At 30.2% G+C, this 42923-nt stretch carries 41 protein-coding genes and 1 other RNA gene; 16 read left to right on the top strand and 26 right to left on the bottom strand.

Translation table 11 applies throughout. The features are described 5' to 3' along the window. Nucleotides 1–129: a transfer-messenger RNA gene (gene ssrA, locus KA468_RS05160) on the top strand; the annotation flags it as partial. Nucleotides 130–167: 38 nt separating this feature from the next. Here ssrA and KA468_RS05155 read toward each other — a convergent pair. The 6 genes from KA468_RS05155 to KA468_RS05130 form a co-directional block, all read right to left on the bottom strand. Beyond that, complete coding sequence (locus KA468_RS05155; RefSeq protein WP_291241868.1) at nucleotides 168–842, bottom strand: uracil-DNA glycosylase family protein; 675 nt, start codon at nucleotides 840–842, stop codon at nucleotides 168–170. An 11-nt stretch (nucleotides 843–853) separates the two neighbouring features. Continuing rightward, entirely contained in the window at nucleotides 854–2062 is a 1209-nt protein-coding gene (locus KA468_RS05150; RefSeq protein ID WP_291241867.1) for a hypothetical protein, read from the bottom strand. Between the two features lie 3 nt (nucleotides 2063–2065). Next, complete coding sequence (locus KA468_RS05145; RefSeq protein ID WP_291241866.1) at nucleotides 2066–2257, bottom strand: hypothetical protein; 192 nt, start codon at nucleotides 2255–2257, stop codon at nucleotides 2066–2068. 307 nt (nucleotides 2258–2564) lie between these two features. Continuing rightward, complete coding sequence (locus KA468_RS05140) at nucleotides 2565–3416, bottom strand: EamA family transporter (RefSeq protein ID WP_291241865.1); 852 nt, start codon at nucleotides 3414–3416, stop codon at nucleotides 2565–2567. After that, entirely contained in the window at nucleotides 3416–4447 is a 1032-nt protein-coding gene (locus KA468_RS05135; RefSeq protein WP_291241864.1) for a hypothetical protein, read from the bottom strand. The genes KA468_RS05140 and KA468_RS05135 overlap by 1 nt, the downstream gene beginning before the upstream one ends. Nucleotides 4448–4518: 71 nt before the next feature. After that, on the bottom strand, nucleotides 4519–5799 hold the full coding sequence (locus KA468_RS05130; protein WP_291241863.1) for a hypothetical protein: 1281 nt from the start codon (nucleotides 5797–5799) through the stop codon (nucleotides 4519–4521). Nucleotides 5800–5880: 81 nt separating this feature from the next. Between KA468_RS05130 and KA468_RS05125 the strand changes: the two genes are divergently transcribed. The 7 genes from KA468_RS05125 to hemN all read left to right on the top strand — a co-directional run bounded on the left by KA468_RS05125 (nucleotide 5881) and on the right by hemN (nucleotide 14219). Then, a complete protein-coding gene (locus KA468_RS05125; RefSeq protein ID WP_291241862.1) occupies nucleotides 5881–7005 on the top strand; it encodes a hypothetical protein in 1125 nt (374 codons plus the stop codon). Between the two features lie 61 nt (nucleotides 7006–7066). Then, nucleotides 7067–8857, top strand: a complete 1791-nt coding sequence (locus KA468_RS05120; protein WP_291241861.1) for a P-loop NTPase fold protein — start codon at nucleotides 7067–7069, stop codon at nucleotides 8855–8857. Between the two features lie 44 nt (nucleotides 8858–8901). Continuing rightward, nucleotides 8902–9633, top strand: a complete 732-nt coding sequence (locus KA468_RS05115) for a hypothetical protein (RefSeq protein WP_291241860.1) — start codon at nucleotides 8902–8904, stop codon at nucleotides 9631–9633. Nucleotides 9634–9650: 17 nt separating this feature from the next. Beyond that, nucleotides 9651–10862 (top strand): ion transporter, encoded by a 1212-nt coding sequence (locus KA468_RS05110; protein ID WP_291241859.1) that lies wholly within the window; start codon nucleotides 9651–9653, stop codon nucleotides 10860–10862. Nucleotides 10863–10871: 9 nt separating this feature from the next. Next, nucleotides 10872–11633 (top strand): DUF481 domain-containing protein, encoded by a 762-nt coding sequence (locus KA468_RS05105; RefSeq protein ID WP_291241858.1) that lies wholly within the window; start codon nucleotides 10872–10874, stop codon nucleotides 11631–11633. A 297-nt stretch (nucleotides 11634–11930) separates the two neighbouring features. Next, the gene (locus tag KA468_RS05100) at nucleotides 11931–12746 is read left to right on the top strand and encodes a purine-nucleoside phosphorylase (RefSeq protein WP_291241857.1); all 816 of its coding nucleotides are present in this window, start codon (nucleotides 11931–11933) and stop codon (nucleotides 12744–12746) included. Nucleotides 12747–12857: 111 nt separating this feature from the next. Further along, the gene (gene hemN, locus KA468_RS05095) at nucleotides 12858–14219 is read left to right on the top strand and encodes an oxygen-independent coproporphyrinogen III oxidase (protein WP_291241856.1); all 1362 of its coding nucleotides are present in this window, start codon (nucleotides 12858–12860) and stop codon (nucleotides 14217–14219) included. A 128-nt stretch (nucleotides 14220–14347) separates the two neighbouring features. On the opposite strand, the gene KA468_RS05090 is transcribed toward hemN, so the two are convergent. The 8 genes from KA468_RS05090 to KA468_RS05055 form a co-directional block, all read right to left on the bottom strand. Continuing rightward, nucleotides 14348–15049, bottom strand: a complete 702-nt coding sequence (locus KA468_RS05090; protein ID WP_291241855.1) for a sulfite exporter TauE/SafE family protein — start codon at nucleotides 15047–15049, stop codon at nucleotides 14348–14350. 24 nt (nucleotides 15050–15073) lie between these two features. Continuing rightward, entirely contained in the window at nucleotides 15074–15520 is a 447-nt protein-coding gene (locus tag KA468_RS05085) for a FixH family protein (RefSeq protein ID WP_291241854.1), read from the bottom strand. 24 nt (nucleotides 15521–15544) lie between these two features. Further along, nucleotides 15545–16966 carry a cytochrome c oxidase accessory protein CcoG gene (gene ccoG / locus KA468_RS05080; RefSeq protein WP_291241853.1) on the bottom strand — a complete coding sequence of 474 codons (1422 nt, stop codon included), beginning with the start codon at nucleotides 16964–16966 and terminating at the stop codon, nucleotides 15545–15547. Between the two features lie 71 nt (nucleotides 16967–17037). Then, nucleotides 17038–17967: a cbb3-type cytochrome c oxidase N-terminal domain-containing protein gene (locus KA468_RS05075; protein ID WP_291241852.1), complete on the bottom strand. Its 930-nt coding sequence runs from the start codon at nucleotides 17965–17967 to the stop codon at nucleotides 17038–17040. A 12-nt stretch (nucleotides 17968–17979) separates the two neighbouring features. Then, nucleotides 17980–18150, bottom strand: coding sequence for a CcoQ/FixQ family Cbb3-type cytochrome c oxidase assembly chaperone (locus tag KA468_RS05070; protein WP_291241851.1), 171 nt, complete (start codon nucleotides 18148–18150; stop codon nucleotides 17980–17982). 4 nt (nucleotides 18151–18154) lie between these two features. Next, nucleotides 18155–20332, bottom strand: a complete 2178-nt coding sequence (gene ccoN, locus KA468_RS05065; protein ID WP_291241850.1) for a cytochrome-c oxidase, cbb3-type subunit I — start codon at nucleotides 20330–20332, stop codon at nucleotides 18155–18157. Nucleotides 20333–20341: 9 nt separating this feature from the next. Further along, entirely contained in the window at nucleotides 20342–20503 is a 162-nt protein-coding gene (ccoS, locus tag KA468_RS05060) for a cbb3-type cytochrome oxidase assembly protein CcoS (RefSeq protein WP_291241849.1), read from the bottom strand. A gap of 88 nt (nucleotides 20504–20591) precedes the next feature. Beyond that, nucleotides 20592–22979, bottom strand: coding sequence for a heavy metal translocating P-type ATPase metal-binding domain-containing protein (locus KA468_RS05055; protein ID WP_291241848.1), 2388 nt, complete (start codon nucleotides 22977–22979; stop codon nucleotides 20592–20594). A 109-nt stretch (nucleotides 22980–23088) separates the two neighbouring features. Here KA468_RS05055 and KA468_RS05050 point away from each other — a divergent pair, with 109 nt between their 5' ends. Together KA468_RS05050 and KA468_RS05045 are read left to right on the top strand one after the other, a co-directional pair. Then, the gene (locus KA468_RS05050; RefSeq protein ID WP_291241847.1) at nucleotides 23089–23766 is read left to right on the top strand and encodes a Crp/Fnr family transcriptional regulator; all 678 of its coding nucleotides are present in this window, start codon (nucleotides 23089–23091) and stop codon (nucleotides 23764–23766) included. A gap of 53 nt (nucleotides 23767–23819) precedes the next feature. Beyond that, nucleotides 23820–24278 carry an RNA methyltransferase gene (locus KA468_RS05045; protein WP_291241846.1) on the top strand — a complete coding sequence of 153 codons (459 nt, stop codon included), beginning with the start codon at nucleotides 23820–23822 and terminating at the stop codon, nucleotides 24276–24278. A gap of 3 nt (nucleotides 24279–24281) precedes the next feature. Here KA468_RS05045 and KA468_RS05040 read toward each other — a convergent pair whose 3' ends face one another. The 9 genes from KA468_RS05040 to clpB all read right to left on the bottom strand — a co-directional run bounded on the left by KA468_RS05040 (nucleotide 24282) and on the right by clpB (nucleotide 33110). Next, entirely contained in the window at nucleotides 24282–25133 is an 852-nt protein-coding gene (locus KA468_RS05040) for an aldose 1-epimerase family protein (RefSeq protein ID WP_291241845.1), read from the bottom strand. Then, nucleotides 25130–25690, bottom strand: coding sequence for a GNAT family N-acetyltransferase (locus KA468_RS05035; protein ID WP_291241844.1), 561 nt, complete (start codon nucleotides 25688–25690; stop codon nucleotides 25130–25132). The genes KA468_RS05040 and KA468_RS05035 overlap by 4 nt, the downstream gene beginning before the upstream one ends. Nucleotides 25691–25808: 118 nt before the next feature. After that, entirely contained in the window at nucleotides 25809–26420 is a 612-nt protein-coding gene (locus KA468_RS05030) for a DUF2238 domain-containing protein (protein WP_291241843.1), read from the bottom strand. A gap of 175 nt (nucleotides 26421–26595) precedes the next feature. Then, the gene (locus tag KA468_RS05025) at nucleotides 26596–28170 is read right to left on the bottom strand and encodes a S41 family peptidase (protein WP_291241842.1); all 1575 of its coding nucleotides are present in this window, start codon (nucleotides 28168–28170) and stop codon (nucleotides 26596–26598) included. Nucleotides 28171–28200: 30 nt separating this feature from the next. After that, nucleotides 28201–28995 (bottom strand): TSUP family transporter, encoded by a 795-nt coding sequence (locus tag KA468_RS05020; protein ID WP_291241841.1) that lies wholly within the window; start codon nucleotides 28993–28995, stop codon nucleotides 28201–28203. Between the two features lie 58 nt (nucleotides 28996–29053). After that, nucleotides 29054–29548, bottom strand: coding sequence for a DUF4199 domain-containing protein (locus tag KA468_RS05015; protein WP_291241840.1), 495 nt, complete (start codon nucleotides 29546–29548; stop codon nucleotides 29054–29056). A 38-nt stretch (nucleotides 29549–29586) separates the two neighbouring features. Next, nucleotides 29587–29979, bottom strand: a complete 393-nt coding sequence (locus KA468_RS05010) for a DUF1801 domain-containing protein (protein WP_291241839.1) — start codon at nucleotides 29977–29979, stop codon at nucleotides 29587–29589. A gap of 20 nt (nucleotides 29980–29999) precedes the next feature. Beyond that, entirely contained in the window at nucleotides 30000–30404 is a 405-nt protein-coding gene (locus tag KA468_RS05005) for a lipocalin family protein (RefSeq protein ID WP_291241838.1), read from the bottom strand. 117 nt (nucleotides 30405–30521) lie between these two features. Further along, nucleotides 30522–33110, bottom strand: a complete 2589-nt coding sequence (gene clpB, locus KA468_RS05000; protein ID WP_291241837.1) for an ATP-dependent chaperone ClpB — start codon at nucleotides 33108–33110, stop codon at nucleotides 30522–30524. A gap of 161 nt (nucleotides 33111–33271) precedes the next feature. On the opposite strand from clpB, the gene ytxJ reads away from it, so the two are divergent. Beyond that, on the top strand, nucleotides 33272–33670 hold the full coding sequence (ytxJ, locus tag KA468_RS04995) for a bacillithiol system redox-active protein YtxJ (protein WP_291241836.1): 399 nt from the start codon (nucleotides 33272–33274) through the stop codon (nucleotides 33668–33670). Nucleotides 33671–33726: 56 nt separating this feature from the next. Here the strand turns inward: ytxJ and KA468_RS04990 are convergent, their stop codons facing one another. Further along, entirely contained in the window at nucleotides 33727–34908 is a 1182-nt protein-coding gene (locus KA468_RS04990) for a hypothetical protein (protein ID WP_291241835.1), read from the bottom strand. 40 nt (nucleotides 34909–34948) lie between these two features. Continuing rightward, complete coding sequence (fahA, locus tag KA468_RS04985; RefSeq protein ID WP_291241834.1) at nucleotides 34949–36235, bottom strand: fumarylacetoacetase; 1287 nt, start codon at nucleotides 36233–36235, stop codon at nucleotides 34949–34951. Between the two features lie 110 nt (nucleotides 36236–36345). On the opposite strand from fahA, the gene glyA reads away from it, so the two are divergent. The 5 genes from glyA to KA468_RS04960 all read left to right on the top strand — a co-directional run bounded on the left by glyA (nucleotide 36346) and on the right by KA468_RS04960 (nucleotide 41843). Further along, a complete protein-coding gene (gene glyA, locus KA468_RS04980; protein ID WP_291241833.1) occupies nucleotides 36346–37620 on the top strand; it encodes a serine hydroxymethyltransferase in 1275 nt (424 codons plus the stop codon). Nucleotides 37621–37709: 89 nt separating this feature from the next. Further along, nucleotides 37710–38297: a tRNA-(ms[2]io[6]A)-hydroxylase gene (locus KA468_RS04975; protein ID WP_291241869.1), complete on the top strand. Its 588-nt coding sequence runs from the start codon at nucleotides 37710–37712 to the stop codon at nucleotides 38295–38297. 55 nt (nucleotides 38298–38352) lie between these two features. Continuing rightward, the gene (locus tag KA468_RS04970) at nucleotides 38353–40575 is read left to right on the top strand and encodes a M20/M25/M40 family metallo-hydrolase (protein WP_291241832.1); all 2223 of its coding nucleotides are present in this window, start codon (nucleotides 38353–38355) and stop codon (nucleotides 40573–40575) included. A 13-nt stretch (nucleotides 40576–40588) separates the two neighbouring features. Beyond that, entirely contained in the window at nucleotides 40589–41458 is an 870-nt protein-coding gene (locus KA468_RS04965; protein ID WP_291241831.1) for a cation diffusion facilitator family transporter, read from the top strand. A gap of 7 nt (nucleotides 41459–41465) precedes the next feature. Further along, nucleotides 41466–41843, top strand: coding sequence for a hypothetical protein (locus tag KA468_RS04960; protein ID WP_291241830.1), 378 nt, complete (start codon nucleotides 41466–41468; stop codon nucleotides 41841–41843). Between the two features lie 73 nt (nucleotides 41844–41916). On the opposite strand, the gene KA468_RS04955 is transcribed toward KA468_RS04960, so the two are convergent. Further along, a partial coding sequence (locus KA468_RS04955; protein WP_291241829.1) for a methylmalonyl-CoA mutase family protein occupies nucleotides 41917–42923 on the bottom strand: 1007 nt, incomplete at its 5' end.

Raw genomic sequence — 42923 nt, 5'->3', positions numbered from 1 at the left:
ATAAAGTTAAGCGAATAGTGGCTGTTTTTGGCCAAGCTATTTTGTCGAAAATCTAAACAAAAACTAAACATGTAGAACGCTTTTTGATGGCTTGTTTGGACGAGAGTTCGATTCTCTCCGACTCCACAAAAAACCCTGTAAAATACTTATTTTACAGGGTTTTTATTTTAAAAAATATCATTCAATTGCTTTTTAGCAATTTCCCAAGCGTTTAATTTTGATTCTTGATTTTGTCTTGCGTTTGGATGAATAACTTGTACTAGTTTATCTCCAAAATGCAGCTTTAAAAAAGCGTGAGTATCAATACCCAGTGCTAAAATATGAGTTGGTTTAATAATATCAAATTCCGATTTTAAGAAGGCAATATTATCCTCTAGCGCTGCTTTTGTCCAAAATGTTTTTCTGGCATTAATATCCGCAGCACCTTTGGAATCTTTTACTTCATATTCTTTTACAACATCTGTAAAATATAGATAACAATCTTGTCTTTGAAATAATGATTCGAAACATCTATAATATTTATTTTTCTCTGTCCAATATTCTATTCCAAATGGAGTGCCAAAAACAAACTTACCAGAACGGTTTATATTGTATTTTGAATTGGAATCTCTTGGTTCTAATCCTAAAATAGCCAATCGATACGTTGCCTTTTCCGAACCAAAACTTATCGGTAAATCAACTCGAACATCACCATTTTGACATTCAATTTTTTCCTTTTGAACGCTTTGATTACTTCCATTACTAAACAATTTATTTTGATTGATTAAAGTAGTAGCTATTTCGTAAAAGTCTTGAAAATTATATCTTTTTTTATATAATTCTTCAATTTGTAAATTACTCATTAATTTTGTTTTTATCCGTTAATTAAAAAATCCAGACTTGTCCCTCTAGGTTCATATTCTAGTTCAATTCCTTTGTCGCGATGCCATGTTTCATCTGGTGTGACAATTTCGTTATCGTAAAAAATATAATTTGCAAAGGTTGTTGAAGAATTATTTCGAAAATCAGCATAGTTCGCATATGTCAGAAACAATAACTTTTTGAAATCAAAATTCACAGTTTCAAAATAAAAAGTATAATCAATAATGTCGTCATGTTGAATGGTTACATTATATTTTCTATCGCAAACATCTTCTAATACAGGAGGTACAAACCATTCTAATGCAAACATTACGCCTAATTTATTGCAGTTTACTCCCATATCTTCTGATAACCCAAAATCATGTATATTAGTAGCAATAAAATCTTTTAATAGTTTATCAATACTTTTTTCTGTTTCATTTTCAGGTCCATTTTCAGTATGATACCCTGAACTTATTTTCGAGAATTCACCTAAAGAAATTTCTTTCAAAGCAATCTCTCCATTAACAGAAATCGAAATCTTACAATCGTCTTCAAAGAAACTAACAAATCCTGTTCCACCAGGCCAATAGTCAGCCGTATCGAAAAGAGCTTCATACAAGCCGAAATGATCTAAGTTATATTCTTCAATCTCTTGATAGAGTGCAACTAGGTTTGGACACTGCTCTACAATTTCATCACGTTTCAATAACTCCTCCAAATACGCTCGATCATCTTCATAATCCTCTAAAGTTGTTTTTAAAATTGCAGTCAATAATGTTTGTTCATTTGATAGTCCAGGAATAGACATTTCAATGATTGACTTTACTTCATCCCTAAAATCAGCTTTTAACAATCCAAAAAAGTACTTTGGAATTCTTCCACTTAAGGTGATTTCTACAACATCCTGCTCATTTGAATTTGATTTTTGATCAGTATCGGATGTGTTTTCTATTTCACCAACCCATTTCCCACGCATAGGTCCTGGTTCCATTCCATTTTTCCATTTGGCTTCAAAACCACTTTCATGAAAAGTAATTTCAATCAAACCAGATGCATTCACTTTCGTATTGTGAAATGTTCCTTTAAATACATTTCCTTCCTGAAAACCAGTCATCGTACCATCATTATGAGTTCCAGTGATGCTTCCTTTATTACCTTCAGTAAATATTACCGAATTTACTCCATTATCTATTGAATAGACTGTGTTTAATTGAATCATTCATTATAGTTTTTGAACGTCAAATGACGATAAATTCAATTCCATAGACTTTGGCTTCTTTCCGATTTTTTCTAAGTACTTACTTACATCAGAATAATGAAGTGAAGAAGATGATATTTCAATAACAATTGTTTCTCCTTCTTTTAATGTTTCCCAAGCGGCTGATCTTTTTTTTGTTAATATAAATTTTGCCATAATAAATTTATTTCTACTCTTACTCTTGTGGCTTTTCAGAATACGCCCCGTTTTTTTATGTGGGTTCTGGTCTCCACAATTTATTTAATTATTGTAAAAATAAGAAGTATAATTATGTGGATTTAGTTTAAGTTGGTTCAAGTTTGTAAGTAAAAGAAATTGCATCAAATTCCAGTTGCAAAAAAGGTAACTTTTTGCCGAAAAGTAAACTTTACTACCAAAACGACTATAAAAAAAGTGTCTTGTCCTAAAATAGCTATACACAAAAACAGTGTGTATGGAAAATCAAAACAAATACTTTACTTTTCTAAACAGAATAATAATGTAAAATAAATGCGCCTGTAGCAATGATTAAAATTGCCATTCCGTTTTTAAGCGTAAGTTGCTCACGAAATATCAACGTAGATAATAAAATAGTAGTTAACGGACTAGCCAAAAACAAGACACTTGAAACAACAGGATTCGTAATTTTCAATCCTAAAAAACTAAAAAGTAAGGCTAGAAAAATAATAAACGCCATTAGTATGACTCTTAAAAAATAATTTTTACAAACTTCTTTAATTTTTATTGTTTTAAACTTAAATATCGTTAAGACAAAAGCGGTAATAAAAACAACTATCTCCTGATTGGAAATAATTAATAATGGCGGAATGTCACTTTTTAAATTTTTCCAATGTACTAATGAAGATATTGAAAAACTTATTGTCATTAAAAGCAATAAGGCATGTTGTTTTATTGTGATTTTTATCTGAGTTTCTTTATTGGAGTATATATAAAAAATAAAACCCATAAGTATTAAAATCAATCCAAAAATAGATTGCGTAAACACAACTTTCTCAAAAAACCATAAATACAGGGAAGTAAAAACAATACCCAATAAATTATAAATACCCAACCATTGTAACGACGCTTTTTGGATTACAGAAAGCATAGAAAACAACCCAATTACACCAAAAATAGAGCCGGTTGTAATTCGTAAAATCAAATGATGACTTACAATTGTTTCGCTATGAAAATAAAAAAAAAGACTTAATGCAATAGTACTTGTAAAAAAAGCACGGTATGCAACCAAAAATGAAACTGGTAGTTTTTCTAAGTTTTTTTTCCACAAAACATTATTAAATGAAAATAAAAATATGGATAGTAATATGTACAACATTAATTTAATATATTTAATAAACCATTTGAATGTAAAGTTCTAACTAATGCTAAGTTATTAATATTTAGCGATTTAATTTTTGTGTCATAAAGTGTATTAATCTTCTGTTCTAGTTGCACTAAATTAAGTTGTTGAACAACTTCAATAAAGGTTTCATAAACTATATTTATCTCAATAATTAAATTGGATTTATTAAATTCATTTTCAATAAAATAACAAACTTCATCTAAATAATCTATTAAAGTATTTTTCTTAGCTTCGTTTAGATGCAAATACCACATTTTATATGCTACATATCTAGCTTTTGGAAATATATAAATCGCATCAAATTCAATGGAGCTAATGGGAAAATCATAAAGTTTTCTTCCGATTTCTTTAGCTTTTAGAATATCATTAAAATAAAAATAACGAAACAAAACTGCATTCGCAAAAATATAATCTTGCAAATAATTAGTATCATTTGGATTTGTTAAATCTAAATAATACTGAAAACTATCTGTATAGCCTAGAATTCGGTGAAAAGGATCGTATAAAGCTTCTAAAAGAATATTTCTTACAAAATCATGCTGCCCATATTTTTTAACAAAAGTTGAAAACGATGTGTTTTTTTGAAATGATATAAAAGCCCGAAGTCCTAAATATTCTTTAGTTTTATAATTTTCGTGTGACACACTATCAAAAACATCAATTAAAGAGTTAAATTTCTCTTGATTTACAAAATCAGTAATAATTGTATCGAAGGTCTTGTTTAAGAAATTAGCATCCGTAAATAAATGCACACTATCACAATAATTCACAAAGTTATCCCAAGAAGCATATCCGCAGAATTGAGCCAATATATTTAACGTATTTTTATATGGCTTATGTTTACCATTTGGACTAAGAAAAAAACGATATAAAGTAGATTCCGATAAGTATCCTTTTTTCTCACTAGCAATAATCTGACTTAATAATTTACACTCGTTTTTATTAGTGATATAGATACCTGTTTTGTTAAATATTTTATCTAGCAAAATCTTATCGTAATACATATTTTTTATTTTTTATAAAATTATAAAATATAAATGAAAGTTACAGTTCAAGTTAGTTCAAGTTTAAACGTTTATCTCAAACTAAATCCTTTGACTAATGAAAGAAATAATTTAAATCCTGTTTTCTTAACATGAAGTTTTATGTTTTTTAAGGCATTATGATTTGTTTCAATTGCTTTTTCTGAAAAACTAATTTTTAATTTGGTATAATAGTAAAACAAAGATAAGTAGTCATAATAGCCAATTTCAACCAATTCCAAATCTACTAATTCTAAGTTTCTTTTTGCCCTTGCATATGAAGCTGCATACCAATTACTATTTGATAATCCAATTAAATAAATTGCACTAGTTGTGGTAGATGACCAAATATCGGACTCAAATAATTCCTCGTAATGTTTATCCATAATTTCTTTTAGAATATCATATTCCTCTTTAATAATTAAAGCTGGAATGATTTCTTCTAAGAAAAAACTTACTCGATTGAAACTGCATTCATCAAAAATTTCTTTTTTTAATTTCGGACTTACTTTTTGCGATTGTAAAATGCAATATCCATAAAACCTTCCTTTTAATACGGAATGAAAACTAGAAAAATCTGTTGGTTTTTTCAATTCATAATCTAAAAAAGACTCTATTTCAGAATAATAATTCTTATAAAATCGCATTAATGAAACAAAGAAAATATCTGATTCATTTGCTGCGTTTTTTTCAATAATGCTAAGAATTTTATAATACCTTGAATTTAAATTTGTATAGTCTATAAAAAGTAATGGAATATTATTTCTAAAAGTATCATAATGAATTAGTGCTTCATAGATAGATAATGATTTTTTCTCTGGTATATTTAACAAACTCAATGAAATGGTAGTAGAGAATTTATGAAATTGTGTACCTGTCACTTGTTTAAAATCAACATATTTAAAAACAGCATTTAGAATTTCTATATTATTTTTTTCAATTTGAAATGATAAAAAATACGCTAGAAATACAATATTTTTTTCGTCTAACAATCCAATATTGATTTTATTGATTTCTTCTTCCCCAATTATTTTTAGCTTCTGCATACGCAATAAACTCTGTTGAAAATACCATTCACTATAATTGGATTGATTGTTTTTATAACTAGAAAACGATGAAAAACCAAGATAAATTGATAACGTATTTAAAGTCGCAAGCGAAGGAACGGTTCTATCTAAAAAACCAAACAATCTTCTTAATGTATTAAAACCAAGTGGTTTGTTTATAACCGCATCTAATTCTTCCTTTAAATACTTTACATCTCTAATGGTAGTAACCGTAATATTGGATTTTTTTTGAACATCAATCAGTAATTGAGAATAATCGTTATACATACTTGGGCTATATTTGGGCTAAATATAATAATTATTAATTTAAATTTGAAGTATTAAATATTAAATTAAAAAATCAAAATTATGATTGGGACTAAAAAAAATATTATCATTATAATTGCTGCTTTATTGCTGATTTCATGTAGTAAAAAAAACGATGAAAATGCAACTACAAAAACGAATAATAAAGAAGAAAAAGAAACCGTAGAAGTTACAAAAAAAATCACTTTAGAAGATTTAAAATTCGAAAATGTTATTTCAGATCAAGGTGAATTGGCTACAGCTGATAGTTTTATTGTAAAAGATTTTTTTGGTTTAAGTAAAGATACGATTCAAATTAAATTTAATTCTGACAATCAAGTAAAGTTTTTTTCAATCGTAGAGCAACGCAGTGGACGAATCGTAAAAACATTTAAAAAAACATCTGATGTTGATTTTACTTACGATGTGTTCTTTGATAATCCGTTTTCTGTTAAAATTTACTTTCCAAAAGAATCCTACTATAATTTAGAAGTTTCAAGAAAATCTGGAAGTGTAGATAATTACTTAAGTAAGGCGAAATTAATTCGCGACTCTGTTGTTGTAGGTAAAAAAACCAATAAAAGTAAAATTGGAACTACAATGGCATTTGAAAAAGTATTTAACCAACCTAAGAAATTTATCGTATCAAGTACTTTTTCTATGTCTGGTGAAAGCAAAGTATATGTACCCATAGAAATTCCTAAAAATACGGTTGAATTTATATACACCCTAAGAATATCAGGTGAAGACGAAACTCAAAGAGAAGACGGAAGGTTATTTAACGACGTAAATAGAATCTCCAAAAAGGTAAAAGTTTTTGGATTACCGCTTTGGGAATCAGAAGAAAAAAGCACCAGTTTAAGTCGTGAAATACTTAATTCGCTTTTCCCACCAAAAAAAGACGAAGATTATACGTTAAATGTGTTCTTTTTTGATAAACAAAAAGAAATAAAGAAATTTTTACAATATCCTGGAAAGCAATATGCAAGTGCATTTAAATACGATATTAATAATAGTGCATTTTCTACACAAAGTCGGGTTGGACTGGTAAAAAAACCTTATTCGGGCTTTTCTTACATTGGTCTTCAATCTACAAGTTCCTTCTCTGATACTTATGCTTGGTTAGATGTTGTAGCGCTTTACGAGAAAACATTTCATTATGAAATCAGATATCGTTTACAAAAATAAAACTAACTCTTGAATGAGAAAATATCTAAGACTAATTATATAAAAATAAATTTTATACCCTATGGATTTAAAATCTTGTATTACTGACAAACCTATCGAAAAAAATGATGAGGATAAATTAAAAATGTCGCGTTACAGTGCTGTTTTATCAAATTTCATCAAACAAGGCGATACGCCTTTAACTGTTGGTCTACAAGGCGAATGGGGTACCGGAAAAACGTCAATGCTTTATATGCTTTTAGAGCATTTTAAACGTGAAAACATAGCAACTTCTTGGGTAAACACTTGGGAATATAGTATGTTTAGAAATCCGGCTGAAACTACGCCTGCCATTTTAAAAGGTATGCTTACCAATTTAAAGTTGAGTTGTGGAGAAAATTGGACTATTGAAAAGAAGACTGAGGCGGGTATGAAAAAAGTTTTTTCATTTTTTGGAAACGTAGCAAATCAAGTAATAGCAAATCAAACAGGTGTAGATATAAAAGGTGCTATTGTTCGAGAAGAAGCCAATAGAGAGCAAGCCGAAATTGCTGAGATAAAAAAAGAAATTGAAATTATTATTGCAAATTTAATAGAGGATCCAAATAATGATTATAAAAAAGTAGTTTTCCTTGTTGATGATTTAGATCGTATCCCACCAGATCAAGCTGTAGAAGTATTAGAAAGTTTAAAAAACTTATTTGACGTACCAAATTGTGTATTTGTATTGGCAATTGATTATGATGTAGTTGTAAAAGGTTTAGAATCGAAATTTGGTAAAAAAACCGAAGAAAATGAACGCGAATTTCGTTCCTTTTTTGATAAAATCATTCAAGTTCCGTTTTCGATGCCAACAGGGACTTATGATATGGGTAATTTACTGTCTGAAAAATTAAGTTCCTTATCTATCGGAATTCCAGAAGAACTTAATGATTCATATACAAATGTTGTAAAATATACTATTGGATTTAATCCAAGAAGTTTAAAAAGATATATTAATTCATTTTCATTGTTAAGAAATCTAAGAAACTCTGATTTTGAAAATGATGCATCCGATTTTGGAGACAACCCTCCAGACTCTGAAGATGATTTGATATTATTTGCAATGATTGGGGTGCAAATATCATATCCTAAAATTTTTAGATTAATTACTCAAATGCCTGATATTTATGATTGGGATAAAGGTTTTGCTAATAAAAATAATATCAATTTAGACGGCGTTAAACTGGATATTCAAAAATATGGTGATAATGATAAATTAGATGAAGATTGGGAACAAATTATATATGGTGCTTGCCAAAATGATGTGTATTTAAAATCTAAAGTTTTTAACATCTTGGAATTGTTTAATTTCTTGAGAAATAAATTCGAAAATAGACCCGAAGTATTAGATGAAAAAACAGTAATGGCATTAAAATTTGCTTCAATTACGAATGTTGATGACGATGTAAACATGAAAGGTGTGGTTGAAAAAAGAGGTAACAAAACTATTTTTTCTGATATAAAAACAAAAATTGACATCATAAAACAAGAATTAATTGCAAACGGGGCTAAAAAAGAGGGGCTTGAAATAAAATTAAAAACATATCAAATTGTTTTCGAAACATTATTGGCAATTACCAATTCAACTGCTGGAAAATTTACAATTTTAGGCAGTTACATTAAATTTGAAAATAGTAATGTGTTTGCTAAGCTTAATAATCCGCCAAAACAAACAGAATTAATATCAATTGAATTGTTTAATTTATCAAACACATCTTATCCTAAGGGTTTAAGCTTAGAAAAAGACAATGGAAATCAAAAAGTATTTAAAGTTTCAAAAGAATTAAATCCTACTGAATTTAAAGACTTCTTATCCTTAAATTATAAGTAATAAGAGAAAAAATATTTAAAAAACACTAACGAAATCAATTAAGTATGTTTGATAATTTAACCGTAACTAAATTAGGCTTTTACGTCTATGCTTTAGTAAATCCATTAACAAATAAAGTCTTTTATATCGGTAAAGGAATTGACAATAGAGTATTTGCCCATAAGCAAGAAGTTCTTGAAAATAAAAGTGAAATTAATTCGTTGAAAAAAACTGAAATTAAAGAAATTTTAGACAAAAAATTGGATATCCAACATTTAATTATACGTCACGGACTTACAGAAAAAGAAGCGTTTTTAGTTGAAGCTACTTTAATTGATTATCATAATTTTAATTTAAATAAATTAACAAACGAAGTGTCTGGTCATAATAGTGGTTTTTATGGTATTAAAACTACTGATGAATTAATTAGACAATATAATGCACCAAAACTTGAAAATTTATTACATAATGTTGTGATTATTAATATTAACAGACAATATGCAAAAGTAAAAAACTCAAACAATGCCATTTACGCAGCTACTAAAGAATCTTGGGTAATTAATAAAAATCGAATTAATGAATTAGAATATGCATTATCTGAATTTCAAGGTATAATTATAGGCGTTTTTAAAATCAACAATTGGTATGCCGCTGCAACAGAAAATAATAAAATAAATAGAAGATGGGGGTTTAATGGAGAAGACGCTCCAAGAGAAATAAAAGACCTCTATTTAAATAAATCAATTGCGCATCTAAAGAAAAAAGGGGCAGCAAATCCTATAAGATACAACTTATAACACCTGGAATTTATTTTATGATAAAAGCAATTAAAAACAAGAAAACTGAATTAACAGTATCATTGGGAATGATTCTGGTTTTAATTATCATTGCATCAGTACTAATGTATTTTTTAGAACACGAAGCACAACCTAAATCATTTGAAAATCTTTATACTTCATTATGGTGGGGAATCGATAAATACCTAACTTCTACTGGAGGTGAAGATATTAACCCCATCACTCCTGCAGGAAAATTTTTATCTGGATTAATTGCCATTCTTGGAGTCGGAATGTTTGCGCTTCCAGCCGGTATTATTGCATCTGGTTTTATTGAAGAAATAGAAAATGATAAGTTATTAAAAAAATTAACAGCTCTCGAAGCAAAATTAGAAAGTGCTTTTACTGTAGAATACTTAGCGCCTGTAATAAAAATCAAAAGAGAACTAAATGTATCACATTTACCAAGAAAATGGTTGAGTATTAGTGACATTAAATACAAAATGGGAATATCTGAGAGTACTGTTTTACAAGTATGTGAATTTTCAAAAAAGTTTAAAATAACTAATGTAAATATAGATGGCATTAATACTGTTGGATTAGAATACATAAATCTCAATAGAACTTATGGCCAATGCATTAACAGGAATTCTAAATTAACAATAGTAAACCTTTACCCTTTTACGCAACCTTTTTTTGGTCATTTTGGTCTTGCAATTTCCGATGTACTTCAAGCAAATTATATATCAAATGAGAAGTTTGGTCAATTTACATTATTAGAAGAGCACAGACTTAATATGATTAATAATGAAAATTACTTTGAAGAGTTGGTTTCGGAAACAGCTTTAAAGGAAATTAAAAAGGATATTTCAACAATTATGCAAGAGGATGATGGGATTTGCATATTTTTAGTAAACGCAGGTAATAACGAGTATTTAATGCAATTTAATATTGGTGCCGAAAAAGGTGATATTAGTTTTGATAATGGTATTTATTTTTCAGATATAGAAAAATTAAATCAATACTTTAATAAAGCAAAACTAATTTCTGAAAAATACGAAAAATCAATAGCTAAACATGCTACTGTTGGTATACCTGAAAAAAATCATATAGCAAATTTTATTCAGAATAAAACTAAAAACGACTTACTAATGCTTCATGTTAATGTCTCAATATTAAAATCAAACGATGCAGCATACTATCAATATATTTCAGATTTTGCAAGTATATTTAAAGATGATGCTATTTAAAATTTAGTTATGAAAAATAAAATACAAATCATTTGTTTTATATTATTTGGATCTCTCGCTAAGGCACAATCTATAGTAAATACTGAGAGTATGTCGAGTAAATTAGATAGTACTTTTGTACTTACAACAAGTTTTGACGGAAATTATACAACTGGAAATATTGAGTTAACACAATTTAATTCTGCCAATCAACTTGCGTTTAAGAAAGATAAAAATTTAGTTCGATTGTTTTTTAATTACGAATATATTTCACAAGACAAAGAGGTAATTTCATCAGATTACACAAGTCAATTACGATACAGTTATTCCTTAAAAAACAGTTCTTTATATTCATTTGTACAAGGACAAAAAGCAGTTTCTTTATCGCTGAATAGTCGGTATTTAATTGGAATTGGATATCGTAAAAATATTTATAGAAAAGATAAAAACTACTTAGATGTTGCCTTTGGTCCATTTTATGAAAACGAAATGTATTTAAAAAATAGTAACGAGGAAGTACATATTATAAATTACAGATATAGTTTTAGTTCTTTTTTCAACTTTAGAATTACTGATAAATTACAAAACAATACCGTGTTTTATTACCAACTCAACTCGGAAGATTTTAAAGATTATCGTATGTATTTAGAACCTAAAATAGGTTATAATTTTGAGCATTTTAAAATATATACCACAATAAGATATCGTTTTCACTCTACACCTTACATTGAAATAAAAAACACAGATTCACAAATATTATTTGGATTTAGTTATGATTTGGGATTTAATTAATACCAAAAGATGTGATTCTGATTCAAAACTTTTTAAACTATAAAACAAAAAAAGACTTCAAGTATCCTTGAAGTCTTTTAACAAAACTATGCTGAAAAAATCTAGCATAAATGTTTCTGTTTTATTATAAAATTGGGGAGATTTTATAATATGCAATTTGGGGGCAAAAACATTTGTCAAACTTAAATAAAATAAATGATACAAATTTGTAGAATGATTCCTACAAAAAATTCTACAAATTTTATTAAAAAAAATACTAAAATTTTCGTATTTTTGAGTCAATAAATACTTCAAAACATGTTAAATCAAATTTACGAAACGTGTGAATTCATAAAAGCAAAAACAAATTTCACACCAGAATACGGAGTGGTTTTAGGATCCGGTTTAGGAGATTTTGCAGAAGATATTTCCATTGAATTTACCATTCCTTATTCTGAAATACCAAATTTCCCTACATCTACTGTTGATGGTCATAAAGGCGCTTTACTTTTTGGAACTATTGGAACTAAGAAAGTAATCGCAATGCAAGGCCGTTTTCATTATTATGAAGGACATAGTATGAAGGAAGTAACTTTTCCCATTAGGGTAATGAAATATTTGGGTGTTTCTAAATTAATAGTATCTAATGCTTCTGGTGGTGTCAATTCAAAATATAAAGTAGGCTCAATTGTTTTAATTACAAATCATATTAATATGATGCCTGAACATCCTTTACGAGGAATAAACGATGACCGGTTAGGACCAAGATTTGTAAATATGAGTGAGCCATACAGCCACCATATGATTGCAAAAGTAAAAGAGATTGCAAGAATTAAAAACATAGAGATAGAAGAAGGTGTATATGTTGCACTACAAGGCCCAACTTATGAAACACTTTCCGAATATAAAATGATAAAAAATATTGGTGGCGATTGCGTAGGAATGAGCACTGTTCCTGAAGTAATCGTTGCACGTCATATGGATATGGAAACGTTTGGAATTTCTGTTATTACCGATATGGGAAATGAAGAAAATATGGAAAGTGTATCACATGAAGAAGTTTTGAAAGCAGCCAAAAATGCCGAACCTCAAATTAGAACATTAATTAAAGAATTAATTTGTTCTTACACGTAATTGGATTTCTAAATCTATTTTTATTTCAAATTAACATTACTTTCTTCGTATGATATTTATCATAAATATTTAGCGTGAATACCCATAGTTTTGTGATAAATTCATAAAGTTATGTCGTCATTGATACAAAAATATAATGTGCCTGGTCCCAGATATACCAGTTATCCAACAGTTCCTTTTTGGGAAGAAGATGCGTTTTCAGAAAAAAAATGGATTCAAAATCTAACAGAAACGTTTAAAATTTCGAACCAAATAGAAGGCATAAGTTTATATATTCATTTGCCTTTTTGTGAAAGTTTATGTACTTTTTGTGGTTGTAACAAACGAATTACTAAACGTCACGAAGTAGAATTGCCTTATATACAAGCCGTAATAAAAGAATGGCGTTTGTACTGCAATTTATTTTCAAGAAAACCGAATATTAAAGAAATTCATTTGGGAGGCGGAACGCCAACTTTTTTTTCTGCAGAAAATTTAACTTTATTACTTGAAGGTATTTTTGAAACAGCAAATAAAGCTGAAAACTACATTTTTAGTTTTGAAGGACATCCAAACAATACTACAAAAGAACATTTGCAAACTTTATATAATTTAGGCTTCCGAAGAGTCAGTTTTGGCGTACAAGATTATAGCCCAAAAGTTCAAGTTGCAATTCATAGAGTGCAATCTTTTCATAATGTATCAAAAGTAACTTTATTAGCGAAAGAAATAGGTTATACTTCTATAGGTCACGATTTAATTTACGGATTACCTTTTCAAACACTTCAGGATATTGAAGACACAATATTAAAAACAAAATCGCTTTTGCCTGATAGGATTTCATTTTATAGTTACGCACACGTGCCTTGGCTAAAAGGAAACGGTCAACGTGGATTTCAAGATGAAGACATTCCTCAAAGTGATACAAAAAGACAATTATATGAATTAGGTAAGAAAATGCTACTTGAAATGGGTTACATAGAAATCGGTATGGATCATTTTGCTCTGCCTACTGATGAAATGTATTTAGCATTTAAAAACAAAACACTACATCGAAATTTTATGGGATACACCGCTTCGAAAACGGAACTAATGATTGGTTTAGGTGTGTCATCAATTAGTGATAGCTGGAATAGTTTTGCACAAAATGAAAAATCGTTAGAAACGTATTATCAAAAAATTAATAGCAATAATTTACCTGTATTTAGAGGGCATCATTTAACTTCTGAAGATGTAGTAATTCGTCAACATATTTTAAACTTAATGTGCCATTTTGAAACGAATTGGAACGATGAATCTACTTATTTTACAGAAATTTATGATGTTTTGGATTCACTTTACGAAATGCAATTAGATGGATTACTTTATATTGAAAATAAAAAACTAATTGTTACTGATTTAGGAAAAGCATTTGTGAGAAATATTTGTATGGCTTTCGATTTAAGATTAAAAAGAGCGGTGCCACAAACAGAATTATTTTCAATGACGGTTTAACTAAAGACCTGACAGGTTTTTGAAACCTGTCAGGTCTAAAAAAATATTACTAACTAAACGTAATCCTAAATCATTTCAATCCGAGTGTAAAAAACAACTTCTTGACATTATGGCTTGGTGGCAAAAATTTAATGGCAATTTACTTCTGACTGAATATGTAAATTCATTGAGCTAGGAGAAACATATGGAATATTTAAACCAAAACCTCTTACAATAAATAATATCCCAATAAAAATGATAACTATCGGAATGGCTTTTTGAATTTTAGTATAAAAAGCAAACGAGGTACTTTTTAATAAATTAACTACTACAGTCATCAAAGGAATGGTGCCTAATCCAAATAAAATCATATACAAACTTCCTAAAAAAACGTGATTCATAGCCATAGCCCCAAACAGAGCAGCATATACCATTCCGCAAGGTAAATACCCATTAAAAAGTCCAATTAGAAATAACGATTTATAACTTTTGTTTTTAAATTGTAGTCCTAATTGTGTTTTAACAGTAGAAATTAGTTTGTATATGGGTTTTGAAAAATTATACTGTGCTAATTTGTTTTCAGGAATAATGGCAATTAAAATCATTAAAACGCCAACTAAAATAGATAATTGCTGTTGAAATCCAGCAAAGAAAAAACCAGAACCTAAAACACCAAATAGCAAACCTAAAGAAGCATAAGCCACTACTCTACCCAGTTGATAAGTAGCAATTTGGCTCCATTTTTTAAATGAATTATTTTGATCTATTGGGAGCATCATAGCAATTGGCCCACACATACCAACACAGTGCAAACTACTTATAAACCCAAATATTAGCGCAGAATAAAGCATTTTTTCTATAATTCAAATCGTAAATTAAAAATAAACCGTTTCCTTATTTAAATAAGGAACCTCATCTACTTTCCAATTTATAGATATTTCCCAAAGACCGCCAATCAATTTATGATTAGGTATGAGCATTATTGGACTTGATAAAGAAATTTTCATTTCAAAATCCAACTTTTGATTTGACGGTCTGTATAGGGAAATAGTTCCTTTTATTTTTTTATAATCTATATCTTCAGGAAAATATACTTGAATGCCTTCTGAAGTTTTTACTACTTTCAATTTTGTTTTTAAGGCGTTTGAAAGCTTTTGACTTTCAATATCACTTTGCACTTTACTTTCTTGTTTATAGTAATCATCAGCTACTAATTCATTATCATATTTTGAATTTGATTGCACCAAAAACACAAAAAAAAGTATAAAAGTCATAAAGCTTCCAAATCCTATAATTACGCCTGTTCCCCAGTTAAATTTCATAATTGTTTTATTTTATTTATATTTTTAATTAAATGTTCTTGGACCTAAGAAATTAGTAGTGATAGTTTCTATAACTTTATTTCCTTGATATACTTCAATATTAATTTTCGTATTATCCGTTTCCAATAAAACTAATGGAATTTCAACAAATAAAGTTCCTGTTGCAGCATTAGCTTTTTCAACGTGCAACGTTTCTTTTCCAATTAATTTTAATGTTCCTTGTTTGGGATGAATCAACTTAAAAGTAATGTTTTTTAAATTATCATTCGTTTTATTGATGATTCTGTACGTATATACATTACTGATGTTTTTCCCTTTTTCTTCGTACAACTGACCTGATAATCTTAAAATTTTCGTGTCAACTTCTGTTCGCAATAAAATCATCGACACCATCACGGTTGTTAATATCACTAAAACAGCAATATATCCTTTCATCCTTGTGGTTAATTGGAATTTTTCTTTTTTTGAAATTTCCACTTCACTTGCATAACGAATTAATCCTTTAGGCAAATTCACATTCTCCATCATCAAATCACATTCGTCCATACAAGCCGTACAATTGGTACATTCTAATTGTGTACCGTGACGAATATCAATTCCAGTAGGACAAACATTTACACATTGATGACAATCAATACAATCACCAATTTTTTGTTCTTTTCGGTCTTCATTTTTCTTAAATTTAGCTCTTCCATTTTCACTTTCTCCACGAACATAATCGTAAGCTACAACAATGGATTTATTGTCTAAAAGCACACCCTGCAACCTTCCGTACGGACAAGCTATAATACAAACTTGTTCTCTAAACCAAGTAAAAACAAAATAAAAAATTCCTGTAAAAATGGATAATACTACTAATGTTTTTACATTACTTAGTGGCCCTTCAATAATCATCGCTTCAAGTGTATCGCTTCCAACTAAATATGCTAAAAACACATTGGCAATACCAAAAGAAATAATCAAAAACACGAACCATTTTAGTACGCGTTTTCTAATTTTTTCTGCGTTCCATTCTTGACTTTCTAATTTTATTTGAGCTCCTCTATCGCCATCTATCCAATATTCAATTCGTCTGAAAACCATTTCCATAAAAATAGTTTGCGGGCAAAACCAACCACAAAATATTCGACCAAAAGCTACTGTAAACAACGTTAATCCAACTACACCTGTAATCATTAAAATTACGACCAAGTAAAAATCTTGAGGCCAAAAAGGCATTCCAAAAATATTGAATCGGCGGTCTAATACATTAAATAACAAGAACTGATTGCCATTTATTTTAATAAACGGACTTGAAAGTAAAAACGTTAATAATACATAACTTAGTACCTTTCTTCTATCGTAATATTTACCTTGTGGTTTCTTTGGAAAAATAAATTTTCTCTTTCCTTTTTCGTTTATAGTTCCAATGGAATCACGGAAACTATCGTCTTCAATATTCGACATTTTTTTTATATTTTGCATTACTGCTGAAACAAATTTGGGTATACAACAAAGCATACCCAAATTGTTAGTGTTTATTTTTTTGCAATCGTATCTACCACCTCAACTTTTGCTGTTGTAGGAGTACCTTCTTCTTTCCAAACTTCCCCTTCAGGTGCTTTTCCAGCGGCTGGCTTAGTCCCTTGAAGTGATAAAACGTAACTTGCTACTTTTTGAATTTCTGTTGGTTTTAAACTTTCTTTCCAAGCTACCATTCCTTTTCCAGGTCGTCCACCTTCAGTAATGGTGTTAAATAAGTTTTTAATTCCACCACCTAAAATCCAGTTTTTATCTGTTAAATTTGGACCAATAGCACCACCACCATCTGCTTTATGACAAAGCACACAATTGGTTGTAAAAATGGCTTTTCCTTCGGCTAATGCAGCAGGTTCAGTAAGTAAAGTAACTTTTTCTTTATTCATTAAATCTGGAGCGGTTTTATTGTATTCTTCTACTTTCTTTTCAGCTAAAGCATTGTCCATTACATATTCTTGGTCTTGTGTGTAATCTCCAACTATATGAAAACGAACTAAATATACCAACGCAAACACAATTGTAGCATAAAACAAACCCGTAAACCAGGGCGGCAAACCGTTATCTAATTCTTTAATTCCATCATAATCGTGATCTAATTGAATGTCTTTCTCATCTTCAATTGGTTTTAAAGCCGAAATTTTAAACATCCATTTTTTATACAACTCGGATTGAGTAAATGGTTTTGCTTTATCAATATCAAATTGCACTTTGGCTTCATCTGATAATAATTGATACGACACATTGTCTACTGCATTCAATATCACTTCTATTACTATAAAAATGAAAATTAATAATACGTGCATTAATGGCACTATTGGATATTTTACAAAAGCTGGACGGTCTCCAGAATCAATAAAATATTCTGATAAGGCAAAAACAATTAGGTAAAAAAACGGAAACCTAATGTAAACTGGAATATATTTTCTCATAATCTTGTTGTTTTATTTCTCGTTAAAAGGTAATTCACTCATAATTTTCACTTGTTCTTTGCTATAAGACAAAGCGTACACTAAGTAGGAAATAAATATGATAAAGAAAATTACTAACGATATTATCGGATAAATTTCTACTCCATTAATTCCTTCTAAGTTGTGTTTTACAAATTTCAACATAGTCCTATTTTTTTACTTTAATATCTGTTCCTAAACGTTGTAAATAAGCAATTAAAGCTACAATTTCTCTATCTTTCATTTGTACGAAAGTTTCACCTGTAATTTTTGCTTTTTCTTTACTTGCGGCATACGATTTAGAGAAATTTGGATCGGTTTCTAACCCCTTTTCAATTTCAGTAGCTTGTTTTTCAATACTAACAAAAGCATTAGCTATTTCAGCATCCGTATAAGGAACACCTAACGTTTTCATAACACTCATTTTCTTCTGAATGTCGTCGTGTTTCATTTTCTTGTTATCAAACATCCATTTATACGCTGGCATTATAGAGCCTGTTGTGGTAGCTTGTGGATTCCACATATGGCTAAAGTGCCAACTATGAGGATATTTACCACCTACTCGCATTAAATCGGGACCTGTTCTTTTTGAACCCCATAAAAAAGGATGATCATACACATATTCTCCTGATTTAGAATATTCACCGTAACGTTTTACTTCGCTTCTAAATGGGCGAACCAGTTGAGAGTGACAATTGTTACAACCTTCTCTGATATATAAATCTCTACCTTCTAATTCTAATGGTGTGTATGGTTTTACACTTGTAATAGTAGCAATGTTAGATTTAACAATTAACATCGGTACAATTTGAATTAATCCTCCAATTGAAACAGCAAGAACTGTAAGAATTGTAAATTGAACTGGTTTACGCTCTAACCAAGCGTGTAATTTTTCATTTCTCAATCTGCTTGATGCGATTACTGGTAGCGCAACTGCTTCTGCTTCTTCATCTGTAACAGCTGAACCTGCTTTTACTGTTTTAATTACGTTGTAAACTCCAACTAAAACACCTGTTAAGTATAATACACCACCAACAGCACGCATTGCATACATTGGCATAATTTCAACAACAGTATCCATAAACTGACCGTACACTAAGGTTCCGTCTTCATTAAACTGTTTCCACATTAATGACTGTACAAAACCTGCAACATACATTGGTAATGCATATAAAATGATACCTAATGTTCCAATCCAAAAATGAAAATTGGCTAATTTTTCTGAATATAGTTTTGTTTTAGTAATTCTTGGTATAATCCAATAAATCATACCAAATGTCATGAAACCATTCCAAGCTAATGCGCCAACGTGAACGTGTGCTACGATCCAATCTGTAAAGTGTGCAATCGCATTTACATTTTTAAGCGATAACATTGGACCTTCAAATGTTGCCATTCCGTAACCTGTTACTCCAACTACAAAGAATTTTAAAACGGCATCAGTTCTTACTTTATCCCAAGCACCTCTTAATGTAAGTAACCCATTAATCATACCTCCCCAAGATGGAGCAATCAGCATAATTGAAAATACCACACCTAAATTTTGTGCCCAATCTGGTAAGGTAGAATATAATAAATGGTGCGGACCTGCCCAGATGTATAAGAAAATTAAAGACCAAAAGTGGATAATTGATAATCTGTATGAATATACCGGTCTGTTTGCTGCTTTAGGCAAATAATAGTACATTAATCCTAAAAACGGAGTGGTTAAGAAAAACGCTACCGCATTATGACCATACCACCATTGCACCAGAGCATCTTGAACGCCTGCATATACTGAATAACTTTTTGTTAATGAAACAGGTATTGCAATACTATTTACAATATGTAATAAGGCAACTGCAACAAAAGTGGCGATGTAAAACCAAATAGCAACATAAATATGACGTTCTCTACGCTTAACAATAGTTCCAATCATATTGATACCAAATGCAACCCATACTAAAGCAATAGCGATGTCAAAAGGCCATTCTAATTCGGCATATTCTTTTGATGTAGTAATTCCCATCGGTAATGTAATAGCCGCACCTAAAATAATAAGTTGCCAACCCCAAAAGTTAACCTGACTCAAAAAGTCGCTATACATTCTGGCTTTTAGTAAACGTTGTAAAGAGTAATATACTCCTGCAAAAACGGCATTACCAACAAACGCAAAAATTACTGCATTGGTATGTAAAGGTCTTAATCTACCATAACTTAACCACGGAATACCGTCAGTTAAATTTGGAAAAAGATAAAAGAACGCTACTAATAATCCTACTGACATTCCGACTACTCCAAAAAGTAGCGATGCATAAATAAAATTACGAACGATTTTATTATCATAACGAAATTGTTGCATTTCCATAATTAATGTTTATTTAGTTTTAGTTTTTTTTAATTCATCATCAAAAAGCATACGAACCGATGGCGTGTAATCATCATCAAACTGACCGTTTTTTACGGCTAATATGAATGTGATTAAAAACACAATGGCTATTAAGATGCTAATAGTTATAAGAAAATATATGATACTCATACCTCTATAAGTTTTAAACAAATTTAGATTAGCGAGATGTAACTAAATATGATATTTATCATATATTGAATTTATTTTAATTTACGAATTACGATTTGATTTTTTTACCGTAAAATTTACTCAATATGGTTACAAAGCTCACAATCGTAATGGCGCTCATAGGCATAATAATAGCTGCAAACAATGGCGATAATTTACCTGTTAAAGCAAAAGCTAATCCTACTGAGTTATATAGTAACGAAAGACCAAAACTCATATAAATGGTTTTCATAGCGTTTTTAGAATACTGTATATAATGAAACAATTTTTGAAATTGCGAAGCGTCCATTATACCATCGCAAGCAGGTGAAAAAACATTAACATTTTCTGAAAGTGCGATTCCAATATTACTTTGAGCTAAAGCGCCTGCATCATTTAATCCATCTCCAACCATCATAACATTTTTACCTTCATTTTGAAGTTTCTTGATATATTCTAATTTTTGCTCAGGTTTTTGATTGAAAACTAATGTGGTATTTTGTGGCAAAACGGATTGCAAATACTCTTGTTCACCATCGTTATCACCAGATAAAACCACAGTTTTGAAGTTATTTTTATCCAACTGATTGAATAAAGTATTTAACCCTTCTCTATATTGATGGTTGAAAGCAAAATAGCCTTTATATTCTGAATCAATTTCAATATGCACTTTAGTATTTTTATCTTTTTCAATTTCTAATTCTAAATTCATTAAGTAAAGAGAACCTATTTTGTATGAAACATTTTCAACTGAAGCTAACATTCCTTTTCCTACAATTTCTTCGTATGAATTAATTGCTACTATTTCAGATTGAGGTAAAAACGCATATAGTTTTCTACTTAAAGGATGATTTGAATTTCTGACAATGCTTTTAATATTTGCAAGTTCCTTATCGGATAAATCTGTACCTGTATATTCTATAGTTGATTTTAAAGACGACGTAATGGTTCCTGTTTTATCAAAAACAATTGTATCTACTTTTGCCATTTGTTCAATCACTTGTGCGTTTTTTAAATACAATTTATGATTTCCCATAATTCGTAACACATTACCTAAAGTAAAAGGCGCGGTTAAAGCCAATGCACACGGACATGCTACAATTAGCACTGCAGTGAAAACATTAAACGCTAAATACGCATTTATAAACAGCCAAAAAATTAAGGATCCAAAAGCCAAAATAAGCAAAGCGGGAGTGAAATACTGACTTACTTTATCTGTAATCGATTTGTGTTTTTGGTCTATTTTTTTTTGAAAAACATCATTACTCCACAATTGCGTTAAATAACTTTGTGAAACAGAAAACAATACTTCCATTTCAATAATTCCGCCCATTTGTTTGCCGCCTGCAAAAACTTTATCGCCCGATTTTTTTTCAATTGGAATGGCTTCACCAGTAACAAAACTATAATCTAATGCTGTTTTTGGAGAAATTAATATGCCATCAACTGGAATTAATTCTTGATTTCTGATAATTAATCTATCACCTTTTTCTACATCATATATTTGGCAAGGTTCTTCTTCACCATTCTGATTGATTTTCGTCACGGCAATTGGAAAGTAGGATTTAAAATCGCGTTCAAATGATAAAAAATCATATGTTTTTTGTTGAAATAATTTCCCTAACAACATAAAGAAAACCAATCCAGTTAAACTATCAAAAAATCCTTGTCCATAATCAAACGTAATATCAATTACACTTCGTACAAACATGACAATTATTCCTAAAGCAATAGGAATATCAATATTTAACATTTTCGATTTAATACTTTTATAAGCTGAGATGTAATAACCACTTGCCGAATATAAAAAAGAAGGCAAGGATAAAAAGAAAATTAGCGTTCTGAAGAAATTTCGATATTTGTTTATCCAAAACTCATCTACTTCAAAATATTCTGGAAACGATAAAAGCATAATGTTTCCAAAACAGAAAAAAGCAATTCCTAATTTATAAATTAAACTTCTATCAATTTGTTTGGTACCTGTTTCGTAATTTTCTAAACTAATATACGGTTCATAACCAATGGAAGACAACAAATAAACGATGTCTTTTAAATTGGTTTGTTCTGAATTATAGGTGATACGAACTTTTTTTTGTGTAAAATTAACCTGAGAAGAGCTTATTCCCTTTTGAAGTTTTTGTAAATTTTCCAAAATCCAAATACATGAACTACAGTGAATATGTGGTATGTATAAGGAAACAATATAAATTGAATTTTCTTGAAATTCCAATAATTTGGATTGAATTTTTTCATCATCTAAAAAATCATATTTACCATTAATTTCTAATGGTGTGGCTCCAGGAGCCGATTGAAAATCGTAATAACACGTTAAATTATTTTGACTAAATATTTCATATACTGTTTTGCATCCTACACAACAGAATGATTTTTCGTCAAATTGTATTTCTTCTTTTGCAGTATATTCCTTACCACAATGAAAACAATTTTTATTGTCCATAATAATGCTCATTTTACCTAATACAAAGTTGAAATATTGTTCATAAGTAAAATATGATATTTGTCATACAATTTGTAAATTTGTATGAACTGCAACTAATTTTGTTTTTATGGGGAAATGTGAACAATGCATTGTTAGAGAATTTAGTGCTATAAAGGCATTAAATAAAGATGAGTTATTGAAAATTGCTGATTGTAAAACGTCATACGCCGTAAAAAAAGGAGAAACAGTTTTTGACGAAGGAGATGCCTTAAATGGCATTTATTGTATAAAAGACGGTATTTGTAAATTATCAAAACTTAGCGATAACGGAAAAGATCAAATTGTGAAACTCGTAAAAAAAGGGGAACTTTTAGGACAACGTTCGTTAATTAGTGAAGAATCTACTAATTTAAGTGCTGTTGCTGTGGAAGATATGCAAGTTTGTTTTATTCCAAAGCAAGAAATATTACAGTTTTTTAACGAAAATAATCAGTTTTCATTAAATATGATGAAATCGGTTTGTGGCGATTTAAAAGATGCTGATGATAATATGGTGAATTTGGCACAAAAAACAGTAAAACAACGTTTGGCAGAAACCTTACTTAAATTAGAAACCGACTTTGGTATTCACGAAGATGGAAGTTTAAAAATTCAATTATCTCGAGAAGAAATAGCTGGAATGATTGGTACGGCTACTGAAAGTTGTATTCGATTATTATCTGAATTTAACAAAGAAGGTTGGATTTCTTTACAAGGCAAAAAAATTTCCCTTTCCAATAAAAAAGAATTACAAAGACTAATTTAAATAGATAAAAGATTATAGACTTTTAATCTACTGTTTATTTTACATACCACAATATGAACGATAATTTTATAAACGAATTTTTTGGAATAGGCATACAAAACGGAAAAACACCTGAAAACTTAGGAATGCTTTGGCGTTCGGCTCAGAATTTTGGTGCGAGTTTTATTTTCACTATTGGAAAACGGTATGCTAAACAAGCTTGCGATACACACAACGCAGTAAAAGCAATTCCTTATTTTCATTATGATACTTTTGAAGCATTTTACGAAAACTTACCTAAAGGCGCAAGATTAGTTGGCGTTGAACTAGATGATGCCGCAGTAGATTTAGAAACCTTTCATCATCCACAACGATGTGTATACTTATTAGGCGCAGAAGATCACGGAATGACGAAAAAAGCTATGGAAAAATGCCACCATTTAGTAAAATTTAAATCTGAAAAAAGTTTAAATGTTTCTGTTGCTGGAAGTATAATATTATACGACAGAGGCCTGAATAAACCCAGAATTTAATACTTATTCTAAAATTTCAATTCGGATGGCTCTTAAAAAATCTTCACCAGCTGGTAAATGATTTATTCCTTCTTTTTCTTCTAAATTTCCGTTATGATTTAAACCGTCTGCTAAACCACACCAAGGCTCAATACATAAAAATGGAGCATTTTGTTTGGTCCAAATTCCTAAATATGGAAAATGATCGTAATTTACTTTTAAAATCGATTTGTCTTTATTTTTTAAAATAACTTCATTTGATTTTAACGATTTAAAAACTAACGCATCTTTTTCGAATAAAGCGTAATTTAAAGTTATAGTGTTGTTTTTTGTATCGACCAAAGTTGTTTTTCCATTAAAACTTTCATTTTCTAAATGGTGCGTTTCAAAAGTATCTGCTGAATTAAATTCTAATGAATAATTTTCAAATTTATCTGAAATTGCAAAGGCAGGATGTGCTCCAATAGAAAAAGGAAGTACTTCATCCGATTGATTTCGTACAAAATATTCAATAACTAATTCGTTTTCCATTAAAGTGTATGCCATTAAAAACTTAAAACTAAAAGGATAAATTGCTTTTGTTTCTTCGGTTTCATTAAGTTCAAAAATAACTTGAGAATCGCTTTTTTTATCGAATGAAAATTCCATATTTCTGGCAAATCCGTGTCGTGGTAATTGATACGTTTTTTCATTAAATGAATAGCTATCATTTTTCAAACGACCAACAATAGGGAACAATACCGGTGAGGTTTTATCCCAATACGTTTCATCGATATTCCAGATGTAATTTTTATTGTTTTTAACTAATGAAATTAATTCGGCACCTAGTGTATTTATGGTTGCTGTAAGTTGTGAGTTTGTAATTGTAATTATCATTTTTTAAATTCTTTTTTTAATAATCCATAATGTACTGAATCTATAAATTCATTATTCCAGAAAAAATTCTCCACAAAATGCGCTTCTTTTCTGAAACCATTTTTTAATAATACTTTTTCTGAAGCGGTATTATTTGGATCAATAACTGCTTCAACAGTGTGAAATCCGGCAGTAATAAAGGCATAATTCAGCATAGCTTTTACAGCTTCAGACACATATCCTTTTCCATCATATTCTGGTAAAATCATATATCCAATCTCGGTACGATAATTTTCTGGTTGTACTCTATAAAACCCCATAAAGCCAATTAGTTCATCTGAATTTTTTAAGCAAACACCCCAATTAATATCGGTATTTTCATCAATTTTAGAGTTCATCATTTGAATCATCGCCAAAGCCTCACCTTCATTTTGTAGAATTGGTCGTGGTACAAATCTCATTCTTTCTGGGCTACTTCTTATTTTATAAACTTCTGGAGCATCTGAGTCTTTAAGTCTTCTTAAAACCAATCGTTCAGATTCCAAAATTGGAAAGGGTTGAAAATTTATGGCAAGCATATTTTTTAATTTTGATAAATATTGTATTTTATTTAACCGCAAAGTTCGCAAAGATTTTCGCAAAGTTCGCAGGTTTTTATTGATTTCTAAAATTTTAATAATTTCTACAATCTGTGTTTCAACTATTAATTTTTGATATTGAAACGTCTTGACTTTTACTAAAAAACAATATCATACAAACAGCACCAATTGTGGCTAAAAGCATATCGGATTGTGTGTCCCAAATGTAACCTTGCGTACCTAAAAAAGCATCGCCTCCTTCTCCTGTAGAAATGGAAACCCACCACTCTATCCATTCATAAGCGGCGCTAATTGCCAAACAAATAGAAACAATAATAAAATTGAAATAAGAAGCATTAGCAACTACTTTTTTTCGAATAAACAATTCTCGGATAATCATCGCAGGGACGAAACCTTGTGCGAAATGTCCAATTTTGTCGTAATTATTTCTGGATTGCTCAAATGTTTCTTTTATCCATTCAAATAATGGTACCTCAGCGTAGGTATAATGTCCTCCAATAAATAAAACAATACAATGTATAAGTATAAAAAAGTAAGTAAAATTTGTGAATGAAAATTTTTTATGGGTTAGAACTAAAATTACAAAACCAACAATTGCTGGAATTACTTCTAAAAACCAAGTGAAATATTCTTTAGGTTGAATAGCTGAAAGCAGTAATCCAATAAAGAATAAAACGATGTATATTTTAAGTATATTGTTTTTATACATAAGTGATGTTTTTAAAACACTGATTGTAGAAATTTCTTAAATTTTAATAATTTCATTAATCTGTGTTGTAACTTTTGATTTATTTTTAACCGCAAAGTTCGCAAAGATTTTCGCAATGGACGCTAAAGATTTATTAATTTCTAAATTTTAATAATTTCTATTATCTGTGTTGTAACTATTTATTTTTGGGTTTAATTAATAATTCTACTTCTTTTTCTCTTCTAATATCCTCTAAAATCCAATTCAATTCTGGATCGATGTTGTTTTTTCTATCTTCTAAAATAGGCAAAATTTCTTTATCTGGAAAAACACCTCTTCCTTCAATATTTGTTTTACCCGCGGCACTTACCAAAGCTAAACCTATTCGTAAATTCACTTTACTATTTGGTAATTGCACCAAAGGCATTTGAGCAGCAACCGTTCCGTTATAAGCACCTCCAGTTTCTTCACCAACAAAGAAAGCACGTTGATTTGACTTTAAATTTGAAGAAATAATACTTGATGCAGAAAAACTACCACCATTAATTAACACATAAATTTTCCCTTTAAAATTATTCGGTTTTGGGTTACGTTGTTTAGAAAATCGATTACTTAAATAGGTAACATTTTCTTGTTTTCTTGTTTTCAAATAAAATAAAGGATAAAAAATAGGCGCGCCTAAAATCTTAAAAAACTTAGTAACATAACCACTTCCTTTAAAATAATTCATATGCAAAAAACTGGTTTTTGATACCACTTCATAATCATCAATAAAGACAAAAGGTTGAGAAACTAAATAACTATATAAATCAGCAATTTCATTCAATCTTCCACCACCATTATTACGTAAATCAATAATTAAATTTTTAGTATTTGCTGCAGATAATATGTTAAAAGTATCTTCATAAAAATCGTGATAATTTCCATTTGAAAACTCTTTAATCGACATTATTGCTGTGATACTATCTTTATCCATAAATTTTAATTCTCTGGTAAATGTTTTAGTATAACTATTGAAACCGTATTTACTATTAAATTTGGCTTTTTCTTTTCTTTCTTTTTTTGATAATTTCGGCTTCTTTTGATTTGAATTTGAACCGAATGTGTCTCGTTTCACAACAAAAAGAGAATCCTTTCCTTCAAGTTTTAAGAGTAAATGTAAACTATCTTGTACTTTTCCTTTATCTAAATTAAAAAACGCACCGAAATATTTTCCTAAATATCTATTAATAAAGGTTGTATTAAAACCGTCCGAAGCTATTCTTTTAGAAAATAATGAAATTAAATCGGATGGTTTTTCAGAATTTATGGAAACAACTTCAGTATTCGCTAAAATAGAATGACGCGAGCGATTTTTTGAAATTATTAATTTGTTGTCGATATATTCAAAATCAAATTGTGAAAAAGGTGATTTTCCTTTTTTATTTAGTGCTTTTGCTTCTTTTTTGGTAAACTTTGGTAAACTTGGTGAAACGCTTAAATGCCCTTGTCCAACATTTTTAACCACTTGGCTCAATTCTTTATAGAAAGCCAAACTAGTCATAGGTTGTTGAATAGATTTTTTTAAGCTATCAAACTTATAATCTAATTTTTCCTTAGAAATGTACCAATACAGTTTTGGATGTAATTGTTTGAGTTTTTTATACGAATAATCAACGTCTTTTTGAAGCTGAGCTACTGCAATAGGTTGTGTTAATTGCTGATTAAATTTCTTGGTAGATTGACAAGAAAATAGAAATAGCGTACCGATAAGTATTATAAAGTTCTTCATAAATTTGGGGTTTTATAATGAAAAACAAATCTAACTAAAAAAAACATCATATCCATAACGAAAAATCATTATGACTACAACAAATAAAAATAATTTTCGGATAAACTGATTGCCTTTTAAAATAGCCATTCTGGTTCCAATTATACTTCCTGATATATTGGAAATCGCCATAATAATTGCAATTTCTAAAATATAATTTCCTTGCGATAGGAAAACGTAAAGTGCGGAAATATTTGTGATGCAATTAATTATTTTCGCATACGCAGATGCTTCTAAAAATTCAAATCCCAAAAGTGCTACAAATCCTAAAACCAAGAAACTTCCTGTTCCTGGACCTAAAAAACCATCATAAAAACCAATAATAATACCCAGTAAAAATCCAAATAAATACTTTTTTTTATCGGATAATACTTTTGTAGCAAACGAACCAAAATCTTTCTTTTTAAATGTATAAATAGCAATTGCAATTAGCATAAAAAAGATAAAAGGTTTCAGAATATTCACATCGATTCGACTTACTAATTTGGCACCAATAAAAGAAAAAATAAAAGAGCTAAAAGCAGTAATGAATAATAATTTCCAATTAAATTTTACTCGTTTTGCATATTGAACCGCGGCTATTGAAGTGCCTGAAAGTCCAGCAATTTTATTCGTTCCAAAAGCAGTTGGCACTGTTGAATTTGGAAATAAAATCATAAAAGTTGGAAACTGAATTAATCCGCCACCACCAACGATAGCGTCAATAAACCCAGCGAAAAGCGAGGCAAAAGCGATAATTATTAAAATAGAAATGTCGTGCTGGGCAAAAAGTTCTAGTAAATTCATACAATGCTAAAAAAAGAAACCGACTTATTAATGTAGTCGGTTTTGTGAAATTTGTGTGCTATTTTTTCTTCAAAATTAAAGCACTAATTAAAGCAAAAATTGCTCCAATTGGAAACATCTCCATATATGTTAGTAAAATGACTCCAATTGGCGATTTATACATTTCTTTGTATTCTTCCAATTCTGCTTTTTTTGCTATCAATTCTTCTGGTGGAGTTTGCTTTAAAGCTAAATCACAATAATGTTCCATGAAATTTGGAAAGAAATTATAATAAATGATTAACCAAACTAAAACGTATATAGTAGAAGTAATAAAAACTATACCTAAACCGCATAAAAATGCTTTAGCAAATGTTATGGTGTCTTTATTTTCCTTTCTTAATTTTAAAATACCTAAAACAATGAAAGTGTAGGCTAAAATCATGGTAAACATACCAATAAACATCCCGGCCGTTTCTTCAGGATTTAATTTCATATATATAGTTATTAAAGTCATAACTATTGAAGCTGCAATACCTCCTAAAACTCCATACTTAAAAATAATCTTGTTCATCGTATTCATTTTTTTTTCAAAAATAAGACATTTTTCGTTTATATCAAACGTTCTAAAACACCTTTTCGTTTTACAATATTTTTATAATCCCATTGAATCCGTTTTGATTTTTGTATCCAACGAATTATATTTTCTTTATTAATTTGGTTACTATTCGTGAATGTAATAGCGGCGTCTTTAAATTTTCCAGTTCCTATTTTAAGCTCTTTTTCTTCAAAACTCGCACCACTCCAAAATAGCAATCGGATACCTGCTTTTAATTTACTGAAACCCAATATGGGATTTCCATCCAAAAACCAAACTGGATGTGCGTGCCAGATTTTATTTTCTGCCTCGGGAAAATTTTCCATGATAATTTCAGACAATAAATTACAAATTAGATAATTTTCTTCGGTTTGAGAAGCGTTATATTTTTGAATATCTGGATGCATAATTGTTAGATAAATAAAAGTTACTCTTTTACTACTTTTTCCATTTTAAAAACATAATTAAATTCATGAAGTTGAAAATACATTATACCGTCTATTTCTTTATAAAATATTCCAAGAATTGTATAATTATTTTTCTTTGAACCTATACTTATTCGTTGAGTTTTCTCATTCAAAATCCATGATGCGCTTGAAAGTCCTTTGGCAAACTCATGAGATGCTCTTGATTTGTTTGATGTAACAAATTGAAATTTATTATCGTTTGTAAATGTAAATTCAGAATTAAGAAAAATATCTGAAAACATTTTTTTTATCGCTTCAGTCTCTTTAGAATCACTAATTTCCTTAACTTTCCAAGTTCCAATAAAATCTTGAGAAAATGTATAATTAAAAAACAAAAATGATAGCACAAGTATTAGTTGTCTCATGAAGAATTATTTTAAAAATTAAACATCAAATATACTATTTTATCAATAATTAGAATAAAAAAGTCTAGTTATCTTTCGACGACTAGACTTAAAAATTCTGTTTTTAAAATTTAATTATTACTGATTTCTAAAAACCAATTGGTTATCGAAACTATCTAATAAAACTACGGAATCCGTTTTAATATTTCCTGCTAAAATTTCTTTAGATAGTTTATTCAAAACTTCTCGCTGAATGACTCTTTTTACTGGTCTTGCCCCAAATTCAGGTTCATACCCTTTTTTAGATAAATAATCAATTGCTTCATGTGTTGCCGACATGGAAATATGCTGTTGTTCTAACATTTTAAACACCGATTTTAATTGTAATCCAACTATTTGTTTGATGTTTTCATTTGTTAATGGTGTAAATAGTACAATATCATCTATTCTGTTAATAAATTCAGGACGAACCGTTTGTTTTAACAAGGCTAAAACTTCCACTTTTGCTGTTTCCATAGCAGCATCAATACTTCCTTTTAAATTCTCAAATTTCTCTTGAATAATATGACTTCCCATATTTGACGTCATAATAATAATAGTATTTTTAAAATCAGCCAAACGTCCTTTATTGTCTGTTAATCGTCCTTCGTCTAAAACTTGTAACAATATATTAAACGTGTCTGGATGTGCTTTTTCTATTTCATCTAACAAAATCACCGAATACGGCTTACGTCTTACGGCCTCAGTTAATTGTCCGCCTTCATCATAACCTACATAACCTGGAGGCGCACCAACTAAACGGCTTACACTATGACGTTCCTGATATTCACTCATATCTATTCGAGTCAACGCATTTTCATCATCAAACAAATAATCAGCTAACGCTTTTGCTAATTCTGTTTTACCTACTCCAGTTGTACCCAAAAAAAGAAAGGTACCTAACGGTTTTTTCATATCTTGTAAACCCGCACGACTTCTTCTTACCGCATCAGAAATAGCTTCAATAGCTTCCTCTTGTCCTACTACTCTTTTGTGCAATTCATCTTCTAAATTTAGCAATTTTTCACGCTCACTTTGTAGCATTTTTGTTACTGGTATTCCCGTCCATTTGGCTACAACCTCAGCAATATCTTCTTGAGTAACTTCTTCTTTAATAAGCGATTTTTCACTTTGATTTTCGAGCAATTCAATTTGTAACTCGTCTAATTTCTTTTGTGCTTCAACAATTTTACCATATCTAAGTTCGGCAACTTTTCCGTATTCTGCATCACGTTCCGCGCGTTCTGCTTCAATTTTGAAATCTTCAATTTGTTGTTTATAACCTTGAATGGCATCTACAACATCTTTTTCCGATTTCCATTTGGCATAAATTTCATTACGTTGTTCTTTTAGTTCTGACAAATCAATATTTAAAATCTTTAATTTCGATTCGTCTTTTTCTCGTTTTATGGCTTCAATTTCAATTTCTAATTGCATAATTTTTCTATCCAAAACATCTAATTCTTCAGGTTTTGAATTAATTTCCATTCTTAATTTTGAAGCCGCTTCATCCATTAAATCAATTGCTTTATCTGGTAAAAATCGATTCGTAATATAACGTTGTGAAAGTTCAACAGCAGCAATAATAGCATCATCTTTGATTCTAACTTTATGATGCGTTTCGTATTTTTCTTTGATTCCACGCAAAATAGAAATGGCACTTTCTGTATCAGGTTCGTCAACCATAATCTTTTGAAAACGTCGTTCAAGCGCCTTATCTTTTTCAAAATATTTTTGATATTCATCTAAAGTTGTAGCACCAATAGCACGTAATTCACCACGAGCTAAAGCGGGTTTTAATATATTTGCCGCATCCATAGCACCATCGCCTCCTCCTGCTCCTACAAGTGTATGAATTTCATCGATAAAAAGTATGATGTCGCCTTCCGCAGAAGTTACTTCTTTTACAACGGCTTTTAATCGTTCTTCAAATTCGCCTTTATATTTCGCACCCGCAATTAAGGCACCCATATCTAAAGAATAAACAATTTTATCTTTTAAATTTTCAGGTACATCACCATCCACTATTCTATGTGCTAATCCTTCTGCAATTGCTGTTTTACCTACACCTGGCTCACCAACTAACATCGGATTATTCTTTGTTCTTCGAGTTAAAATTTGTAAAACTCTTCTAATTTCTTCATCTCTACCTATTACAGGATCTAATTTTCCATTTTTAGCTAAATCATTTAAATTTTTACCGTATTTATTTAAAGCATTATACGTTTCCTCTGCTGATGAGGAAGTAACTCGTTCGCCTTTACGGAGTTCAGTAATAGCAGAAATCAAATCTTTTTCGGTAACACCTTGGTCTTTTAATAGTTGAGCGACTTTACTTTTCGATTTGAAAATGGCTAAAATGATATGTTCAAGAGATACGAAATCATCATTCATTTTTTTTGCCAAAGAAGTAGCTTCATTTAATGTAGAAGATGCTTCTCTGGAAAACATAACTTCTCCACCCGAAACTTTAGGAAATCCTTGAATGATTTGATCTAACATTTTTTGAAATACATCCATATTTACATTTACTTTTTTCAAAATAAATGGTGTAACAGATATGTCTACATCTAAAATGGCCTTGAAAATATGTTCATTCTCTAACTGTTGCTGTCCAAATCCAGTAGCAATTTGCTGCGCTACTTGTAATGCTTCTTGCGATTTTATGGTTAAGTTTTTTAAATTCATAGTATATATTTTTTAATCACTAATTAATTTTACTTTTGTAATTGTATCTTTGTTTAAACAAGGTCAATTTATATTCCATAGTCAAAACATTGACAAAATGTCATTAAAATAACACCTAAAATCATTAAAATCAGACAATTTGTCTTAAAAAATTAACAAATATGAGTTTTTTCAAAAATATCTTTAAAGAAAACGCAAACACTTCCAACGAAGAAATAAAAGAGACAGCCAAATTTTATACATTAGATAAAATGGAACAATTTGATGAAATAGATGAAATTTCTCAAACAAAACTGGTTGTCCTTTTCAAACACAGTACAAAATGCAGCATAAGTAGAATGGCATTAAAACAATTTGATGCCGAGTTTAATTATCCCGAAGAAAAAATAGATTGGTATTTATTAGATTTGTTAAATCACAGAGATTTATCTAATGAAATTGCAAGCAGGTATAACGTAATGCATCAATCGCCACAAATAATAGTGATCAGAAATGAAAAAGCTGTTTTTAATGCATCACACGACAGTATCTCTGCAGAAGACTTGAAACAATTTACTTAATTTAAAATAAAAAAAATCGCTTTTAAATTTTTAAAAGCGATTTTTTTATTCATTATTTATCTTCTAAATCTGTTGCCTGAAATTATAGATTTCAATTTTGCTTTTAAATCTTCCCCTGAATCATAAACCATTTGTTCGTTTGTTGGAAACGGCACCGCTCTTCTGTCAAAATATTGAAAATAATCTTGTTCACATGCTCGTTTATCTCCATTATAATTAGCATATATATAACTGAAAACAAATTCACTTGATAACGGGTAGGCATCAATTAATTGTTTCGTATATAAATCGTAAAATTCAACTTTAGCAGTGGTTTGCACAGATTTAAATTGGGTAAATTCATAAATGCTTGCTGAAATTGTTTTCATAACATCTACAACCATCGGTTTACCTTCAGAATCTTTAACTTGAACACCTTTGTCATCTAAAAGTGGTTTTGTTCCGTCTTTAATTTGTTTTTCTTTAACAAATTGTTTCTCTCTAACTTGTTCTGGTGAAATTTTAATTTCTCTGAAATTTACAACCAATGAAAAATCATAAAAAATATCGTTTTGTTTTTTATTATGATATACTGTCCATTTATCATTAATTCCGTATGTACTAAAATCCAATAAATCATCCTGTAAACGAGATGGAATAACCATATTTGTTTCGTTTTTAGTAGACACAAATACAAAATCAGTTCCTTTAAATTTCGCTTGATCCATTAAATCAAGAACATCTTTATAGTTAGGATTTAAATCATCTAAGTAAGCTAAGTCATCATACGCTTCACGAATGACTAATTTATTTTTAGAAGCAAGTAGTTTTTTCGCATTATTGTATAAATAAATAGACAAATCAGCTTTACTCGCAATTAATTCGTTAGAATAATCGTTAAAAGGAAAAATAGCGTTTCTGTTTTCTTTCAATAGCATTAAAGGTAAAACACCCCTTATTCTATCTTGTCGATTGTGTAATTGGTTATACAAATTATAGATTTTCTCTAAATTTGCTGGATTTTTTTCTTTTACCAATAATGATAAATTATTTAAATCACGTTCTTTGGCTTTGGCAAATGCTTCTTCCAAAAGATATACATAATCTTGATTTCCTTTGGCATTTTTATTTGTTCTTAAACCATCTAAAGCTCTTTCAATAGCGCCATCATAGTCGCCATTACTTAACATAGACTGCGTTTTTTTTACTCCACAGGAAAACAAAAACAAGGTTAGTAATAGTAAAATAATTCTTTTCATATATACACTTTTAGATTTGGGAAACAATAGCGTGCTTAATTTAAAATTTCAATTCAATAGCTGGAAGTAATTTGCTTGTTACTTCTCCAAAACCAATTCTAATTTGGTCATTTTGACAATATCCTCTAATAATTACCGTGTCGTTATCGTTTATAAATTTACGTTCTGAACCATCATTCATTTTAATTGGATTTTGTCCACCCCAAGACAATTCTAACATCGAACCGAAAGAATCTGGCGTTGGTCCTGATATCGTACCACTTCCCATCATATCTCCAGAATTCACTCTACAACCATTTATTGTATGATGTGCCAATTGTTGACTCATAGTCCAATACATGTATTTAAAATTAGAGTTTGACACTATCGTTTCAACAGCATTTTCTGGCTGAATGGCTACTTGTAAATTAATATCGTAAGCATGATTACCCGTTTGCTGTAAATAAGGTAATGGTGTTGGTTGTTGTTCTGGTGATGCACATTTAAACGGTTCCAAAGCATCTAAAGTAACAATCCATGGTGAGATTGATGATGCAAAGTTTTTTGCTAAAAAGGGACCTAATGGAACATATTCCCATTTTTGAATATCTCTTGCCGACCAGTCGTTAAACAAAACCATTCCAAAAATACATTCTTCTGCTTCAGCAACTGAAACGGGTTCACCCATTATATTGGCATCCGTAGTAATAAAAGCGGTTTCTAATTCAAAATCAACCAATCTTGAAGGCCCAAAAACAGGTTGAGTTTCTCCATTTGGTAACGTTTGTCCGTATGGTCTGTGAACTGGAATTCCACTTGGAACAATTGTAGAACTTCTTCCGTGATATCCTACTGGAATATGCAACCAGTTTGGTAATAATGCATTTTCTGGATCGCGAAACATTTTTCCTACATTAGTAGCGTGCTCTTTACTTGAATAAAAATCGGTGTAATCACCAATTTGAACAGGTAATAACATTTCAACATCATCTATTTTAAAAATAACAATATTTTTATGTGAATCGTTATCTCTTAATTTTGGATTGGTATCTAAAAATATATCCGATAATCTATTTCTTACTAAACGCCAAGTTTTCTTTCCGTCAGAAATAAAATCGTTAAGCGTATCTTGCATAAACATATCGTCAGTAAGATCTATACCTTCAAAATAGCCTAATTGTTGTAATGCTCCCATATCAATTGCATAATCACCTATCCTTGTTCCGATAGTTATAACATCTTCTTTAGTTATAAAAACTCCAAAAGGAATATTTTGAATTGGAAAATCACTATCTTTTTTAATATCTAACCAAGATTTTCTACTTGGGTCATTGGCAAAATTTGGCATATCTTTATGTACTATTTTTTGTTGATAATTGAGTAATCAAAATTAAACTATCCTTTCAATTTACCAAACATTTTTTGTATTTTTGACAAAATTTAAATTTATACTAAAAAATGCAACGCGACGAACTTATTTTTGACCTAATTTTAGACGAGCAAGACAGACAAATTCATGGAATAGAATTAATTGCTTCAGAAAACTTTGTAAGCGACCAAGTAATGGAAGCTGCTGGTTCATGTTTAACCAATAAATACGCGGAAGGATATCCTGGAAAAAGATACTATGGAGGTTGTGAAGTAGTAGATATTGTAGAACAAGTTGCTATTGATCGAGTAAAAGAATTATTTGGAGCTGAATATGCTAATGTACAACCACATTCTGGTTCACAGGCAAACACTGCAGTTTTTGCAGCTTGTTTAAAACCAGGAGATAAAATTTTAGGATTCGATTTGTCTCACGGTGGGCATTTAACGCATGGATCTCCCGTAAATTTTTCAGGTAAATTATATACCGCAAGTTTTTATGGTGTAGAAGAAGAAACTGGATTATTAAATTACGATAAAATTCAAGAAATAGCTACAAAAGAGCAACCTAAAATGATTATTGCAGGAGCATCGGCTTATTCTCGTGATATGGATTTTAAACGTTTCCGTGAAATTGCAGATTCAGTTGGAGCATTATTATTAGCTGATATTTCACATCCTTCTGGATTGATTGCAAAAGGCTTGTTAAATGATCCAATTCCTCACTGTCATATAGTAACAACAACTACACATAAGACTTTACGTGGTCCTCGTGGTGGATTAATTATGATGGGGAAAGATTTTGAAAACCCTTGGGGATTAACGACTCCAAAAGGCGATATTAGAATGATGAGCCATATATTAGATATGTCTGTTTTCCCTGGAAATCAAGGAGGCCCATTAATGCATATTATTGCCGCTAAAGCGGTTGCGTTTGGTGAAGCGTTAACAGATGAATTTTTCCGTTATGCGTTACAAATGCAAAAAAATGCAAAAGCTATGGCAGAAGCGTTCAACAAAAGAGGTTATAAATTAATTTCTGGTGGAACTGATAATCACATGATGTTGATTGATTTACGTAACAAAAATATTTCTGGTAAAGATGCTGAAAACGCATTGGTTAAAGCCGAAATTACAGTAAACAAAAACATGGTGCCGTTTGATGACAAATCGCCATTTGTAACTTCAGGAATTCGTGTTGGAACACCAGCAATTACAACTCGTGGATTAGTTGAAGAAGATATGGAAACCGTTGTTGCTTTAATCGACAAAGTATTAATGAATTACACTAATGAAGCTGTAATAGAAGAAGTAGCTGAAGAAGTTAACGAACTTATGGGCGAAAGAGCCATGTTTGTTTTTTAATTGACATATATAAAATAAAAAGGTATTATGTAGCAATCATAATGCCTTTTTTAAACATAATAAACCTGAAAACCTTCAACAATATGTCTATTTTACGATTGCAATTACCAACAGATCCTCGTTGGGCAAATATAGTAGAAGAAAACTTAGAAGATATTTTAAGTGACCATGCTTGGTGCGAACAAAAAGCAGCCACAAATGCCATAATGCTTATTATTAATAATGCTGAGAAAGAAGACTTGGTGACCGAAATGACTGCGATTTCTATTGAAGAAATGCAACATTTTCAAATGGTTCACGATATTATTAAGGCACGTGGTTACGAATTTTTAAGGGAACGAAAAGACGATTATGTAAACGAATTAGCCAAATTCATGAAGCAATCTTCTGACGGAAGTCGTGAGTGTGGTTTAATAGAACGTTTACTTTTTGCAGCTATGATTGAAGCCAGAAGTTGCGAACGATTTAAAGTACTTTCTGAAAATTTAAAAGACGAAGAATTAGCTCAGTTTTATAGAGATTTAATGGAAAGTGAAGCCGCTCATTATACAACTTTTATAAACTTAGCTAGAAAATATGCAGGAAATATCGATGTAGAAAAACGTTGGAAAGCATGGTTAACATACGAAGCGAGTGTAATAGCTAAATATGGTGAAGGCGTAACTGTACATGGCTAAAAGTAGAAAGTAGATAGAATCTTTAAAAAATAAATAAAATAAAATATAAAATAAAATGGCAGTAAAAAAATACGCATTTCTTTCGTTTTTATTTCTTTCATTAACCGTTCAAGGACAAGAAAGAAACTTACAAAACATTAAAAAACTAACATTTGGTGGTGATAATGCTGAGGCTTATTTTAGTCCGGATAGTAAAAACTTAACCATGCAAGTTACCAATACTCAATTTGGTGTACCATGCGATCAAATTTACTCGTTAGATTTGACGCAACCTATAACTGATTTTAACAATCTGAAATTAGTATCTACAGGAAAAGGAAGAACCACTTGTTCATATTATATGCCAGATGGAAAGCATATTATTTATGCCTCTACGCATGAAGCGAATGTAGCTTGCCCTGCCCCGCCGAAACCAAAAGACGGAAAATATCTTTGGGCAATTTATCCAGAATTTGAAATTTATATGGCAACTAAAGCGGGTGAGATTGTAAAAAAATTAACTGATTCTCCAGGTTATGATGCAGAAGCGGTGGTTTCTCCTGATGGAAAAAAAATAGCTTTCACAAGTATTCGTTCTGGTGATTTAGAAATTTACACTATGGATATCGACGGAAGTAACTTAAAACAAATTACGTTTGGTTTGGGTTATGATGGCGGATGTTTCTTTTCACACGACAGTAAAAAATTAGTCTTTCGTTCCTCTCGTCCTACCACTGAAAAAGATATTAAAGAATACAAAGACTTATTGGCAGAAAATTTAGTAATGCCAACTAACATGGAAATTTATACTTGTAATATTGATGGCTCAGATTTAAAGCAAATCACCAAATTAGGTAAAGCCAATTGGGCGCCCTTTTTTCATCCATCGGACAAAAAAATTATTTTTTCTTCCAATCATCACGCTACTAAAGGATATGATTTTCAATTATATATGATTAATATCGATGGTACGGGATTGAAACAAATTACCTATGAAAGTGAATTTAATGCGTTTCCACAATTTTCACCAGACGGAAAAAAATTAGTATTTTCAAGTAATCGCCAACAAGATAAAGCGCGTGAAACAAATGTATTTATAGCCGATTGGGTAGAGACAGATGAAGTTGAAAATGCAGATAATAAAAATTTAAAAAAACACATTTCGTATTTAGCTTCTGATGCTTTAGAAGGAAGACTTTCAGGAAGTAAAGCTGAGAAAATAGCAGCAAAATATATTGAAAGTGAATTTAAAAAATTAGGTTTACAACCTTACAATAAAACATTTTTGCAACCTTTTTCGTATCGATACAAAACCAATCCACATGCAGATTCAACAGTTGTAGGAGATTTATTAAATTCGAATAATGTAATTGCTTATTTAAATAATGGTGCAAACAAAACCATTGTAATAGGGGCACATTATGACCACTTAGGAAGAAACGAACATAATAATTCTACCAAACCTTTTTCAAAAGGTATGATTCATAATGGTGCAGACGACAATGCCTCTGGTGTTGCTGGTGTGTTAGATTTGGCTCGTATCTATGCGAAAAACAAGACAAAAGAAAAAGTGAATTTCATTTTTGCTTTGTTTTCTGGTGAAGAGGATGGATTAATTGGATCGAAACATATGGCTGAATCGATAAAAACACTGTATCCAAATGTAATCACAATGATTAATATGGATATGATTGGAAGATTAGACGATAAGAAAAGTCTGGTAGTTGGAGGAACCGGTACCTCTCCTATTTTCTCAGAATTAATTCAACGTAACAAACCTGCGGGATTTGGAGTTACAGAAGAAACTGGTGGAATTGGACCATCTGATCATACTTCTTTTTACTTAAAAGATATTCCTGTACTGTTTTTATTTACCGGAACACATGAAGATTATCACAAACCAAGTGATGATGAAGAAAAAATCAATTATTATGGCGTAACCAATATTGTAAATTATGTTTTTAGAATCGCAAATGAATTGGCCGATAAAGAAAACATTGAATTTACCAAAACCAAAATAAACAGCGAAAAGAAAATGGCAAAATACAAAGTAACTCTTGGAATTATGCCTGATTATGCTGAACATGGCGATGGGTTACACGTAGATGGTGTTACTGAAGACCGTCCAGCCATTAAAGCTGGAATTAAAGAAGGTGATATAATTACTAAAATTGGTGATTGCGAGGTAAAAGAAGTATATGGTTATATGGAATGCTTATCCAAAATTAATTCTGGTGAAACGAAAGAAGTTATATTTATTAGAGACGGAAAAACTAATAAGGTAAACGTAACGTTTTAATAAAAACTAAAAAATGACACACGAGCAAACCGCTATAAAAGCCACTTATTTTAGTATTATTGGCAACACCAGTTTAGCGTTAATTAAAGGATTGGCGGGCTTTTTCGGAAATTCGTATGCATTAGTTGCTGATGCTATAGAATCTACAACGGATATTTTTGCTTCGTTTTTAGTTTTATTTGGAATTAAATATTCAAACCGACCTGCAGATGAAAATCATCCTTACGGGCACGGAAGAGCCGAACCTTTAATTACTTTTCTTGTAGTTGGATTTTTAATTACATCAGCTACTATTATTGCCTATGAAAGCATTTTAAATATTGGTACGCCTCATGATTTACCAAAATCGTGGACACTAATCGTATTGGCATTAATTATTTTATGGAAAGAATACTCATTTCAAAAAGTAATGAAAAAGAGCATTATTACCAATAGTTCTTCTTTAAAAGCAGATGCTTGGCACCATAGAAGTGACGCGATTACTTCGGTTGCTGCTTTTATAGGAATTTCAATAGCATTGGTCTTAGGAAAAGGATACGAATCTGCTGATGATTGGGCGGCATTATTAGCTTCTTTTTTTATTCTTTATAATAGTTATATGATTTTCCGACCTGCACTTGGTGAAATTATGGACGAACATCGGTATGACGATTTAGTGGAAAACATTCGTGAAGAATCGTTAAAAGTAGATGGGATAATCGGGACAGAGAAATGTTTTATTAGAAAAGCAGGAATGAAATATCATGTGGACTTACACGCTATTGTAGATGCTACTATTTCTGTTAAAGAAGGACACGATTTGGCGCACAAACTAAAAGACACTTTAAGAAGTAAGATTTTAGAGTTAGGACATGTTCTAATTCACATTGAACCGAATGAATAATTAAAAAATGAAAAGTAAAATACTAAATTTTCTTCTTATCATTTTCTCACTCTTTGGTTATTTGGAATGGAGCGGAAATCAGCATATATTTTTATTTGAAGCAGAAATTGAAATTTTTTCTAAATTATTTACAAGCCCAATTTCAGTTATTCATCCATTTATAGTTTTTCCAATACTAGCTCAATTTATCTTACTATTTACCTTGTTCCAAAAAAAACCAAGTAAAAAATTAACTTATATTAGTATTTTTGGTTTAGGCATCCTATTTGTATTTATGCTTTTCATAGGAATAATTAGTTTAAACTACAAAATTGCACTTTCAACGATTCCATTTATATTAGTTTCATTAGTAACAATGCTACATCATAGAAAATTTAAAGAATAAAAAAACCTTCCAATTTCTGAAAGGTTTTGTTTTTATATAAAAGAATTTTTAATATTCAAATCGTATATCAAAATTACATATTGCGTCTGTATTGTCCTCCTACTTCAAACAAGGCGCTGGTAATTTGTCCTAACGAACATACCTTTGTAGCTTCCATTAATTTATCGAAAATATTTTCGTTACGAATAGCGGCATCTTGTAAATTACTCAAATGCTGATTTACGTGATCTAAATTCGATTTTTGAAGATTATTAAGCATGTCAATTTGATAGGCTTTCTCTTCTTCCGTTGCACGAATAACCTCAGCAGGAATAACCGTTGGAGAGCCTTTTGAACTTAAGAAGGTATTTACACCAATAATCGGAAATTCACCTGTATGTTTCAAGGTTTCATAATACAAACTTTCTTCTTGAATTTTAGAACGTTGATACATGGTTTCCATCGCACCCAATACACCTCCACGTTCTGTAATTCGGTCAAATTCTTGTAACACGGCATCTTCTACTAAATCGGTTAATTCTTCGATAATGAACGAACCTTGAATTGGATTTTCGTTTTTCGCCAAACCTAATTCTTTATTAATAATCAACTGAATTGCCATAGCTCTTCGCACAGATTCTTCTGTTGGAGTAGTAATGGCTTCGTCATACGCATTCGTATGTAAGGAATTACAATTGTCGTAAATCGCATACAAAGCTTGTAGTGTCGTACGAATATCATTAAAATCAATTTCTTGCGCATGTAACGAACGTCCTGAAGTTTGAATGTGGTATTTCAACATTTGTGCTCTTTCATTCGCTCCATATTTGTTTTTCATAGCTTTCGCCCAAATTTTTCGAGCTACACGACCAATAACTGCATATTCTGGATCCACTCCGTTAGAGAAAAAGAATGATAAATTCGGACCGAAATCATTGATGTTCATTCCGCGACTCAAATAGTATTCCACGTAAGTGAAACCATTAGCTAAAGTGAATGCCAATTGCGTAATTGGGTTCGCTCCTGCTTCAGCAATATGATATCCAGAAATAGAAACTGAATAAAAATTACGAACGTTTTCTTTAATGAAATAGTCTTGCA

The sequence above is a fragment of the Flavobacterium sp. genome (genome assembly GCF_017985075.1).
Classification (GTDB): Bacteria; Bacteroidota; Bacteroidia; order Flavobacteriales; family Flavobacteriaceae; genus Flavobacterium.
Note: the sequence above shows the minus strand (reverse complement) of the source record. Positions and strands in the feature narration are given on the sequence as shown.

What these genes read in the sequence shown, in the direction of transcription:
- KA468_RS05155 (WP_291241868.1), bottom strand. Translation starts at nt 842, where the DNA reads ATGAGTAATTTACAAATTGAAGAATTATATAAAAAAAGATATAATTTT.
- KA468_RS05150 (WP_291241867.1), bottom strand. Translation starts at nt 2,062, where the DNA reads ATGATTCAATTAAACACAGTCTATTCAATAGATAATGGAGTAAATTCG.
- KA468_RS05145 (WP_291241866.1), bottom strand. Translation starts at nt 2,257, where the DNA reads ATGGCAAAATTTATATTAACAAAAAAAAGATCAGCCGCTTGGGAAACA.
- KA468_RS05140 (WP_291241865.1), bottom strand. Translation starts at nt 3,416, where the DNA reads ATGTTGTACATATTACTATCCATATTTTTATTTTCATTTAATAATGTT.
- KA468_RS05135 (WP_291241864.1), bottom strand. Translation starts at nt 4,447, where the DNA reads ATGTATTACGATAAGATTTTGCTAGATAAAATATTTAACAAAACAGGT.
- KA468_RS05130 (WP_291241863.1), bottom strand. Translation starts at nt 5,799, where the DNA reads ATGTATAACGATTATTCTCAATTACTGATTGATGTTCAAAAAAAATCC.
- KA468_RS05125 (WP_291241862.1), top strand. Translation starts at nt 5,881, where the DNA reads ATGATTGGGACTAAAAAAAATATTATCATTATAATTGCTGCTTTATTG.
- KA468_RS05120 (WP_291241861.1), top strand. Translation starts at nt 7,067, where the DNA reads ATGGATTTAAAATCTTGTATTACTGACAAACCTATCGAAAAAAATGAT.
- KA468_RS05115 (WP_291241860.1), top strand. Translation starts at nt 8,902, where the DNA reads ATGTTTGATAATTTAACCGTAACTAAATTAGGCTTTTACGTCTATGCT.
- KA468_RS05110 (WP_291241859.1), top strand. Translation starts at nt 9,651, where the DNA reads ATGATAAAAGCAATTAAAAACAAGAAAACTGAATTAACAGTATCATTG.
- KA468_RS05105 (WP_291241858.1), top strand. Translation starts at nt 10,872, where the DNA reads ATGAAAAATAAAATACAAATCATTTGTTTTATATTATTTGGATCTCTC.
- KA468_RS05100 (WP_291241857.1), top strand. Translation starts at nt 11,931, where the DNA reads ATGTTAAATCAAATTTACGAAACGTGTGAATTCATAAAAGCAAAAACA.
- hemN (WP_291241856.1), top strand. Translation starts at nt 12,858, where the DNA reads ATGTCGTCATTGATACAAAAATATAATGTGCCTGGTCCCAGATATACC.
- KA468_RS05090 (WP_291241855.1), bottom strand. Translation starts at nt 15,049, where the DNA reads ATGCTTTATTCTGCGCTAATATTTGGGTTTATAAGTAGTTTGCACTGT.
- KA468_RS05085 (WP_291241854.1), bottom strand. Translation starts at nt 15,520, where the DNA reads ATGAAATTTAACTGGGGAACAGGCGTAATTATAGGATTTGGAAGCTTT.
- ccoG (WP_291241853.1), bottom strand. Translation starts at nt 16,966, where the DNA reads ATGTCGAATATTGAAGACGATAGTTTCCGTGATTCCATTGGAACTATA.
- KA468_RS05075 (WP_291241852.1), bottom strand. Translation starts at nt 17,967, where the DNA reads ATGAGAAAATATATTCCAGTTTACATTAGGTTTCCGTTTTTTTACCTA.
- KA468_RS05070 (WP_291241851.1), bottom strand. Translation starts at nt 18,150, where the DNA reads ATGTTGAAATTTGTAAAACACAACTTAGAAGGAATTAATGGAGTAGAA.
- ccoN (WP_291241850.1), bottom strand. Translation starts at nt 20,332, where the DNA reads ATGGAAATGCAACAATTTCGTTATGATAATAAAATCGTTCGTAATTTT.
- ccoS (WP_291241849.1), bottom strand. Translation starts at nt 20,503, where the DNA reads ATGAGTATCATATATTTTCTTATAACTATTAGCATCTTAATAGCCATT.
- KA468_RS05055 (WP_291241848.1), bottom strand. Translation starts at nt 22,979, where the DNA reads ATGGACAATAAAAATTGTTTTCATTGTGGTAAGGAATATACTGCAAAA.
- KA468_RS05050 (WP_291241847.1), top strand. Translation starts at nt 23,089, where the DNA reads ATGGGGAAATGTGAACAATGCATTGTTAGAGAATTTAGTGCTATAAAG.
- KA468_RS05045 (WP_291241846.1), top strand. Translation starts at nt 23,820, where the DNA reads ATGAACGATAATTTTATAAACGAATTTTTTGGAATAGGCATACAAAAC.
- KA468_RS05040 (WP_291241845.1), bottom strand. Translation starts at nt 25,133, where the DNA reads ATGATAATTACAATTACAAACTCACAACTTACAGCAACCATAAATACA.
- KA468_RS05035 (WP_291241844.1), bottom strand. Translation starts at nt 25,690, where the DNA reads ATGCTTGCCATAAATTTTCAACCCTTTCCAATTTTGGAATCTGAACGA.
- KA468_RS05030 (WP_291241843.1), bottom strand. Translation starts at nt 26,420, where the DNA reads ATGTATAAAAACAATATACTTAAAATATACATCGTTTTATTCTTTATT.
- KA468_RS05025 (WP_291241842.1), bottom strand. Translation starts at nt 28,170, where the DNA reads ATGAAGAACTTTATAATACTTATCGGTACGCTATTTCTATTTTCTTGT.
- KA468_RS05020 (WP_291241841.1), bottom strand. Translation starts at nt 28,995, where the DNA reads ATGAATTTACTAGAACTTTTTGCCCAGCACGACATTTCTATTTTAATA.
- KA468_RS05015 (WP_291241840.1), bottom strand. Translation starts at nt 29,548, where the DNA reads ATGAACAAGATTATTTTTAAGTATGGAGTTTTAGGAGGTATTGCAGCT.
- KA468_RS05010 (WP_291241839.1), bottom strand. Translation starts at nt 29,979, where the DNA reads ATGCATCCAGATATTCAAAAATATAACGCTTCTCAAACCGAAGAAAAT.
- KA468_RS05005 (WP_291241838.1), bottom strand. Translation starts at nt 30,404, where the DNA reads ATGAGACAACTAATACTTGTGCTATCATTTTTGTTTTTTAATTATACA.
- clpB (WP_291241837.1), bottom strand. Translation starts at nt 33,110, where the DNA reads ATGAATTTAAAAAACTTAACCATAAAATCGCAAGAAGCATTACAAGTA.
- ytxJ (WP_291241836.1), top strand. Translation starts at nt 33,272, where the DNA reads ATGAGTTTTTTCAAAAATATCTTTAAAGAAAACGCAAACACTTCCAAC.
- KA468_RS04990 (WP_291241835.1), bottom strand. Translation starts at nt 34,908, where the DNA reads ATGAAAAGAATTATTTTACTATTACTAACCTTGTTTTTGTTTTCCTGT.
- fahA (WP_291241834.1), bottom strand. Translation starts at nt 36,235, where the DNA reads ATGCCAAATTTTGCCAATGACCCAAGTAGAAAATCTTGGTTAGATATT.
- glyA (WP_291241833.1), top strand. Translation starts at nt 36,346, where the DNA reads ATGCAACGCGACGAACTTATTTTTGACCTAATTTTAGACGAGCAAGAC.
- KA468_RS04970 (WP_291241832.1), top strand. Translation starts at nt 38,353, where the DNA reads ATGGCAGTAAAAAAATACGCATTTCTTTCGTTTTTATTTCTTTCATTA.
- KA468_RS04965 (WP_291241831.1), top strand. Translation starts at nt 40,589, where the DNA reads ATGACACACGAGCAAACCGCTATAAAAGCCACTTATTTTAGTATTATT.
- KA468_RS04960 (WP_291241830.1), top strand. Translation starts at nt 41,466, where the DNA reads ATGAAAAGTAAAATACTAAATTTTCTTCTTATCATTTTCTCACTCTTT.